Below are 54,009 nucleotides of genomic sequence, written 5' to 3' on the forward strand. Positions count from 1 at the left end.
CGAATAGTCCTTCATCGCCATCGGCGGTCTTCTCGCTTCCTCCGGATCAAGCAGATCCAGTATCAGCGTGTCCACCACTCAGGGGGAGGCCCCGTGGACCTTCACGCGCCCAACCTGCTCTCACGGCACCGCTCCGGAGCGGTGAAGAAAGCGTGCAGACGGAGCTTCCATCCGCCACCCCCTCGCATCGCGCAGCGCACGCCTGAATCCCAGCACGGGCACCCTCACCCCATCCCAGCACCATCCCAGCACGGTACGGATGACCAGAGATGACGACAGGTGACGAGGGGTCAGCTATCCCAGCACCATCCCAGCACGGGAAAAAACAAAGGGCCCGACCCCGAAGAGCCGGACCCTATCTGACCTGCATGTTTGCAAGATCAGCGACGTGGTGATATGTCAGCCGCTACACATTGAAGCGGAACTCCACCACATCCCCGTCCTGCATCACATACTCCTTGCCCTCCATGCGCGCCTTCCCCTTGGCGCGGGCCTCGGCCACCGAACCGGTCTCCAGGAGGTCGGCGAAGGAGATGACCTCGGCCTTGATGAAGCCCTTCTGGAAGTCGGTGTGGATCACGCCGGCCGCCTCGGGGGCCGTGGCGCCCTTCTTGATGGTCCAGGCGCGGGATTCCTTGGGGCCTGCCGTGAGGTAGGTCTGGAGGCCGAGGGTGTTGAAGCCGACGCGGGCGAGGGTGGCGAGGCCGGGCTCCTCGGCGCCGACCGACTCCAGCAGCTCCATCGCGTCCTCCTCGTCCAGCTCGGCGAGGTCCGCCTCCAGCTTGGCGTTGAGGAAGATCGCCTCGGCGGGGGCGACCAGGGCGCGCTGCTCGTCCTTGAAGACGTCGTCGGTCAGCTCGTCCTCGTCGACGTTGAAGACGTAGAGGAAGGGCTTGGTGGTGAGGAGGTGCAGGTCGTGCAGGAGCTCCTCGTTGCCGGAGCCCTGGACGATGCCCGCGGAGAACAGGGTGTCGCCCTTCTCCAGGATCTCCTTCGCCGCCTCGACCGCCGCGACCTTCGGGGCGACGTCCTTCTTGATCCGGGACTCCTTCTGGAGGCGCGGGAGGACCTTCTCGATGGTCTGGAGGTCGGCGAGGATCAGCTCGGTGTTGATCGTCTCGATGTCGTCCTTGGGCGAGACCTTGCCGTCGACGTGGACGACGTTCTCGTCCTTGAAGGCACGGATGACCTGGCAGATCGCGTCGGACTCGCGGATGTTCGCCAGGAACTTGTTGCCCAGGCCCTCGCCCTCGGACGCGCCGCGCACGATGCCGGCGATGTCGACGAAGTCGACGGTCGCCGGGAGGATGCGCTGGGAGCCGAAGATCTCGGCCAGCTGGGTGAGCCGGGCGTCGGGGACGCCGACCACGCCGACGTTCGGCTCGATCGTGGCGAACGGGTAGTTGGCCGCCAGCACGTCGTTCTTGGTCAGGGCGTTGAACAGGGTCGACTTGCCGACATTCGGCAGACCGACGATTCCGATCGTGAGCGACACGTTGCGACTTCCCGTACGTGAGAGTGAGTGGAGAGCTGGGGCGGTCCACCAGTCTACGGCGTGCCCGGCACCGGCCCGCCGATCCGTTCGAACGCTTGGTCAAGGTCCGCCCCTCGGCGTGTCTGATGGGCGATTCGGCACATAAACAGACCTAAGTTGGTCCAGTGGAGCAACACAGGACACGCCCAGCGCGGTACGGGCAGGACGGAACGCGCCGCGGCACCCCGCCGCTGCCCCCGCAGGCCAGGGGCGGTGACCGCGGTGAGCGCGGTGCGCAGGCGCGCGGTGGTGGCGTCCCGCGCCGTCCCCCCGCCGCCGTGCGCCGGCCCCCGCCTCCCGTGGTCCAGGCGGTACGGCGGATGCCGAACCCCCGGCTCACCGGGCTGGGCGTCGGACTGTTCGGCATGGTGCTGATGCTTGCGCTCGGCGGCCTGGACGCCCTGCTGTTCGGAGCCTCGCCGACCGTCTACGGCGTGCTGTTCCTGCCGGTGTGCGCGCTGACCGCGGCCTGGGTGCGCAAGGCGGACCTGGTGACCGCGGTCATCGTCGTACCGATCGCGTTCGCCCTGGGACTGGTACCGATCGCCGACAGCGGCGACGGAGTCGGCGACCGGCTGATGGGACTGTTCACCGCCCTGGCGACCCAGGCCGGGTGGCTCTACGGCGGGACGCTCGTCGCCGGGGTGATCGTGACCGTGCGGAAGGTGCGTCTGATGCGACGCAGGGTGGCTGCCCGGAACCGTCCGCCGGTGTGATCTACTCCTTCACCGCCCGCATCGCCGCCCCGACGATCCCCGCGTTGTTCTGCAGCTGCGCCGGGACGATCTCCGCCTTGATGCCCTCGATGTAGGGCAGGAACTTTTGGGCCTTGCGGCTGACGCCGCCGCCGATGACGAACAGCTCCGGCGAGAACAGCATCTCGACATGGGCGAGGTACTTCTGGACCCGGTTGGCCCAGCGCTCCCAGGTCAGGTCGCCGTCCTCCCGGGCCTTGCTGGAGGCCCGCTTCTCCGCGTCGTGGCCGTTCAGCTCCAGGTGGCCCAGCTCGGTGTTGGGCACCAGGGCGCCGTCGACGAACAGGGCGCTGCCGATGCCGGTGCCGAAGGTCAGCAGGATGACCGTGCCCTTGCGGCCCCGGCCGGCGCCGAACGCCATCTCGGCGACGCCCGCCGCGTCGGCGTCGTTGACCACCGTCACGGGCAAGCCGCCCAGCCGCTCGCCGAACAACGCGCGCGCGTCGGTGTCGATCCAGCCCTTGTCGACATTGGCCGCCGTGCGGATCGTCGCTCCGCCGGTGACCACGCCGGGGAAGGTCAGCCCGACCGGTCCCGTCCAGCCGAAGTGCCCGACGACCCGCCGCACACCGTCCGCCACGGCGTCGGGCGTCGCCGGCTGCGGGGTGAGCACCTTGAGGCGCTCCTGGGCAAGGTCGCCCCGGTCCAGGTCCACAGGGGCGCCCTTGATCCCGGATCCGCCGATGTCCACACCGAAGATCTGCATGGCTCTACGTTACGACGGACGACTGACAGTCACTCCCCGGAGGTGCCCTTGCGCTCCGCGATCAGGGTCGCGGCCTCCTCGCGCAGATCGCGGCGCAGCTCCTTCGGCAGCGAGAAGGTGATGGACTCCTCGGCCGCCTTCACCAGCTCCACATCGCCGTAGCCGCGCTGGGAGAGCCACTCCAGGACCTCCTCGACGAGCACCTCCGGGACGGAGGCGCCGGAGGTGACGCCGACGGTCGTGACGCCCTCCAGCCAGGCCTCGTCGATCTCGCTCGCGAAGTCCACGAGGTAGGCCTCGCGGGAGCCGGCAAGCTTGGCGACCTCGACGAGCCGCTTGGAGTTGGAGGAGTTGCGCGAGCCGACGACGATCACCAGCTCGGCCTCGGCGCCCATCTGCTTCACCGCGAGCTGACGGTTCTGCGTGGCGTAGCAGATGTCGTCGCTCGGCGGGGAGACCAGCTGCGGGAACTTCGCCTTGAGGGCGTCGACGGTCTCCATCGTCTCGTCCACGCTCAGCGTGGTCTGGGACAGCCACACGATCCTGGACGGGTCGCGGACCTCGACCTTGGCGACGTCCTCGGGGCCGTCGACGAGCTGGATGTGCTCGGGGGCCTCGCCGGAGGTGCCGATGACCTCCTCGTGGCCCTCGTGCCCGATGAGGAGGATGTCGTAGTCCTCGTTGGCGAAGCGGACGGCTTCCTTGTGGACCTTGGTGACGAGGGGGCAGGTCGCGTCGATGGTGGCGAGCTGGCCGCGCGCGGCCTCCTCGTGGACGACGGGGGCGACGCCGTGCGCCGAGAACATGACGATGTTGCCGGGCGGGACCTCCTCCGTCTGCTCGACGAAGATGGCGCCCTTCTTCTCCAGGGTCTGCACGACGTACTTGTTGTGCACGATTTCGTGGCGGACATAGATCGGAGCCCCGTACTGCTCCAGGGCTTTCTCGACGGCGATCACGGCGCGGTCCACACCCGCGCAGTAGCCCCGGGGGGCGGCGAGCAGGACACGGCGGCCAGGCGAAGCAGTCATGCACCCCATCGTAAGGCCGCGTTCGGCGGGTCAAAGATCGCGGCGTCGATGACGGTTCTGGACACTGGCGGCATGTCCGACATTGATACGGCGGCCTCTACGACCGACGCGGAACACCACCGTCTGCGGCGCAGCCTCGGCTTCCGTGACCTGGTGGTGTACGGGCTGCTGTTCATCGCGCCCATGGCGCCGGTCGGAGTGTTCGGCACGCTGGACGCCAAGTCCCACGGGGCGGTCGCGCTGGTCTATCTCGTCGCCACCGTCGCGATGGCGTTCACCGCATTCAGCTACGCGCAGATGGTGCGGGTCGTCCCCCAGGCGGGGTCTGTGTTCGCCTACGCGCGCGCGGGGCTGGGCCCGAGGGCCGGCTTCGTCGCGGGCTGGATGGCGATGCTGGACTACGTACTGATCCCCGCGGTGGCGTATCTGTTCTCCGGGATCGCGATGGAGGCGCTCGTCCCCGAGGTCTCGCGCTGGGTGTGGACGGCGCTCGCGGTGGTCGTCACGACGCTGCTGAACCTGTGGGGGGCGCGGACGGCCGCCCGGGTGGGCTTCCTGGTGCTGGCCATGGAGATCGTGGTCCTGCTGGTGTTCGTCGTCTCGGCGGTGGTGGTGCTCGCCGGGGACGGGGCCGAGCGGGGCTGGCTGTCGCCGCTGTCCGGGGACGGCTCGCAGGGGGCGTTCGCGCTGTCGGCGGTGCTGGGCGCGGTGTCGATCGCGGTCCTGTCGTATCTCGGCTTCGACGCGATCGCCTCCTTCGCGGAGGAGGTCACGGGCGGCTCGGAGAAGGTCGCGCGCGCGGTGCTGTTCTGTCTGGCGCTCGCGGGCGTCCTCTTCGTCGCGCAGACGTACCTGGTGGCGCTGCTGGAGCCGACGTCCTCGGCGGAACTGGCCGCCGAGCCGGGCAGACAGGGCTCCGCCTTCTACGACGCCGTGGACGCCTCGGTCGGGACGTGGCTGCACGACCTGGTGGCCGCGAGCAAGGCGATCGGCGCGGCGTTCGCGGCGCTGGCCGGGCAGGCGGCGGCCGGACGTCTGCTGTTCGCGATGGGCCGCAACCGGCGCCTCCCGCGCGCGCTGTCGAAGACGGACGCCGGCGTGCCGAGGGTGGCGCTGCTGTGCGCGGCCACGGTCACGCTGGTCGCGGCGGTGTGGGCGGCCCGCCGGGACGACGGCATGGACCACCTCGTGTCGGTCGTCGACATCGGCGCCCTGACGGCCTTCACACTCCTGCACGCGAGCGTGGTGGGCTGGTTCGCGGTACGCCGCCAGGGCGGCCCGGTGATCTGGTGGCGGCACGTGCTGATCCCGGTGGCCGGGGCGGCCATCACCCTCGCCGTGATCGTGGAGGCATCCGGTACGGCGCAGGTGGTGGGCGCGGTCTGGCTGGCGGTGGGACTGGCGGTGCTGGTGCTCCAACGGGGGCGGGACTCGGCGTAGGAGAACCCACCCGGGGACTCGGCACAGAGCCCCGCCCCCGACCTCACGCCTCGTGCCGACCGCGACGGCGACGGGCCGTCCACAGGAGTACGGCGGCACCCGCGCCGGTGAGAGCCGCGGCAGCCGCCGCGAGGGGGCCTACGGGGAGGTCCTCACCCGTGTCGGCCAGCTCGGGGTCGCTGTGGCTGGGCGCCGGGTGCGGGCCGGTGGAATCGGAGGGGCTCGGGTCGGTGGGCTCGGTCGGGTCCGTCGGCTCGGCCGGCTCCGTCGGGTTCGTGGGCTCGGTCGGCTCCGTCGGGTTCGTGGGCTCCGTCGGGTTCGTGGGCTCGGTCGGCTCCGTCGGGTTCGTGGGCTCCGTCGGATCCGTGGGCTCGGTCGGCTCCGTCGGATCCGTGGGCTCCGTCGGATCCGTCGGGTCCGTCGGATCCGTGGGTTCCGCGGGCTCCGTCGGATCCGTAGGCGTCGTCTCGTCCTCGCACTGGAGGTCCGCCGCGAACGGGAAGTAGTGGATCTCGCCCGCGTTCACGCCCGCGCGCGTGGTGTCGTCCAGCGGGCCCGCCGTGAGGGACTTCACGATCACGTCGCCCTCGATGTTGGAGGGGCTGAGGTCCGTGAGGTGGGCGCTGGGGGCGTAGATCGTGCCTTCGAGACTGTCGCCGGAGGCGATGGTGATGTCCGTGGCGTCGGGGAAGTCCCAGAGGATGTACGGCGCTTCGGTGCCGGAGACGCCCGCCATGTTCGGCGTGTTCCAGGTGAACTCGCCGCCCGTGGCCGTGGTGTCGACGACGATCAGCAGCGGGGTCGACGCCGACGGCTTGTCGAGGAAGGTGATCTCGCTGAGGTTGTTGAGCTGCTCGCCGGTCAGGTGCAGCACGTTCGTCTGCCCGCTGGTGAGCGAGATCTTGACGCCGGTGCCGGCCGGGATGTTCGTCTGGTCGGCGAGCGGGTTGCCGTTGCCGTCCAGCAGGGTCACGTTGGTCGCGCAGCCGGCCATCTCGTCGGCCCGGTCGCGGTACGTCGAGAACAGCGACGTGAAGTCCATCAGGCCCGACTGGGCGACCGAGTCCGCCGACTGCTGCGTGGTCAGTTCGATGCGCGGGGTCGAGTCGTAGCCCGCGCCGGTGGCGGTGACGCGGGTGTTGACGGAGGCGCCGTTGGAGTCCGTGGTCAGCGCCTGGCTGCCGGTCATGTCGCCGATCTTGGCGTAGCCGTTGGCGAGGACCCTCAGCACGCCGGACGGGCTGCTGCCGACGTAGTCGACGCCGCCCCCGACCAGCAGCGCGGTCGGGTTCGAGTCGCCGGGGGCGACAAAGGTCCCGGCGGTGTGCAGGGAGACGTTGTAGCCGTCGCCGTAGGACAGGTTCCCGCCGATCGCCACCGGCCCCTCGGACTCGGTGCTGCCGAGCAGGGCGTCGCCCTCGGTGACCACTCCGAAGCCGTTGTTGCCGGCCACCGGGTTGCCGATGCTGACCGTGTCGCGGGCCGGCGCCACGGCCAGGGCGGCGCTGCCGAGGGCGGCGGAGCAGGCCGTGCCGGTCGTGACCAGCAGGGCGATCGCCAGACGGCGCTGTCCGCCCGCTTTAGTCATATATACGTAATTTGACATGAGATGAAGCTAGGGACGCGGCACCGCCGTCGGGCTTCAGCCACGCCGAACGGTGCACCAACGGCCCTCGCCGGGACGGTTCGTTGTCGGTGCCGACGGCTACGCTCACGGACATGGCTCTCAACACGTCCGCAGAATCCCCCCTGCCGGTCGGCGAGGTGTCGCGGCTCATCGGGGGGTGGATCGACCGGCTCGGCGCGGTGTGGGTCGAGGGGCAGATCACCCAGCTGTCGCGGCGACCGGGCGCCGGCGTGGTGTTCCTGACGCTGCGGGACCCCTCGTACGACATCTCCGTGAGCGTCACCTGCTATCGGCAGGTGTTCGACGCCGTCGCGGACGTCGTGAGCGAGGGAGCTCGGGTGGTCGTCCTGGCGAAGCCCGAGTGGTACGCCCCGCGCGGCCAGCTGTCGCTGCGGGCCGCCGAGATAAGGCCGGTGGGCGTCGGCGAACTGCTGGCGCGCCTGGAGCAGCTGAAGAAGGCCCTGGCGAACGAGGGGCTGTTCGCGCCGGAGCGCAAGAAGCCGCTTCCCTTCCTGCCCCAGCTCATCGGGCTGGTCTGCGGGCGCGCCTCCGCCGCCGAGCGGGACGTCCTGGAGAACGCCCGGCACCGCTGGCCCGCCGTCCGCTTCGAGGTGCGCAACGTCGCGGTGCAGGGTGTGCACGCCGTACCGCAGGTCGTGCAGGCCGTGAAGGAGCTCGACGCGCTGGACGACGTGGACGTGATCGTCGTCGCGCGCGGCGGCGGCAGCGTGGAGGACCTGCTGCCGTTCTCCGACGAGCAACTCGTCCGCGCGGTCGCCGCCTGCCGTACGCCCGTGGTGTCCGCCATCGGCCACGAACCCGACAACCCGCTCCTCGACTACGTCGCCGACCTGCGCGCCTCCACCCCGACCGACGCCGCCAAGAAGGTCGTACCGGACGTGGGCGAGGAGTACGAGCGGGTGCGGATGCTGCGCGATCGCGCCCGGCGCTGTGTCGGGGCCGTCATCGAGCGGGAGGAGCGCGGGCTCGCCCATGCGCTGGCCCGGCCGTCGATACAGGATCCGCACCGGATGATCGACGAGCGCGCCGACCATGTGGCGTCCCTCATGGACCGCGGCCGCCGCACCCTCGGCCATCTCCTCGACCGCGCCGACTCGGAACTGACGCACACCCACGCGCGCGTGGTGGCCCTCTCCCCGGCGGCGACCCTCAAGCGCGGGTACGCCGTGCTCCAGAAGGCCGACGGCCATGTCGTCCGGGACCCCGAGGAGGTCACCGCCGACGAGGTACTGCGGGCGCGGGTTTCCGAGGGCGAGTTCAGTGTCCGAGTCGATGCTTAGGGTGGACGCATGACCAGCAAGGTGGATGAGGCGCTCGGGTACGAGCAGGCGCGGGACGAGCTGATCGAGGTCGTACGGCGGCTGGAGGCCGGCGGTACGACGCTGGAGGAGTCCCTGGCGCTGTGGGAGCGCGGGGAGGAGCTCGCCAAGGTGTGCCGGCGCTGGCTGGACGGGGCTCGGGCGCGGCTGGACGCGGCGCTGGCCGAGGAGGCGGCGGACGAAGAGGCCGGGGACGAGGAGTAGACCGCCCAGGTGATCGTGTGAAGCGGATCACTCAGCCCTGACTTTCATTGAACATTGAACTTCATGAACCTATAGTTGACGTGTCAGCTGGTCCGGCGCACGGATCCGACGCTCACTCCGAGAAGGTTCACGCATGTCTCTCGTTCTTGACCCCGCCGCCCAGGACCTCCTGTTCCGCGAGGCCCGCACCGCGAACACCTTCACCGACGAGCCGGTGACCGATGAGCAGGTGCAGGCGATCTACGAGCTGGTCAAGTTCGGCCCGACCTCCATGAACCAGTCGCCGCTGCGCGTGACGCTGGTCCGCTCCGCCGAGGCCCGCGAGCGCCTCGTGCAGCACATGGCCGAGGGCAACCAGCCCAAGACCGCCGCCGCCCCGCTGGTCGCGATCCTCTCCGCGGACAACGAGTTCCACGAGGAGCTGCCGGCGCTGTTCCCGCACTTCCCGCAGGCCAAGGACCTCTTCTTCGGCGAGCGCTCGGCCCGTGAGGGCTCCGCCGCGCTGAACGCCGCCCTTCAGGCCGCGTACTTCATCATCGGCGTCCGCGCCGCGGGCCTCGCCGCCGGCCCGATGACCGGTCTGGACTTCGAGGGCGTCCGCAAGGAGTTCCTGGACGACGACCACACCCCGCTGATGGTGGTCAACATCGGCAAGCCGGGCGAGGACGCCTGGTTCCCGCGCTCCCCGCGCCTGGCCTACGACGACGTCGTCACCACGGTCTGAGCAGGGACACATACGAGCAGGGCCCCCGGCGATCACGCCGGGGGCCCTGCTCGTATGCCTCTCGTCACTCGGCCTTCAGCGCCTGCGCCATCTGCGTCAGCTGCGCGAACGACCCCGTGCCCGCGACCACGGTCGTCGCCCCGTCCTCCTTCAGCACCAGGGCGTCGTAGCGGCCGCCGGTGTACCGGGTCCACGTCCGGCCGCCGGCCTCCTGCGTGGCCTTCGTCTCATGGGCGCCCTGGGTGGCCTCCTCGATGAAGGGGGCCGTCTTGGGCGTCGACGACTGCTCGACCTGGACGTACTCATCGCCGGGCGCCTGGAAGCCGAGGTGCCAGGCGTCGGCCTGGTCGCCCTGGAAGCGCACGGACGTCGCCTTCCAGTCCTTGGCCAGGCCCTCGGGGGCGACCACCGGGTAGGACGCCGCGCGCCGCGCGGTGAGCAGCTCTACGCGGTAGTCCACTCGCTTGATGTCGGGAGCCGATTCGTCGTGCGGGATGAAGACGTAGATGACTCCCGCCGCGAGGATGGTCACTCCCAGGGAGAGGACCATGTTGCGGACCGACTTCTGCTTGCCGTTCGAACCTGCCACGTCCCCTATCGTCGCAGGTGCCCCGGTCCGCTCATCCGTGGGGGCCCCTGCTCATTTTGTCGGCCTGAGGATAGAGTCATGGCCATACCCTCATCCGGCCGTCGTCGTATCAGAAAGGTGCGCTCCGATGACCGAACATCATCACCTGCCGTCCGAGCTCGATGTCCCCTCCGAAGCCCCCGACCGCAACCTCGCCCTGGAGCTCGTCCGGGTGACCGAAGCAGCCGCGATGGCCGCGGGCCGCTGGGTCGGGCGCGGCGACAAGAACGGCGCGGACGGTGCCGCGGTGCGCGCCATGCGGACCCTCGTCTCCACCGTGTCGATGAACGGCGTGGTCGTCATCGGCGAGGGCGAGAAGGACGAGGCGCCGATGCTCTTCAACGGGGAGCGCGTCGGTGACGGGACCGGCCCCGAGGTGGACATCGCCGTCGACCCGATCGACGGCACCACGCTGACCGCCAAGGGCATGCCGAACGCGATCGCCGTCCTCGCGGCCACCGAGCGCGGGGCGATGTTCGACCCGTCCGCCGTGTTCTACATGGACAAGCTGGTCACCGGCCCCGAGGCGGCCGACTTCGTCGACATCAACGCGCCCGTGTCGGTCAACATCCGCCGGGTCGCCAAGGCCAAGCGGTCCACGCCCGAGGACGTCACCGTCGTCATCCTCGACCGGCCCCGGCACGAGGGCATCATCAAGGAGATCCGGGACGCCGGCGCGCGCATCAAGCTGATCTCCGACGGTGACGTCGCGGGTTCGATCTACGCGCTGCGCGAGGGCACCGGCGTCGACATGCTGCTCGGCATCGGCGGTACGCCGGAGGGCATCATCTCGGCCTGCGCCGTGAAGTGCCTGGGCGGCACCATCCAGGGCAAGCTGTGGCCGAAGGACGACGAGGAGCGGGCGCGTGCGGTCGACGCCGGACACGATCTGGACCGGGTGCTGACCACCGAGGACCTGGTGACCGGGGAGAACGTGTTCTTCGTCGCCACCGGGATCACCGACGGGGAGCTGCTGCGGGGTGTGCGGTACCGGTCGGATTCCGCGATCACCGAGTCGATCGTGATGCGGTCGAAGTCGGGGACGGTGCGGAGGATCAGCTCCGAGCACCGGCTGAGCAAGCTGCGGGCGTACAGCGCGATCGACTTCGACCGGGCGAAGTAGCCGCGCCTTGGAGTTGGGCGCCCCCGGTGCGGTGGGGGCGCCCCTTCCTCTGCTCCTTGCTCAACCCGCTTGCGCTATGCGGCCCGCCGCCCTCGCCGCCTTCTTCAGTTCCAGGTCGCGGCGCCGGCGGCGGGCCAGCACCACTCGGCGTTCCGCTGCCGTGAGGCCGCCCCAGACGCCGTACGGCTCGGGCTGGAGGAGGGCGTGCTCGCGGCACTCGACCATGACCGGGCAGCGTGCGCAGACCCGCTTCGCCGCCTCCTCGCGGGAGAGCCGGGCGGCGGTCGGTTCCTTGGAGGGTGCGAAGAACAGGCCGGCCTCGTCGCGCCGGCACACCGCCTCGGTGTGCCAGGGGGCGTCTTGGTCCCTGTCCCGCACTGGCACCCGCTGGGCCGGAACGGCAGCTACCTGCAGGGACGAATGCGGCGGTTGCAGCACGGTCTACTCCTGACGACGGCTTCGCGAGCGAGAGACGATGCAGCAAGGCCTACCCGCTGTGCGCGTGCCTATGCACTGAGTTCCGAACCGCTGGATTCCGGGGGCTCGCGCGCGGCTGCATGAGCGGACTGGTTGGTTTCGGTTCCGATCGAATTTGCAGTCGTCAACGGTCCAGGTGTTTGCGCAAACCCTTGTCGGCCTTGCGCTGGACGCGATCGAGGATGTCCGCCACGAGTTTGCCGCGCTTCGCTCTGCCCTCGACACTGCCCAGCACGGCCCACCCCTCCACATGGACGGCGGGGGCCTCGGGGTCGCCCGAGTCGAGCGCGATCACCTGGAAGTCGCCGAGGACGCCGCCGCCGGTGCCGTGCAGCGAGACGTTCTCCGGGACGCGGACCTCGACGCTGCCGCAGAACGAGAACGCCTTGATCACGACCTGCTGGTACTCGAAGAGGGCCTCGCTGAGGTCTATCTCGACGCTGCCGAAGATCGCGTACGCGTGGATCCGGCGCCCGGCGCGCCAGCGGCCCTTGCGGACGGCGCTGCTGAAGACCGCGACGACGTTGTCGTCCGGGACGGCGGGGACCGCGGCGGGCAGGCCGGGGGAAGGGGCGGCCCGGCGCCGGTGGGCGGCGGGCAGATCGCGTATGAACCCCTCCAGCTCGCCCACCGTCTTGGCGCTGAGCGCCCCCTCGACCCGCTCGGCGTGCTCATCGGCGGTGAGGCGGCCCTCGGCGAGTGCCTCGCGCAGGATGTCCGCGATCCGGTCGCGGTCGGCGTCGGAGGCGCGGAGCTCGGCTTCGGTGGCGGCAGCGGGCGCGGTCTGCTTCTGAAGGTCCACGGCAGCAGCGTACCGAAACACGATAGATCGCGATAGCCCCTCCTGGGGCCGAACTGAGCCTTACCTCACAAGCTCTCCGTCAGTGCCAGGTTCTACGCTGGTGGACGCTGCCCAATGGAGGTCAGCCGCCGCATCTGTCGAGTGAGGAATGGCACCGATGCCTGAGTTCGCGTACACCGATCTGCTCCCCATGGGAGAGGACACCACCCCCTACCGGCTGGTGACCTCCGAGGGTGTCTCCACCTTCGAGGCCGACGGGCGCACGTTCCTCAAGGTCGAGCCGGAGGCGCTGCGCAAGCTCGCCGAAGAGGCCATCCACGACATCCAGCACTACCTCCGCCCGGCCCACCTCGCCCAGCTGCGCCGGATCATCGACGACCCCGAGGCGTCCAGCAACGACAAGTTCGTGGCGCTGGACCTGCTGAAGAACGCGAACATCGCGGCGGCGGGCGTGCTGCCGATGTGCCAGGACACCGGTACGGCGATCGTGATGGGCAAGCGCGGGCAGAACGTGCTGACCGAGGGCGGGGACGAGGCGGCCCTGTCGCGCGGCATCTACGACGCGTACCTCAACCTCAACCTGCGCTACTCGCAGATGGCTCCGCTCACCATGTGGGAGGAGAAGAACACGGGGTCGAACCTCCCGGCCCAGATCGAGCTGTACGCCGCCGACGGCGGCGCCTACAAGTTCCTCTTCATGGCGAAGGGCGGCGGCTCGGCCAACAAGTCGTTCCTCTACCAGGAGACGAAGGCCGTCCTGAACGAGGCCTCCATGATGAAGTTCCTGGAGGAGAAGATCCGTTCGCTGGGTACGGCCGCCTGTCCGCCGTACCACCTGGCGATCGTGGTGGGTGGTACGAGCGCGGAGTACGCCCTCAAGACCGCGAAGTACGCCTCCGCTCACTACCTGGACGAGATCCCGGCCGAGGGTTCGGAGCTGGGGCACGGCTTCCGGGACAAGGAGCTGGAGGAGAAGGTCTTCGAGCTGACGCAGAAGATCGGCATCGGCGCGCAGTTCGGCGGCAAGTACTTCTGCCACGACGTGCGCGTGGTGCGGCTGCCGCGGCACGGCGCGTCCTGCCCGGTCGCCATCGCCGTGTCCTGCTCGGCCGACCGTCAGGCGGTCGCGAAGATCACCGCCGAGGGTGTCTTCCTGGAGCAGCTGGAGACCGACCCGGCGCGTTTCCTGCCGGAGACGACGGACGAGCACCTCGACGCCTCCGACGACGACGTCGTCAGGATCGACCTGAACCAGCCGATGGACGACATCCTCGCCGAGCTGACGAAGTACCCGGTGAAGACCCGGCTGTCGCTCTCCGGTCCGCTGGTCGTGGCCCGTGACATCGCGCACGCCAAGATCAAGGAGCGGCTGGACGCGGGCGAGGAGATGCCGCAGTACCTCAAGGACCACCCCGTGTACTACGCGGGGCCGGCCAAGACCCCCGAGGGCTACGCGTCCGGCTCCTTCGGCCCGACGACGGCCGGGCGCATGGACTCCTACGTCGAGCAGTTCCAGGCGGCGGGGGGCTCCAAGGTGATGCTGGCGAAGGGCAATCGCAGCAAGCAGGTCACGGATGCCTGTGGCAGCCACGGTGGCTTCTACCTGGGCTCCATCGGCGGCCCTGCCGCCCGTCTCGCCCAGGACTGCATCAAGAAGGTCGAGGTCGTCGAGTACGAGGAGCTCGGCATGGAGGCCGTCTGGAAGATCGAGGTCGAGGACTTCCCGGCGTTCATCGTCGTCGACGACAAGGGCAACGACTTCTTCCAGGACCCGGCGCCGGCGCCCACGTTCACGTCGATTCCGGTACGGGGGCCTGGGCTGGCCTAGTGCCTGCGGTGCGGCGGGGACGTTTTTCGCCCCCGCCGCCCCTACCCGTCCCACCACCAGGGGCTCCGCCCCTTCGACCCCGCCGGGGGCTGCGCCCCCAAACCCCCCTTCGGCCTGAACGGCCTCGTCCTCAAACGCCGGACGGGCTGAGGGCTGCGCCCCAGCGGGCGGGTGGGGGCTTGGGACGGCTACGGCCTCGTCCTCGAAACGCCGGACCGGCTGGAGGACGCGCACCAGCACCAGGAGGCGCCGGCCTGGAGGCTGCGCCCCAGCGGGCGGGTGGGGGCTCGGGACGGCTACCGGCTGGTCCTCGAAACACCGGACCGGCTGGAGGACGCGCACCAGCGCCAGGAGGCGCCGGGCTGAGGGCTGCGCCCCAGCGGGCGGGTGGGGGCTCGGGACGGCTACCGGCTGGTCCTCGAAACACCGGACCGGCTGAATGAAGCGCACCAGCGCCAGGAGGCGCCGGCCTGGGGGCTTGGGACGGCTACGGTCTCAGCCGCTCAAGTCGAAAGCCAGGCGTTGGTAGTCGCCGTCGTCCGTGAAGTGGATCTGGCCGCTGGCGGCGCGGTAGTCGCCGGTTCCGCCGGTGACGGAGGCGTCGAAGGCTGGGAGTTCGGCTGTCTCCTCCAAGGGGACCGTCATGAGGACCTGGGCCGTGATCTGGCCGCCGGAGAGGACGAACGTGCCTACGCACTGGATGTCCATCGGGTTGCCGGCGCGGACGACGGTGCAGGCGACTCCGTCGCGGCCGACCTTCTCGCCGCCCTTGTCTTCGTAGAGGTCGTCCGCGAAGGAGAAGGAGTCGCCGACCTCGGGTAGCTGCTGCTCGCCCTGGTCGTCGTCCTCGCCCGGCACTTCCTTGGCGTAGAGAGTGAACGTCTCGTCGCCTTCGATGGCGGGGGCGGGGGCGGCGACGGCCAGGGTCCCTGCGGCGGCCAGCCCGGCGCCGAGCGCGATGAGCGTCCTGATGCTGCGGAGCATGTCCTGCCTCCTGTGGGGTGACGAGCCCCCCCTGCGCTTCCCCACCATTGTCCGGCGATCACCTCCGGGCCGCGCGATGTGAAGATCCCCTCCGGCGGGGGAACAGCTGTCGGGTCCCGGATGCTGTGACAGGTGGAGGTGATCGGCAGTGGCCGACGAAGAGCAGGGTTATCGCATCGAGCACGACTCCATGGGCGAGGTCCGTGTCCCCGCCCACGCCAAGTGGCGGGCCCAGACCCAGCGCGCGATCGAGAACTTCCCGGTCTCCGGGCAGCGCATCGAGCGGGCCCACATCGAGGCGCTCGCCCGGATCAAGGGCGCGGCCGCGAAGGTGAACGCGGATCTCGGGGTGCTCGACAAGGACATCGCCGCAGCCATTGAGGAGGCTGCCGGTGAGGTCGCCGAGGGGACGTGGGACGAGCACTTCCCCGTGGATGTGTTCCAGACCGGGTCCGGGACCTCGTCCAACATGAACGCCAACGAGGTCATCGCCACCCTCGCGAGCGAGCGGCTCCAGCGAAGCGTGCATCCCAATGACCACGTCAACGCGTCGCAGTCCTCCAACGACGTCTTCCCCTCCTCCATCCACATCGCCGCCACCGCCGCCGTCACCCGCGATCTGATCCCCGCCCTGGACCACCTCGCCGCGTCCCTGGAACGCAAGTCCGAGGAGTTCGCCGACGTCGTGAAGTCGGGGCGGACCCACCTCATGGACGCCACCCCGGTCACGCTCGGGCAGGAGTTCGGCGGGTACGCGGCCCAGGTGCGGTACGGCGTCGAGCGGCTGCGGGCCTCGCTCCCCCGGCTCGCCGAGCTGCCGCTGGGCGGCACCGCCGTCGGCACCGGCATCAACACCCCGCCCGGCTTCTCCGCCGCCGTCATCGAGGAGGTGGCCCGGGCCACCGGGCTGCCGCTCACCGAGGCCCGCGACCACTTCGAGGCGCAGGGGGCCCGGGACGGCATCGTCGAGACCAGCGGCCAGCTGCGGACCATCGCCGTCGGGCTCACGAAGATCGCCAACGATCTGCGGTGGATGTCCTCCGGGCCGCGCACCGGGCTCGCCGAGATCTCCCTCCCCGACCTCCAGCCCGGGTCCTCGATCATGCCCGGCAAGGTCAACCCGGTCGTCCCCGAGGCCGTGCTCATGGTCGCCGCGCAGGTCGTCGGCAACGACGCCACCGTCGCCACCGCGGGCGCCGCGGGGAACTTCGAGCTCAATGTGATGCTCCCGGTCATCGCCAAGAACGTGCTGGAGTCGATCAGGCTGCTCGCCAACGCCTCCCGGCTGCTCGCCGACCGGACCGTCGACGGCATCGTCGCCCACCGCGAACGCGCCCTGGAGTACGCCGAGTCGTCACCGTCCGTGGTCACCCCGCTGAACAAGTACATCGGATACGAGGAGGCCGCCAAGGTCGCCAAGAAGGCGCTCGCGGAACGCAAGACCATCCGTCAAGTCGTGCTGGAGAGCGGTTATCTGGAGCGCGGCGACCTCACCCTCGCTGACCTGGACGAAGCCCTGGATGTCCTGCGTATGACGCGCCCGTAACCAATCCTCGCGTCGGCGCGAACCGTGACGTTCGCCGCAGCGTCGTTACTCCGTGACACCTAATATCTGGTCATGGCAGACGGCGGAGCGGTGACGGCAGTGGAAGCGGGCGGGTCTACGGCGCACTGGGCGCCCGGGAGTCAGATCCTGTGGCGCTACCGGGAGAACGCCGGTGCGCGCTTCCACATCGTGCGTCCCGTGACCGTCGTACGCGACGACGCCGACCTGCTCGCCGTGTGGCTGGCGCCCGGCACCGAGTGTGTCAAGCCCGCGCTGGCCGACGGGACGCCGGTCCACCTGGAGCCGCTCCAGTCGCGCTACACCAAGCCGCGCACGGTGCAGCGCGACCGGTGGTTCGGCACGGGCGTGCTGAAGCTGGCGCGGCCCGGCCAGCCGTGGTCGGTGTGGCTGTTCTGGGAGCCGGGCTGGCGGTTCAAGAACTGGTACGTGAACCTGGAGGAGCCGCTGGCCCGTTGGGCCGGCGGGGTCGATTCCGAGGACCACTTCCTGGACATCTGCGTGTACCCGGACCGGACTTGGGGCTGGCGCGACGAGGACGAGTTCGCGCAGGCCCAGCAGGACGGTCTGATGGGCCCCGAGGTGGCCGAGCGGGTGCGGAAGGCCGGGCAGGCCGCGGTGGAGACCATCCACGCCTGGGGGCAGCCGTTCTCGGACAGCTGGCAACACTGGCGCCCGGACGCGTCCTGGGCTGTACCGTCACTGCCGGAGGACTGGGACCGCACGCCCGCGCACATGTCCTCATGAGACCCTTGATGCGCCCCGGGGCCCTAAACGTAGGATCGTCCTCCGCAAGGGTGCGCCGAGGCAACTGGCGGAGCGTGCACTGGGCTTGACCGATCGTCACCGAGGGGCGGCAGGACGTGAGCGAGGGGTACGTGGGCAACACCGGTGCGGGCTGCGCACAGTCCGCCGGTGGCACAGAAACAGCCTCTGACCACGCGGGGATTCCGTTCCTGGGGCACGTATTGCGGGTATCGGAGTTTCGGCGGGACGAACTGCGCTCACCGCGCAGGGCCTCGGCCCCGGACGGATGGATGCGACACGCGTGACGGAGCAGCCGACCTCCTTCGAGCGCCCCCGGAAGGGCGCCGACCCCGCGGACCCCCGCGGGGCGCTCCTGCGTTCCCCGGTACCGCCCCGATCGTCCGGCGCCGCCGCGTTACCCGCGCAGGCCCGCACCGGCGAACCGCCCTCCACCCCGGGCACGACCGCACCGTCCGGCAACGACAAGGCCCCCGTGAGCAACGGTCCCGAGCATGCGCAGCCCTCCGCCGCGGCGGAGGCCGACACCCATCGTCCGCGGCCCGCGCCCGAGGCCATTCCGGCCCAGCCGGGTACCGAGGCGCCCGGCGGCGGGGAGCGGCGCAGCGGGCAGACGGTGCAGCCCGGCCGGCCCACGCCGATGCGGCGGGACGGGGACCGGCTGCGGTTCGTGGGCGCCGCGACCCGGCGGATCGCCCGCGGCATAGACCTCGACGAGATCGTGATGGGGCTGTGCCGGGCCACCGTGCCGACGTTCTCCGACGCGATCCTCGTCTATCTGCGCGACCCCCTGCCGGTCGGCGACGAGCGGCCCACCGGCCCCGTCGTGCTGCGGCTGCGCCGCACCGACCGGATACCGGAGGAGCGGGACACCGAAGGCGGCTTCCTGCCCGCGCCGGGGCAGCCGGAGCCGACCGAGCTGGCCGAACTGTCCGCCGTGACCGCCGAATTGTGCGAGGTACGGCCCGGCGGGGCGCTCGCCGAGGTGCTGCGCGGGGTACGTCCGGTGTTCGCCGACGCGCCCGCCGCCCGCGCCGCCCTCCCGGAACTGCTGGGCGACGACGGCGAGTTGGTCGTACCCGGCGGGCAGCGCGCGATCCTCGCCCCGCTGCGCGGCCGACGCCGGGTGATCGGCGCCGCGCTCTTCCTGCGCCGCCCCGAACGCATGGCCTTCGAGGCCGACGACCTCCTGGTCGCCGCCCAGCTCGCCACGCACAGCGCACTCGGCATCGACAAGGCGGTGCTGTACGGCCGTGAGGCCTACATCGCCGACGAACTCCAGCGGACCATGCTGCCCGAGACCCTGCCGCGCCCCACGGGCGTACGGCTGGCCTCCCGCTATCTCCCCGCCGCCGAGACCGCGCGCGTCGGCGGCGACTGGTACGACGCGATCCCGCTGCCGGGCAGCCGGGTGGCGCTGGTGGTGGGTGACGTCATGGGGCACTCCATGACCAGCGCGGCCATCATGGGCCAGCTGCGGACCACCGCGCAGACCCTCGCCGGGCTCGACCTGCCGCCGCAGGAGGTGCTGCACCACCTCGACGAGCAGGCCCAGCGGCTCGGCACCGACCGCATGGCGACCTGCCTGTACGCCGTCTACGACCCGGTCTCGCACCGCATCACCATCGCCAACGCCGGCCATCCGCCGCCCGTCCTGCTGCACCTGGGCGGCCGGGCCGAGGTGCTGCGGGTGCCGCCGGGCGCGCCCATCGGTGTCGGCGGCGTCGACTTCGAGGCCGTGGAGCTGGACGCGCCCGCCGGAGCCACGCTGCTCCTCTACACCGACGGTCTGGTGGAGTCGCGGCTGCGGGACGTGTGGACCGGCATAGAGCAACTGCGCGAGAAGCTCGCCGCGACGGCTCAGCTGACCGGGCCCGACCATCCGCCGCCGCTGGAGGCGCTGTGCGACGAGGTGCTCGACATGCTCGGTCCCGGCGACCGGGACGACGACATCGCGCTGCTCGCCGCGCGGTTCGACGGGATCGCGCCCAGCGATGTCGCGTACTGGTTCCTGGAGCCGGAGGACGCGGCCCCGGGCCGTGCCCGGCGGCTGGCCCGGCGCGCGCTGTCGCGCTGGGGCATGGAGGAGCTGACCGACTCCGTCGAGCTGCTGGTCAGCGAGGTCGTGACGAACGCGGTTCGGTACACGTCGCGGCCGGTGACGTTGCGGTTGCTGCGGACGGATGTGCTGCGCTGCGAAGTCGGTGACGACGTGCCGCAGTTGCCGCGGCTGCGGCAGGCTCGCGCCACGGATGAAGGTGGGCGGGGGCTGTATCTCGTCAACAAGTTGGCGCGGCGGTGGGGGGCTACTCGGTTGAGCACCGGGAAGGTTGTGTGGTTCGAGCTCAATCGCGGGTGAGGCTGCCACGGATTGTTGTGTGGCGGCTGCGGGCCGGTTGTGGCTTGTCGCGCAGTTCCCCGCGCCCCTGGGGTACGTAACGGCGCCCGGTGACTACCGGGCGCCGTTCCTTCTCTACTGTGTTGTGTCCTCGTCCGGTCTTCCCGGTTCCTCCGGGATGTCGTCCGTCGGCGTGGTCGTCGGGGCCGTCGGCTCGTCCGTGGTCGGCTCGTCCGTCGTCGGGGTCTCGGACGGCGTCTGCGTCGGGGCCTGAGTCGTCGGGGCCTCGGTCGTCGGGGCCTGGGTCGTCGGCTCGTCCTCCGTCGGGGTCTGGCTCGGCTCCTGCGTCTGCGTCGGCGTGTACGTCGGCTCGACCGCCGCGCCCTGGTCGGTGTCCAGGTCGAACTCGGAGTCGCTGTCCGTCACGCCGAACATGTACGCCGCCCAGATCTGCGCCGGGATGCCACCGCCGTTGACCCGGCCGGTGCCCGGCAGCTCGCCCGTCGCGCCCTTCATGTTGACCTGGTCGCCGGTCTTCTTGTCCTCGCCGAACAGGCCGACGGAGGTCACCAGGTCCGGCGTGTAGCCGGTGAACCAGGCCGACCTGCCGTAGTCGGAGGTACCCGTCTTGCCCGCGACCTCCTGGCCGTCGCGGGACGGGTTGTCGCGCACGGACACCCGGGCCGTACCGTCGTCGACCACGCCGGTGAGCACGGAGGTCACGGTGTCGGCGGTCTCCGGGCTGATGACCTGGTCGCCGATCGCGTCGGGCATCTTGATCGTGCGGGTGTTCTGCTCGGCCGACTTGATGATGGTCGGGGTGACCTGCTTGCCGTGGTTGTCGAGGGTGGCGTAGACGCCGGCCATCTGGAGCGGGCTCGCGCCCATGGAACCGAGGGTCTGGGCCGGTACGGCTTCCAGGTCCTCGACGTCCATGCCGAGCTGGCCGGCCGTCTCCATCACCTCGTCCATACCGACGTCGATGCCCATCTGCGCGAACACCGAGTTGATGGACTTGTTCATCGCGGTCTGGACGGTGACGTCGCCGTAGTCGACGTTGTCCTCGTTCGGCGGGGCGAAGCCGACCTTGTTGCCGTTGGCGTCCACCACGGGCCGCTTGCTCGTGCCGTCGTAGACCGTGCTCGCGCCGATCGGGTCGCCGTCCTGCGTCTGCGCCTCGTTCTCCAGGGCCGCGGCGAGAATGACGGGCTTGAACGTGGAGGCGGGCTGGTAGTCCGTTCTGGTCGCGTTGGAGCGGTAGTGCTTGAAGTAGTCCTCGCCGCCGTACAGGGCGACGATCTTCCCCGTCTCGGGGTCGACGGAGACGGCGCCGGCCTGGATGTCCGCGTCGACGTCGCGTTCCTTCGGGTCCAGCTTGCTGATCAGCTGCTCCTCGGCGGCCTTCTCCAGCTGGGCCTGCTTCTTCCGGTCGATGTTCAGGGTGATGGTCCAGCCCTGGCTCTTGACCTGGGTCTCCGCCTCGGAGCGGGAGAGGCCCTCCTGCTCCATCAGCTGGTCCTCCAGCTGCTTGTTGGCGAGCTCGACGAGGTAGCCCTTCTGGCCCTCCAGGCCCGCGGCGCCCTTGGGCTCCTTGGGCACGGGGAACTTCATCGACTGCCGCTCGGAGGCGTCCAGCCACCCCTCCTCGACCATGTTGTCCAGGACGTAGTTCCAGCGCTGCTTGACCAGCTTCTTGCCGGTCTCGGACGCGACCGCCCAGTCGTACTGGCTCGGCGCCTGGAGCAGGGCGGCGAGGTACGCGCCCTGGGCGACGGAGAGCTTCTCGACGTCGACCCGGTAGTACGCCTGCGCGGCGGCCTGGATGCCGTGGGCGTTGCGGCCGAAGTAGCTGGTGTTGAGGTAGCCCGCGAGGATGTCGTCCTTGGACATCTGGCGGTCCACCTTCAGCGAGATGACCAGCTCTCGCAGCTTGCGGGTGACCGTCTGTTCCTGCGTGAGGTAGTAGTTCTTGACGTACTGCTGGGTGATCGTCGAACCGCCCTGCGCGCCCTTGCCGCTGAGCGTGTTGATCAGGCCTCGGGTCGTGCCCTTCAGGTCGACGCCGGAGTCCTTGTAGAAGCTCTTGTTCTCGGCGGCGACGAAGGTGTACCGGACGTCCTCGGGCACCTTGGAGATGGGCACGATCTCGCGGTTGACCTCACCGTCGCGGGCCAGGACCGTGCCGTCGCTGTACTTGTAGACGTTGCTCTGGAGCCTCGCCTCGGCGTTGCCGGTGGGCACCTGCACCATCATGTACAGCACGATGAACCCGCCGATGCCGAGCAGGCAGAAGCCGAGGAACGTGCCGAGGATCTTCTTCCAGGTGAAGAACCGGCGTATGCCGGTCTTCCCGGCCGCACCGGACGAGCGGCGACGCCTGGGCGCCGCGCGGCGGCCGCCGCGCTGCCGTGCTCGTCTCTCTTCCGCTCGTCCCATGAGTCCGATCCGCTCCGCTTCGCTCTGGTGTGCACTGCTGCCACACAGGTTCGCCGCTCAGGTCAGCTCAGAAAGCTAACACCGGGAGATGTGACAAAGGGCTGCCGATCCGGTCTTTTGCGGACGTGACAATCAGCACCTGCCCCGATGGAACCGACCACTCAGGGGGCGGAAAGGTTGCTCCGGACCTTCCCGGGAATCTATACACACGAGGTATACACCCCGTGTACAGTGCTCGGCATGTCCATCGGTCACACCCTCCTAGGGCTCCTGGAGACAGGCCCCCGCCACGGCTACGACCTCAAGCGGGCCTTCGACGAGAAGTTCGGTCACGACCGGCCACTGCACTACGGCCAGGTCTATTCGACGATGTCGCGCCTGCTGAAGAACGGCCTCGTCGAGGTCGAAGGCATCGAGCCCGGCGACGGGCCCGAGCGCAAGCGGTACGCGATCACCGACGCCGGCGTCACCGACGTACAGCGGTGGCTGGCGACGCCCGAGAAGCCCGAGCCGTACCTCCAGTCGACGCTGTACACGAAGGTCGTGCTCGCGCTGCTCACCCGGCGCGACGCGGCCGAGATCCTCGACACCCAGCGTGCCGAGCATCTGCGCATGATGCGGATCCTCACCGACCGCAAGCGCAAGGGCGATCTCGCGGACCAGCTGATCTGCGACCACGCCCTGTTCCATCTGGAGGCCGATCTGCGCTGGCTGGAACTCACCGCCGCGCGGCTCGACCGGCTGGCCGAGGCGGTGGCCCGATGACCGCCCCTGCCGGTGCCCTGCTCGCGGCCTCTGAGCTGCGCAAGGCCTACGGTCCGACCCTCGCGCTGGACGGCGCCGAGTTCTCCGTGCACCCGGGCGAGGTCGTCGCCGTGATGGGTCCGTCCGGGTCGGGCAAGTCGACGCTGCTGCACTGTCTGGCCGGGATCGTGCCGCCGGACTCCGGGTCGATCACCTACGACGGGCGGGAGCTCGCGACGATGAGCGACGCGGAGCGCAGTGCGCTCAGGCGCTCGGAGTTCGGGTTCGTCTTCCAGTTCGGGCAGCTCGTGCCGGAACTGACCTGCGTGGAGAACGTCGCCCTGCCGCTGCGGCTGAACGGCACCTCCCGCAAGCGGGCCGAGCGGGCCGCGCTGACCTGGATGGAACGGCTGGAGGTCGACGACCTGGGCGGCAAGCGGCCCGGCGAGATCTCCGGCGGTCAGGGGCAGCGGGTCGCCGTGGCCCGGGCGCTGGTCACCGGTCCGCGGGTGCTGTTCGCCGACGAGCCGACCGGCGCGCTGGACTCCCTCAACGGCGAACGCGTGATGGAACTGCTCACCGACGCCGCCCGCTCCAGCAACGCCGCCGTCGTGCTGGTCACGCACGAGGCGCGGGTGGCCGCCTACTCCGACCGCGAGATCGTCGTACGGGACGGCCGGTCCCGGGACATGGAGCGCGTCGTATGAACCAGTGGGGGAGGGACCTCGCCCTCGGTTTCAGGTTCGCCTTCGCCGGCGGCCGCGAGGGCTGGACCCGGGCTCTGCTGACGGCCGTCGGGGTCGGGCTCGGGGTGGCGCTGCTGCTGCTGACGACCGCGATCCCGAACGCGCTCGCGGCGCGGGACGACCGGGCGAACGCGCGCTACGACCTGCTGTTCGGCTCCACCGACACCGGTGTGGCCAGATCCGACCGCTCGCTCCTGCTCGTGGACGTCGACACGACCTTCCGCGGCAAGGAGGTCCGGGGGCGGGAGCTGGAGCCGGAGGGTTCGCGGGCGCCGCTGCCGCCCGGTCTGGAGAAGTTCCCGGCCAAGGGCGAGATGGTCGTCTCGCCCGCGCTGAAGGAGCTGCTGGAGTCGGCGGACGGCGAGCTGCTGCGGGAGCGGCTGCCCGACCGGGTGACCGGGACGATCGGCGAGAGCGGGCTGGTCGGCTCGCAGGAGCTCGCCTTCTACCGGGGCGGCGGCGGGCTGGCACCGCAGCTCGGGGACGGCCGGGTGGCCCGTATCGACCGGTTCGGGGACCCCGAGCCGGTCACCGAGAAGACCGATCCCGTCCTGATCCTGCTGATCCTCGTCGTCTTCGTGGCGCTGCTGATGCCGGTCGCCGTGTTCATCGCCGCGGCCGTGCGCTTCGGCGGCGAGCGGCGCGACCGGCGGCTGGCGGCGCTCAGGCTGGTGGGCTCCGACAGCCGGATGACCCGCCGGATCGCGGCCGGCGAGGCGCTCGCGGGCGCGCTGCTCGGGCTGGTCCTCGGCACGGTCTTCTTCCTGATCGGACGTCAGGTCGCGGGCTCCGTCGAGGTGTTCCGGATCAGTGTGTTCCCGAGCTATCTGAACCCCTCCCCCACGCTCGCGCTGCTGGTCGCGGTGGCCGTGCCGGCCGCGGCGGTGCTGGTGACGCTGTTCGCGCTGCGCGGGGTGGTCATCGAGCCGCTGGGCGTGGTGCGTACGGCCCGGCCCGCGCGGCGCCGGCTGTGGTGGCGGCTGCTGCTGCCGCTGGGCGGGCTCGCGCTGCTGTACCCGATGGTGGGGCAGGGCCGCGACGGGGGCGAGTTCAACCAGTACCTGGTCATCGGCGGCGTCATGCTGCTGCTGGTCGGGGTGACCGCACTGCTGCCGTGGTTCGTCGAGTCGGTCGTCGCCCGGCTCGGCGGCGGCCCGGTGGCCTGGCAACTGGCCGTACGCAGGCTCCAGTTGAGCAGCGGCACGGCGGCCCGGCTGGTCAACGGCGTGGCGGTGGCGGTGGCCGGGGCGATCGCGCTGCAGATGCTGTTCTCCGGAGTGGACAGCGACTACACCAAGGACACCGGCCTCGACGTCAGCCGGGTGCAGATGCATGTGACCGTGCCGGGCGACGCGGAACTCGCCGGTGCCGCGGAGCAGTTCCGGCGCACCGAGGGGGTCGACGAGGTCTACGCCCGCTACGAGGGATACATCGGCGAGCGCCGCAAGGACGCGGAGCTCGGCGCCCCGGTGACCGTCGGCGACTGCACGGCGCTGCGCGAGCTGGCCCACCTGCCCTCCTGCCGGGACGGCGACGTCTTCGCCGTACACACCGACTACGACCAGGAACTCACTCAACTGGCCGTTCCCGGCCGGACGTTGTACGTGGACCCGTCCTACGAGGGCACCCCGCGGGGCGCGGAGGCGCCGTGGACGGTGCCGGAGGGCGTGCGCCGGGCCGAGGCTCGCACCGGCATGACCGGGTTGGAGCGGCCCGGACTGCTGATCACCCCGAAGGCACTGTCGGACAAGGCCGCGCAGGCCATGGCCGGTCATGTGTACATCGGCCTCGACCCGTCCGTGCCCGACGCGCGCGAATACGTACGGAACACCGCGGCGGCCGTCAGCCCGCTGACGTACTCCACGGACTGGTCGGCGACGACGGAGTCGGGCCGCTACGCCTCCATCCGCACCGGCCTGTTCGTCGGCGCCTTGTGTGTGCTGGTGCTGATCGGGGCGAGTCTTCTGGTGTCGCAGCTGGAGCAGTTGCGGGAGCGCAAGAAGCTGCTGTCGGCGCTGGTCGCCTTCGGCACCCGGCGGCGGACGCTGAGCCTGTCGGTGCTGTGGCAGACGGCGATCCCGATCGCGCTGGGGCTGCTGCTGGCCTCGGTGGTGGGGCTGACCCTGGGCGCGGTGCTGCTGCGGCTGGCGGACACGCCGGTACGGGTGGACTGGGGGAGCCTGCTGTCGATGACCGGCGCCGGGGCCGCGGTGGTCCTGGCCGTGACCCTGCTCAGTCTGCCGCCGCTGCTGCGGCTGATGCGGCCCGACGGGCTGCGCACGGAGTGACCAAAGGCCCCTCCCCGACCGCTCGGGGAGGGGCCCGGCCGTTTCACAGGTTGTACTCCCGCACCACCCGTCTGGTCTGGGCGAACAGCATGCCGACGTTCACCGACTTGCGGCAGACGACCACGGCGACGACGTCCTGCTGCTCGTTCAGCCGGACGAACAGGTGGGTGAGGTTCTCGCTGTTGACGAGGATCTCCTGGAAGAAGTGCTGGTCGGTGTCGATCCCGCGGCGCTCCTTGAAGATGTCCTCGATCATGACGACCGTACGGCCCTGGAACAGGTCGAGGGTCGCGCCCGCCAGCAGGTCCAGGACCTCCGGCGGGTGGTTGTCGACGGTCTCGTACGACAGCAGCATGCCGGTGGACATGTCGACCACGCCCGAGGCGACGCAGTCGGGGGCTTCCGTCCGCAGGGACTTGACCAGGCCCATCACCTGGTCGGAGAAGCCGGGGGTCATGCGTTTGGTCGCCATGGGTCAGACACCTTCCGTTGCTTTCCCGGTCCTGGTCAGGATCGAGTCGATGCGGCGCAGGGCCGGCTGGGTCGCCTGGTGCAGCCGGTCCAGGTCCATGCCCTCGTCGCCGAGGACGACCATCAGCGCGGTGTCGCCGACGGCGTAGAGGGCCGCGCAGCCGTGGCTGCCGTAGGTCACCGTCCGGCGCAGGGTGCCCCGCTCGGCAGCGAGCGCGGTGCGCCGGGCGAGACCGAGGCCGGCGGCGGCGAGGGCGGCGAGGCCCTCCGGGTCGATGGAGTCGGCGGTGTCGGCGGCGATGAGCAGGCCGTCGGCGGCGGCGACCGCGGTGTCGGTGATTCCGGTCACCTGATCGCGCAGACCACGCATTTCCCGTGCCAGCGCTTCATGGTCCATGTCTTCAACTCCCCTATTGCTGTTCACATCTGTTCGTCCGGATCATTTGGCGGTTCCGTTCCTCAGGCGGAAGAACCATTTCCAGCTCGTTCCGGACCGTTCCGGCGCGAGCACTTCGGCGATGCCGCTGGCGCCCGGTTCACGGCGGGGCAGGGCTTGCGGTGCGGGGGGTGGTTCGGGGGGCTCGGGCGCCCGGGGGCGGACGCCGGCGCCGTCGGTGGGTATGCGGATGTGGACCGGCTCGGGCGCCGCGGCGCACTCCAGGAGCCCCTCGCCGAGCATCCGCGCCATCTCGACGGTGACGGCGTAGACGCTGCGTCCGGTGCGGAAGGCGAGGTCGCGGGCGGTGCTGCGGCCGTCGGTGCGGGTGAGCAGCTCCTGCTGGAGCGGGGTGAGCGGGCCGTCCGGCCGCTGTGCGGGCAGGGGGCGTTCGCGGTCGGGGTGCACGGGGTGGGGCAGCGCTTCGAGGGCGGCGAGCTTGCGGGCGGTGTCCTGGAGCAGCCGGCCCGCGGGTTCACCGGCCTCGACCGGCGCGAACGGGTCGGCGCCGGTCGTGCGCCGGCAGTCGTCCACCCGGCCCGCGGCGATGGCGAACATGGCGTCGTGCAGCGCCATCACGCAGACCACTCGCAGCTGGGCGTCGCCCGCGTATCCGTGGGCGACGAGCTCGGCCGCGGGCCAGTGTGCGCCACCGGACTCCCGTACCAGCGCCGCCCATTGCTCGCCGCTGACCCGGCCGGAGCGCAGCAGCAGCGCCTCGGGGCCGGGCGCACCGGGCGACTCGGCGGCTACGACGAGACCGTTGCGGAAGTGGACGGTGCCGCCCGGGGTTCCGGCGACCCGCAGTGCTCCCGTGAAGCCGTCGCGCCCACACGCGGCCAGGGCCGGTGCCAGGTGGTCGTAGCCCGACATCACTCCCCTTGGCCTCTCGCACATACGCCTGACGCGTCGCGCTGAGGAGGGAATGTTTATCAGCCGTTGGGCATATTCCGGCCGCGGATTTCCGACCTGCCTCTAGTTGACGGAAGTTGATATCGGGGGCCGTTCAAAACGCTGTGTTCGGCGCTCATTTGACCGAATGGAATGCGCCTCTTCGTCAGTCGTCGCCGTCCACCACGCGCACCGGCAGGGGCCGCAGCGCCTCGCGCAGGGCCGCCGCCAGCTCCCGGTACTCGGCGCCGCGGGCGGCGCCCGTACGCATGGCGAGGGCGATACGGCGGGTGGGGGCGGGGTCGGCGAAGCAGCCGGTGAGGAGCTGGTTGCTGCGGGTCGTCTCGACCTTGACGGCGGTACGCGGCAGCAGGGTGACGCCGAGCCCGCCGGCGACCAGCTGAACGAGAGTGGACAGCCCCGCGGCCGTGGTCGTGACCGGCGCGTCCTCACGACCCGCCTCCCGGCAGATGTCCAGGGCTTGGTCGCGCAGGCAGTGCCCCTCGTCCAGGAGCAGCAGGTTCAGTTCCTTCAGCGCCTCGCGCGGGATGCCCTCCCGGCCGCCGAGCCAGTGGTCGAGGGGGGTGACGAGCACGAAGTCCTCGTCGAACAGGGGCAGTTCGACGACGCCGGGCACGCCGAGCGGGACGGCGAGCAGCAGCAGGTCGAGGCGGCCGGTGTGCAGACCGTCGACGAGGCTGGCCGTCTGCTCCTCGTGGACCTGGAGATCGAGGTCCGGGTAGCGGTCGTGGACCAGCCGCAGCACGGTCGGCAGCAGGTAGGGCGCGACGGTCGGGATGACCCCGAGCCGGAGCGCGCCGGTGAAGGGGGCGCGTACCGCCTCCGCCTCCTCCAGCAGTGCGCCGACCTCGTCCAGCACGGCCCTGGCGCGTACGGCGAGCCGCTCGCCGGCCGGTGAGAGCAGCACCTTGCGGGTCGTACGCTCCAGGAGGGTGACGCCGAGGGTCTCCTCCAGCGCGGAGACGGCACCGGACAGCGCCGGCTGGCTCATGCCGATGGCGGCGGCCGCGTCCCGGAAGTGCAGATGCTCCGCCACGGCGGCGAAGGCCCGCAGCTGCGCCAGACTGGGCAGCCGCCTCTTGGCTCCCGCATTACCCACAGTCACTGATAAACGCCTCCGATCAACATGCCCGAGTGTAGCGATTTCTCTAATCAATGCATCCTGTGCCAGCATCGGGCTCGTCCAACCCATGAGAAGCGTCCGCGATCCGGACGCTTCTTCGCTGCAAGGAGAGCCTGTGCTCACTGTCGGTGACAAGTTCCCCGAGTTCGAACTGACCGCCTGTGTCTCGCTGGAGAAGGGCAAGGAGTTCGAGCAGATCCACCACAAGTCCTACGAGGGCAAGTGGAAGATCGTGTTTGCGTGGCCCGCCGACTTCACCTTCGTGTGCCCGACGGAGATCGCGGCCTTCGGCAAGCTGAACGAGGAGTTCGCCGACCGCGACGCCCAGATCCTCGGCTTCTCCGGTGACTCCGAGTATGTGCACCACGCCTGGCGCAAGGACCACGACGACCTGCGCGACCTGCCGTTCCCGATGCTGGCCGACACCAGGCGCGAGCTGATGCGCGACCTCGGCATCGAGGGCGAGGACGGCTTCGCCAAGCGCGCCGTCTTCATCGTCGACCCGAACAACGAGATCCAGTTCAGCATGGTGACCGCCGGCTCCGTCGGCCGTAACCCCAAGGAGGTCCTGCGGGTCCTGGACGCCCTGCAGACCGACGAGCTGTGCCCCTGCAACTGGAACAAGGGCGAGGAGACCCTCGACGCGGTCAAGCTGCTGGCCGGTGAGTGACTGACATGTCCCTCGACTCCCTGAAGTCCTCGATACCGGACTACGCCAAGGACCTGAAGCTCAACCTGGGCTCGGTCATCGGCAACTCCGACCTGCCGGCCCAGCAGTTGTGGGGCACGGTGCTGGCCACCGCCATCGCCTCGCGCTCCCCGATCGTGCTGCGCGAGCTGGAGCCGGAGGCCAAGGCGAACCTCACGCCGGAGGCGTACACGGCGGCGAAGTCCGCCGCGGCGATCATGGCGATGAACAACGTCTTCTACCGGACGCGTCACCTGCTCTCGGACCACGAGTACGGGACCATGCGCGCCGGTCTGCGGATGAACGTCATCGGCAACCCCGGTGTCGACAAGGTCGACTTCGAGCTGTGGTCCTTCGCCGTCTCCGCCATCAACGGCTGCGGCATGTGCCTGGACTCGCACGAGCAGGTGCTGCGCAAGGCGGGTGTCGACCGTGAGGTCGTCCAGGAGGCCTTCAAGATCGCCTCGGTGATCCAGGCGGTCGGCGTGACGCTGGAGAGCGAAGCGGTTCTCTCCGCGTAAGCCGCTCTACTCCGGGCCCCGTTCACCTTGGTGGACGGGGCCTTCGGCGTTGGCGTCCTCGGGAGCCGCCACCACCGCGGCCGCCGGCTGGTTGTACGCCCGCAGATACCCCACGACCGTGTTCGACACCGCCACCAGCGGCACCGCCACCACCGCGCCCCCGATCCCGGCGATCATGCCGCCCGCGGCGACCGACAGCACGACCGCCAGCGGGTGCACACGGACCGCGCGGCCCAGGATGAACGGCTGGAGGATGTGGCCCTCGATCTGCTGCACCGCAAGGACGACCACCAGCGTCATCACCGCCGTGAACACGCCCTGCGTCACCAGGGCGACCACGACCGCCAGGGCTCCGGAGGCCACCGCGCCCACCAGCGGGATGAAGGAGAACAGGAAGATGAAGACGGCCAGCGGGACGGCCATCGGCACGTCCAGGAAGTAGATGCCGATGCCGATGAAGATCGCGTCGATCAGGGCCACGATCACCGTGCCGCGCACATACGCCGTGAGCGTCCGCCACGCCGCCGGGCCGGCGCCCGCCACGCCCGGCCGGGCCGCCGCCGGGACCAGCTTCAGCGACCACTGCCAGATCCGCTTGCCGTCGTAGAGCAGGAAGAGCGTCGAGAAGGCCGCCAGCAGGATGCCGGTGAGCGCCTCGACGATGACCGTCACGCCCTCAAGGCCCGCGGAGGTGATCTCGTCGGTGTTGGCGCCGATCGTGTCGCGCAGGTTCTCGGCGATCTCGTTGATCTGCTTGTCGGTGACGTGGAAGGGGCTGTCCAGCAGCCAGTTGCGCAGCTCGTCGATGCCGTCCTGGACCTGGTCGGAGAGGTTGTCGATGTTCTCCATGACCTGCCAGGTCACGAACCAGCCCATCAGGCCCATCACCACGAAGCCCAGGACCGCGGTGAGCGCGGTCGCGAGGCCGCGCGGGACGCCGTAGCGGCGCAGGCGCGTCACCGTCGGTTCCAGCAGCGCGGTGATCAGCAGGGCGGCGACGAAGGCGAGTACGACCAGCTGGACGGCGCTGATGACCCGCATCAGCACCCAGACCGTGCCGGCCAGCACCAGCAGCCGCCAGCCGGCCTCGGCGGCGACCCGGACTCCCCACGGCACGGCGAGCGCGGGATCGGGGCGGGCGGCCTGCACGGCGGGTACACGGTCGGGGGGCGGCGGCACGTTGTCGACGGTCGCTGTCGGCTTGTCGAGGGTCGCTGTCGGCGCGGGCAACTCCTCGGTGCTCTCCCGCTCCACCTCCGCGCGACGCTCGTCCAACCGCTCTCCCATCTGGGTCAGTCCGGCGCCGAGCCGACCGAGCCACCCTGGCACTCGCGACATGATCCGTCCTCTTCCCCCGTCTGTCCCCACCACTCCCCCCTGGAGTCGTTCCGTCCGACCGTACATGGCAACAGCCCCTCACCGTAGGACGGTGAAGGGCTGTGCGAGGTTGAGCGACGAACGACGGCGGCGGGGCCTAGTACCAGTTGTTGGCCTGCCAGAACGACCAGGCGCCGCAAGGGCTGTCGTACCGCTCGTTCATGTAGTTGAGGCCCCACTTGATCTGGGTCGCCGGGTTGGTCTGCCAGTCGGAGCCGACGGACGACATCTTGGAGCCCGGCAGGGCCTGGAAAAGACCGTAGGCGCCCGAAGAGGGGTTCACGGCCTTGTAGTTCCAGCTGGACTCGTGGTCCACGATGTTGCTGAAGCACGTCCACTGGTCCGCGGGGACCATCTGGCGCGCCATCGCCTGGATCTGCTCGATGGTGTAGGAGCTCTGCACCGGGAAGCTGGAGGAGGACCGGGAGGCCTTCGCCTCGGCCTCTTCGCGCTCCTTGGCTTCCTCAGCCGCCTTGGCCGCCTTCTCGGCGGCCTCCTTCTTGTCGATCGCGGTCTGGGCCGCGGCCTTGCGGGCGGCTTCCTCCGCGTCCTTCTTGGCGCTGACGTCCGCGGCGATGGCCTGGACGTTGGCCTGCTGCGTCAGGGACGCGGTCTGAACCTGGGCCTGCTGGCCCGCGGGTATGTCCGCGAGGAGCGTCGCGTCGGCTGCCGTCGCTTCGGCGTCGTTGTTCTGCGCGGTGCTGCCCGAGGCAACGCCGACGACGCTTCCGACAGCGGTGACCGCGGTGGCCGAGGCCACTGCGAATCCCCGGACCGAAATCCGGCTCACACGGTTTCCTTCCAGCATCGCCCGCTTCGGTGACCCTGGCGGACGCAATCGTGCCCTTGACACTGGCCTCCCAACTGCGGGGTCACGGGAGGCACGGGCCCGGTGGGCAACTCCCGCGAGGGGAGCGCCGCGTGGTGCGCGGGCGGCATACGACTTCGCTATGGAGTTAGCGGTGTTACTCAAGTTGTGCCGTACCGCTGGGGGTACAGGTGTGTCGTATGCGGGGCCTGACAGGAGTGAGACTCTGCCGTAACCGGACGCCGCAAGGCAATTCTGTGTTGCGTGTGAAAGCTCACACCTCGTTTGTCCCAGGTGATTCACGGAAAGCCGCACGCACCAAGACGCCGCCCGGCTAGGCTCTACGCCTTTCCGGACGGCGCCAACTGGTGGAGAAGACCTCAGATTTGGCCGTCTTCGAGCATTTCGGTCACAAGGGCCGCGATCTGGGACCTCTCGGACCTCGTCAGCGTGACGTGGGCAAAGAGGGGATGCCCCTTCAGCTTCTCCACGACGGCGACGACACCGTCGTAGCGACCGACGCGCAGATTGTCCCGCTGGGCCACGTCATGGGTGAGAACCACCCGCGAATTGGCACCAATTCGGGACAGAACGGTCAGCAGGACATTCCGTTCCAGCGACTGCGCCTCGTCCACGATCACAAACGCGTCGTGCAGCGAGCGACCCCGGATATGGGTGAGCGGCAGGACCTCCAGCATGCCGCGCGCGGTGACCTCTTCGATGACCTCGCGGCTGGTGACCGCGGACAGCGTGTCGAAGACCGCCTGCGCCCAGGGGCTCATCTTCTCGGCCTCGGAGCCCGGGAGATAACCGAGCTCCTGCCCGCCCACCGCGTACAGCGGCCGGAAGACCATGACCTTCTGGTGCTGGCGGCGCTCCAGCACCGCCTCCAGACCCGCGCACAGCGCGAGCGCCGACTTGCCCGTGCCGGCCCGGCCGCCCATCGACACGATTCCCACGTCCGGGTCGAGGAGCAGATCGAGCGCGATCCGCTGCTCGGCGCTGCGGCCCTTGATGCCGAAGGCCTCCCGATCGCCGCGCACGAGGCGGACGTTGCCCTCGGGAGTGATGCGCCCGAGCGCCTTGCCCCGCTCCGACTGGATCGTCAGCCCGGTGTGGACGGGCAGTTCGGAGGCCTCGGGGACGTAGAGGTGGCCTTCCTCGAAGAGGATGTCCACCTGCTCCCCGGGCAGGGTCAGTTCGGACATTCCGGTCCAGCCGGAGGAGTCCGTGATGGCGAGCTCGGCGCGGTACTCCTCGGCGAGAAGACCGACGGAGGAGGCCTTGATCCTGAGCGGCAGGTCCTTCGACACGACGGTGACGTCGAACCCCTCGGCCTGCAGATTGCGGGCGACCGCGAGGATGCGGGAGTCGTTGTCCCCCAGGCGGTAGCCGGTCGGCAGAACGCTGGGGTCCGAGTGGTTGAGCTCGACACGGACGGTCCCGCCGAGGTCCCCGATCGGGATGGGGGCGTCGAGACGGCCGAACCGGACCCGGAACTCGTCGAGCAGGCGCAGCGCCTGCCGGGCGAAGTAGCCGAGTTCGGGATGGTGCCGCTTGGCCTCCAACTCCGTCACCACGACGATGGGGAGCACGACCTCGTGCTCGTCGAAGCGGCTCAGGGCGTTCGGGTCGGCCAGCAGGACGCTGGTGTCGAGAACGTAGGTGCGCCGGTCGGGCTTGCGGCGCTTTGTGCTGGTCACCACGGAAGGACGTACCCCCTCGGAAGAGGTCGGGGAGCGACGGAGAGGAGCTGGACCGGTCGACGGCCCTCGTGCACGGGCCGACAACCGGCCCTCCGCTGCTTCGTCCGTGCGGTGCGCGCACGTTCGGGCTGGTGCAAAGGGCCTCCCGGGCGGACGGCCCCGTGCCGCCCGCTGAGATCCGACACCCGTGGTTCGGGTGTCGACCTGCTTGGCTTATGCCCTCGAACAGACGCTGCCATGCCACGGCATATGACGGCGCGCTGGTGAACTCCTTGTTACTTCCGCCCCAAACGGGGTACTCCGGGTGACCGGTGGCTCGGCCGCCGTAGCGCGGTGGCTCAGCCGCCGTAACTCCGGGGCTCAGCCGCCGTCTCTGTGGCTCAGCCGCCGCGACCCGGCGCCTCAGCCGCCGTAACGGCGGTGGCGGGCCGCGTAGTCGCGCATCGCGCGCAGGAAGTCGACCTTGCGGAAGGCCGGCCAGAACACATCACAGAAGTAGTACTCGGAGTGCGCCGTCTGCCACAGCATGAAACCGGACAACCGCTGTTCGCCGCTGGTGCGGATCACAAGGTCGGGGTCTGGCTGGTCGCCCGTGTAGAGGTGGCGGCCGATCATGTCGATGTCGACGGCCTCGGCGAGCTCGTCCATCGACGTGCCCTTGTCCTGCGCGTCGAGCAGCATCGAGCGCACCGCGTCGGCGATCTCCTGCCGACCGCCGTAGCCGATGGCGACGTTGACGACTATCCCCTCTACGTGCGCGGTGGCCGCCTCGGCCTCCTTGAGGGTGGTCTGCATCTGCGCCGGCAGCAGGTCGAGGGTGCCGACGTGGTGCACGCGCCAGCGGCCGTCGGCGGCGAGGGTGCGGACGACGTCCTCGATGATGCCGAGGAGAGGGACGAGTTCTTCCTTCGCGCGGTCGAAGTTGTCGGTCGACAGCAGCCAGAGGGTGACGACTTCGACGTCCGTCTCACTGCACCAGCCGAGGAACTCCTCGATCTTCTCGGCCCCGGCCCGGTGGCCGTGCACGGTGCTGGATCCGGCAGCCTTCGCCCAGCGACGGTTGCCGTCCATGATGACGCCGATGTGCTTGGGCACCTGAGCGTGGTCCAGGTGACCTTCCACCCGGCGTGCGTACAGCCTGACCAGCAGGCCGCGCAGCTTGTCGCGCAGGTTCACGTGATTGTCAGCCCCTCCGTGCGGATCGGACGGACGCGGCCTCGACTCGGCGGCCGAGGGCGGTCTCTGCCCGGGTGGCGGTCCCCCGCGGGGTCCGAAGGCGGTCCCCAGGGCCCGAAGCCTACCCCCGTCCCGGCGGGGCACCGCCAAGGGGTGTCAGTGGGTGCCCGCGGGATGGAGGGCATGTGCGCGCGAGGTGGACGGGTCGTGTGCGGGCGGGGTGGACGGGCCAGGTACGGGCGGGGTACCGGCCGTGGCACAAAAAACGGGCCGGTCCGTGGGGGGGAGACGGACCGGCCCGAGGGGGGGTTTCCACCATAACCCTTCGTAAGTGATGCTGCGTGCATTGGCGCCGGACAACTACTCTCCGAAATCGCCCGACGACGCCCGGGTGGCCACAAAGCGCCCCTTTGATGGCGGACTCATGGCCGGAACACAGTGGATTCTCAGGGGAGATCGGGCCGGATGGGGCGGGAAGCGACGGTTTTGGCGGAGCTTGGCACCCGCTCGGCGAGTTGTCCTCGCATCCCCCACCCGGGTGACCCCGACCGCGAACGCCCGCTTGACGCCGGCGCGACCTCCCCGCCACCCCGCGTTCCCCAGGTGGGTACAGCACCGCGCAGCCCCCTCCACTGCGCGGTGCCACCCGCGTAGCTTTGCTGACGCGAATTACCTTGGTCTGAACTTACGCGAGTAACGCGAATGACGCGAGTGGCTGGCGATAACAATGTGAAAACGCGGGCCACCCTTGGATACGCAGGGTCAGCATGCCGACGAGTACACTTTGCCCGGATTTGCGCTCGCGGTAGCCCGCCCCGCCGCCGCAAGAGGACGCGATCTGTCCCCTTTCCGCCCTGGCGTCGACGTATGACGCCGACGATCTCCAGGCACGGGGCTCCTGCGGCCGGGCGCACGACGGGTCGAACGGCAGTTCCCGGCCACTCCGGATCCGGCGGGCCGCCCGCCCGCTTATCTGCCGGGCTTGCGCGCCTCGAAGAGGTGGCGGGTGCTGTGCGCGACGAAGGCCCCTTCGCTCTCCATCTGCTCATGCAGGGCGCGCAGTTGGGGTTCGTACGCCTCGACGGTGAAGCCGGGGACCATCCAGATCACCTTGCGCAGGAAGTGGACGACGGCGGCGATGTCGTGGAACTCGATGCGCAGTTCCTCCGCCCGCAGGTCGACGATCTCCAGCCCGGCGGCCTCGGCGTCTGCACGCTCCCGGTCGGGATGACGGCCGTTGCGCACCTCCTCCGGCTGGCGGCCGAGGAAGCGCTCGACGAGCTCGAAGACACTGTGCGGCCCGACGTGCTGGGCGAAGTAGGTGCCGCCGGGCTGGAGCACACGGGCGATCTCCGTCCAGGGCGCCTGCACCGGATGCCGGCTCGACACGAGGTCGAAGGTCTCGTCCGCGAAGGGCAGCGGGGCGCCCTCGGGCGAGGCGACGACCACGACGCCGCGGGGGCGCAGGAGGGCGGTGGCCTTGGCGACGTTTGGGGGCCAGCCCTCGGTGGCGGCGAGGAGGGTGGGGGGCTTGGGGGCGGGGGCCGTGGGGGCGGAGGCCTGCGGGACGGGGGCCTTCGGGACGCGGCCGAGGGCGAAGTCGAGGACCTCGCCTCCCCCGGTCTGGAGATCGAGCGCGGCGCTCGCGCGGGCGAGCCTGTCCGCCAGGGAGACGGCGTACCCCCAGCTCGGCCGCGCCTCGGTGGCCCGCCCCTCGAACCAGGAGAAGTCCCAGCCGTCGGTGGGAACGGAGGCGCCTTCGGCGACCAGGTCCTCGAACGTACGGCGGCGGCTGCCCGGTTCCTGCCCGTGCCCCTGTCCCTGTCCCTCTCGCTGTCCCATGGCGTTGATGATCGCAGGGAGATGTCGGTGGCCGCTGCTAGTTTTTCGCGGCATGACGAACTCAGACCTCAAGTCCTCGTACACGGCCGACGAGAAGGAGACTCTGCAGGCGAGCCTCGACCGGCACCGGGACGCGGTGCTGTGGAAGCTGGAGGGTCTGGACGACGAGCAGGTGCGCCGCCCGATGACACCGTCCGGCACGAACCTGCTGGGCCTGGTCAAGCATCTGGGTTCGGTGGAGTACGGCTGGTTCGTGTCGACCTTCGGCGGCGAGGTCGAGCAGCTGTGGTTCGACCCGTACACCGACCAGGACATGCGCGCGGACCAGGGCGAGACGACGGAGCAGATCGTCGAGTTCTACGGCCGTGCACGCGCCGCGGCGGACCTCACGATCGCGCGGCTGTCGCTGGAGGACCTGGGCCGGCCGGACTGGCGGGACAAGGACGTGTCCCTGCGATGGGTGCTCGTCCACATGATCGAGGAGACGGCACGGCATGCGGGGCACATGGACATCTTGCGGGAGCTGATCGACGGGGCTACTGGCGATCGGCCGACGCCGTAAGCCTCAGCACGATGTGCTCGTCCTCGCCGTGCCGGACGGTACCGGTGCGCTGGAAGCCGTACTTCTCCAGGAGCCGGACGGAGGCGGTGTTCCCGGAGTAGGGGTCGGCGTACAGGGGCCGCATCTTCTCTTTGTGCAGAAAGAGGGCGAGGGCGCGTCCCCCGACACCGCGGCCCCAGTACGACCGGCCGAGCCAGTAGCCGATGAACCGACGGTCGCCGTCCCACCAGGCGACGAGATGCCCGGCGGCCACACCGTCCACGGCGACGGTCTGCACGAGGCAGGTGTCGTCACCGAGGATGCGCTCCTTCCAGTGCCGGATGAAACGGTCCCGGGGCCGGGGCGTGAACCTCGACCGCAGAACGGCCTCGGGATCGTGCTCGTAGGCAAGGAAGGCCTCAAGGTCGGCTTCAACGACGTCGCGCAGCTGTACGGGGTCGTGGTCCGGGTCCGGGTCCGTGTCCATGCCGGGGAGTCTGGCACCCGGCACTGACAATCGAGGCGGCCGGCGTCACGGCACGAGCGGCCGTACCTCCTCGGCGACGAACCGCACGAACCCCTCCGGGTCGGGCTCGTCCCCCGTCGGCTGCAGAACGACGGCATCGGCACCCGCCTCCGCATACCGCTGCACGGCCTTGGCAACGGCACCGGCGTCTCCGGCCACCCCCAGGTCGGGAACGGAGTCGAGCCCCTCCTCCCTCAGCTCCGCGCGCAGACGGGCGGCGGCATCGGGCCCGGTGGCGGCAAGAAGATAGACAACAAGGTGGTGCGGCTCGGTCCGCCCGGCTGCCTCCCTCCCCTGCTCGATGAGCTGACGCGCCCGCCGTACGCCGTCGGGCGAGTTGGAGGCGGTCAGCAGGGTCCCGTCAGCGGCCTCACCGGCGAGGCGCAGGGAGCGGGGCCCGGTGACACCGGCGATAACGGGTGCGGGCTGCTCCGGGGGCCAGTCGAGAGCAACGTCATCGAGAGACACGTACCGCCCCTGCGTACTGAGCCGCTCCCCGCCCAACAACCCGCGCAGCGCCAGCAGATGCTCCCTCAACAAGGTCACAGGCGACTCAACCCGCGCCCCCACCTGCCCCATCCACTCCTGCACCCCATGCCCCACGGCAAGGATCGGCCGCCCGGGAAACATCCGATGCAGGCTCGCCGCCTCCATGGCCGTGACCGCAACATTCCGAAGCGGCACAGGCAACAGCCCAATCCCAACCCGAACCCGCTCGGTCCACGCGAGCGCGGCAGCGGCGGTCGAGATCCCTCCCTCCCGGAAACAGTCCTCCCAGAGCCAGAGCTGATCGAGCCCTGAGTCATCAGCGATGCGGGCGACGGATCGAAGGCGTTCGGGGGCGAGTTGGGGACGGAACACTGCGCCGAGTTCTGTCATGAGGTCTTCCTACCCGGTGGGGGCGGTGCTTGCAGGGGGTTTTCGAAGGTGATCGTCTCGGCGATCTGATGAAGAAGCGTGCGGTACTGCTCTCGACAAGCGAGTGCCACCGTACTCAGCGTGAGCACAGCCAAACGCTTGCAGTCCGGATGGGGCAGGTAGCCATGGATCTGCAGCAATGGCTGCTCCGGCAGCCCAGTCCCGACGGACGCCGTCACTGTTGCTTCGCTGAATCCTGCTGGACCACAGGGAAGTTCTCGGTATTCGACATGGCCATGACCGGTGGCCATCGCTGCACGGGCCGCCGTTGCGGCGCGAGAAGCGACAGCTGTGTCCCGCCAGGAGATGGTGAGCCAAGAGACCAGCGGCTGACCGCCACACGCGTCTGCGTCGCCTACATCATTGCGGTGCAGGCCGATCGAGCAGTGGACGGTGCCGACCTCACGGATTGCGGCCAGCAGTTGTTGGGCTTTGGCGAATTGGGCGATGAACTCCTGGCGGACCCTTTCGTCGGGGGCAGCGTCGAGAAGGGGAGAGAAGGCGATACGAAGGTCTCCAGCTGCCGCAGTGCCAGGAACAGGCAATAGGGCATCGAGAGGAAGGGCGGTGAATCCCGATGGCTCGGCAAACCACATTTCCGCGGCCGGGTCCGTGGCTGATGCGTGGAGGGCAATGGCGGGGGCAGTCATGAGCCTCGGGCTTTCAAGGTGAGACGACGGTGGAAGGGGGCGAGCCTGCAAGGCGACCACGCTCGATGTCCTCGGCAGTTGCACCCCAGGCGGCGACTTCCAAACCGCGCTCGGTCCTCATCTGTTGACGCAGAATGTGCAAGCGGCGTGGCGCCAAACCATCGCTCGTGGGTGCGGCAATGAGCCCGATGAACCGGGGGTCTCCGGCGAACCAGATCACCTCGATCTGTTCCTGCAATTCACGCTTGGCTCTCGGTGCCATCCGACGGTTCCACCACTCGGTACGCATGTGATGTGGAAAGACCAATGCCAATTCCTGGTCGGGACGGGCCGGGTTGGGAAACTCGAACCATCCGTGTTGCTTGCCATGGACCTTGGGATGTTTGGCCAAGCCGAATGTTGGGCTGCGAACGACCTGCCATGGGTACACCCGCAGGATCCTCCGCATGCGCAGTGCGGCCGGAAAGTAGAGCAACTGAAGGACTGCTCGGTACATGGTGTAGGCCAGCAGCGGCAGGAACAGAATAATGAAGCTCTGGGACAGAAGCCCGACCAGCACTACCAGCAGACCGATCCAGGCGACAGCCCAGCCGATCAGACCGACGACGTTCATGCCCATGTGCCCCATCCAGGCACGACGGGTCGGGGGGTGTTCCCAGGCGGCGGGGTGGTCGGCAGGATTCACTGGCACGCTTTCGATGCGGGGGTCAGAAGACATGGCTGACGAGGTTGAAGACACCACCGTTGTCCAGGACGAGCCTCGTTCCATCGATGCCGGCGACACTGCCGTCCTTGATTCCGTCGTCGTCCGCATCCGCCAAGGAGTTGTAGAGGCCGAAGCCACCCGTGCCCACTCCCACCAAGCTGGAGGTGGCGGCTACGGTTTTGCCGGCGGCCTCGCGCCTGGCGGCGCTGACACCTCGTACGGTCAGGCCGACCAAGGGGTTGTTCACTCGTGAGATCCCCTGCATGCCTTCCACGGTCTCCGTTCCGAGGGCCCCCAGTTTCTGCCCGAGTGTGAGGCTTCCACCCCCTGTCCGAATCGCGTTCACCAAGCCCTTCGTACCGAGAGCGACGGCGCCGACCCCGGGAAGCATTCCCATGGCATCGGCTCCGACACTGACAAGGTTGCTGAAGAAATCGGCGTCGAACTCACCATGGAAGAAGCCGTCCATCAAGGACTCCCATGTTTCGTCGTCACTCATACGCCATGCCAGCGCTGAGCCACTCAACGCTGCCGCCACGAGCATCAGAGCTGCCACCATCACAGCACCCAGAGGACCGGCGAAGATGATCGCCACAGCCGCGGCAATGCCAGCTGCGAAGCTGAGAACATCGCCGAGGTTCTCGCCCAGCCAGTCGAGTGCCTCGTCGAACAGGCCCGGCTCGTGAGGGGCGAGTTTGTTGGTTGCTTCGCGGATTTTTGTTGCTCGGTGGTTGGCCTGGGATTCGTGTTCCTGGGCGAGTTTTCTGGCTCTGTTGAGGATCTTGTCCAGGTCGGATTGAGCGTCTTCTACGTCCGTGTTGTGGTCGGACTTGTTCGCCCGCTCTTTGGCCCGGTCCAGGGCGGATCTGGCGTCCTTCGCATCGTCCTCCAGGCGCTTGGCCCGCCGCTGGAAGTCGTCCAGTTCCGTTTCCCAGCGGCTGAGTTGGGTGACCGCCTTGCGGAGCGAACGGGCGGCGTTCTTCAGGTTCCGCGGCAGTGGACCACCGTCGAGTTGCTCGCGGAAGGCGACCGCGGCGTCGCCCTTCCAGTAACTGCCGTCCAGGAGCTTGGTGACCAAGCCATGCGCGTCCTCAAGGACCTTCGCGCAGGAGGCGAGTTTGCGGTGCAGCTCGCGGATGGTCTCCGTGCTGCCCGGGACGGGGTTGAACCCCAAGTGGGTGTAGTCAGGGTTCGGGATGGCGGGCGCGGACTTCAGGCCCTGCGGCTTGTCGCGGTCCGCGCGGGATCGGGGGTCCAGCGCGGCACCGGACTGCTCGATTCCGGGAGTGAGGGTCACTTCCCGGCCCTGGCCTTCTTCAGGGCTTCCTCAAGGGCCTTGTCGACCTCCAGGTAGCTGTCCCTGCTCTTGCCGATGATCTCGGCGAGGTCCTCGGTCTGCTTGCCGATCTCCTCGGCGCCGTACTTCCACTCGTCCTGAAAGGCCTCGCAGGCGCAGTCGAGGTCGTCCGTACCGAGGCCGGTAACAGACGATTCCAGCAGCGCCTTGCGCACGCCGCTCAGTGAACTCGTCGACTTTCTGAGCGACTTCATGAAACTCGTGAGCTCGTCGCCGTCGACGGCCAGCCGGTCCGCCATGCCTCTCCGTCCCCTCTCCCGTGGATCGCACACCGCACGGAGGAACGACGGGGTCCGCCTTTCGTGGCGGAAACGTAAGTGCTCCCCTCTTTAGGGGGAGCACTTACCGGACAACGGAGGAAGAGGGAACGATCGTCAGCGGTTGACGGCCTGGATCTCCTGTACGACGACGTCCTGCTCTGCGCCGAACGTGCCGTCGGGGAGGTCGCCGCCCGCGCCGCCGGTGCCGGTCCAGGTGATCTGCCAGGTGATGGTGGCCTGGAGCGGGAATGTGCCGTCGCCCGAGGAGCGGAGGTACTTCACTCCGCAGGGCGGAGTCTGGTCCGCCTTGCCCTTGGCGTAGGGCTCGCCGATGCGCCCGTTGTTGATCTCGCAGACGCCGGAAGCCGGGTAGGTGACGGCGTCACCGGTGCCGGGCTCGATCTTGAGGGCGATCGGCTCCGCCGTTGCGGTTGCCTCCAGGCCCAGCACGGGTACGGAAGCCGTGACGGAGACCGGCTTGAACTCCGCCGCGTCCAGCCATGCCCAGGTCGGGAGGTTGACCTTGGTGGCGTTTTCGGGGGCCAGGGTCACCTCGGTGCCGGGGACGCGGATCTCGGCGTAGGCGAGTTCGGCGAGGATCTCCGGGGTGACGGCGTTCTCGATGTCGGCGGGCGGGGGGTCACCGGCGTCCACCCAGAAGTAGTCCTTGTCGCAGGAATCCCAGCCCGGGGGGTAGCTCTCGTCGACGTAGGAGCCCCACCAGTAGCCCTTGCCGGTCTTGTCCTTGTTGAAGCCCTTCTCAGGGTCCTTGGCGTTGTACTTCTCGCGCTGCTCGGCGTCCCACTCGTAGCCCGTCGACTCCGCCTGCCAGATCGGCTCCAGGTACTTCTGGAGCTGCTCGGGGGTGTACTTCGGGGCGTACCAGCAGGGCGGCGGCGACCATGACGTGCTCGACGCAAGCGCGCCGGTGGAGTCACCGCTGCCGTTCTTCGAACGGTCGAAGACGACGCCGCCGGCGGTTACGGAGACGGTGTCGCCGTTGACGTTGGCGCCGGTGTCAGGAGTAGGAGCCTGAGCGCCGCCGCCGATCGTGTTGTCGGCGAAGGCAGGGGCACCGCCCACCAAGAGCGAACCGATCGCAAGGGGCACGATCAGCGCGCGCGAAGGGGCTCTCAGGGCTGGCACTTGTCGCTCCCCCTCTGGGACTGGATCTTCTCGATGACCCAAACGCCCTTGTCGTTCTTGCGCAGCTGGGTCGTGTAGAGCACGTAGCTGTTCTTCGTGGCCGGCGTCTTGTTGACCTTCTCGGTCTCCAGGTACATGTCGTAGGCCTTGCTCTGGTCCTCGCAGTACACCAGCGAGGCGCTGTCCTTCCCGCTGACGTTGGCGGCGGCGTCGTAGTACGTGTACGCGCCGGTCACGCGAGCCTTGGCCTTGACGTATGCCTTGATGAACTCCTCGGTGCTCGCCGCGGCTTCGCCCTCGTAGTAGTAGAGGTACGCCTTGTCGAGTGCGTCCTGATTGACGATCGCCAGGTCCACGGCCTTGATGGACTGCTCGCTGTCGGAGAGAACCGCGTCCTTGTCCTCGTCGCCCGTCTTGGGCCAGTCGAAGGTGTACGACAGGTCCGACGGCAGCTCGATCTTCGGGCGGTCCTCGGTGGCCGGCTCGCTTGAGGTCGGAGACGGAGAGTTCTCGCCCCCCGTGTCGGCTCCTGCGATCTTGTCGTTGTTCTCGGGGCTGTCGTCGTCGCTCCCGCACGCGGACAGCGTCAGGGTCGCAGCGGCGGTCAGGGTGAGCGCTGCGAGGAGGGTGGGGCGGCGGTTCACGGTCGGCTCCCGGTGGGGCGAGGCTTCTCTTGAGCGAACCAAAGCTATCCAGTGGGGTGGAGTGACACCAGGGCCGGGCTTGTCAAGGGGTGTGGTGTTTGGGGGCAAAACGGCCGCCCGCGGGCGGGATTTGGCGGTAACGGTTGAGTAACGTGAGCGAACAGGGCGTTCCGCTTATGAACGTGCAAAGGAGGTGACCGTCAGGGGGTTCGGTCTACGGCCGTGCAGTCGACTTCCGGGGACGCGCCGTACGGGTCGATGGTGGTGTGGGTGCCGGTGGTACTGCCGGAGAGGCACAGCTGGCCGTCCATGATGCGCAGGTCGAGGGTGAAGTTCACCTTCTCGCCGTCGAGTTGGGGGCCGTCGATGCGTTCGTCGATGTAGCCGAGGGTGTGGAGGGTGTCGGTGACCTGCTGCGGGGTCGGGTTCGGTGTTTCCGCGAGGGCCTTCGTTATGCGGCGGGTGTGGATGTCGGCCTCGCACTCCTCCAAGGAGCTGAGTTCCGTTTCCGCCCTGTCCGTCTCCGGGGTTGTGGGCTCGGCCGAGGGCGGCGGCTCCGCCGGGAGGCCTTCGTCGGGCACGGCCAGGTCGGACGGCAGCGGTGTGGGGGGTTCCTCAGCCGGGCCACTCAGCTGCTCCTCGTGCTCCTCGGGCGGGAGAGTGGGGATGGCCAAGCCCTCCTCCTTCGCGCACGGTTCGACGAGCGTGACGAGAAGTTCCATGAAGGGGAGGAAGTCCGCGCCCTCCGTTTCGGATTCCTGGGATTCCTCGGACTCCGTGGAGCGGGGTGTGGACGCCGCCGCCACTGCCTTGTGCTCGGCTGCGGCCTTCGGGGCCGCGTCGCCCTGCCGCTCCGTGCCGCAGGCGGTCAGTGCGAGTGCGCAGAGGGCGGCGAGGGCTGCGCCGCCGTTTCGGATGCGGGAGGCGTGTGGAGTGCGGGCGGTCCGCGGGTCTTCCCCGGTGCGTCGTCTCATGCCTGAAGTTTCGGTGTGCACTGTGGGCCCGGGCATGAGTAGCGCTACTCAGATCGGGGAGGTAGTCGGGCATGGGTCGGCAATGGGCGGACGGGCGAGGGAAGTTGGTCATCGGTGGTCAGGGGCCGGGTGGTCTTGTGTCCCTTCCGCTGGAGATCGCCTCGTCCTATCGGGCCCGTACGCGGGGGCTGCTCGGGCGTGACTCCGTGGACGGCGTCCTCCTGCTCACCCCCGCCAACAGCGTCCACACCATCGGCATGCGGATCCCCATCGACGTCGCCTATCTCGACCGGCGGCTCACCGTCATCGCCGTACGCACCATGCGGCCCGGACAGCTCGGCCGACCCCGCCTACGTGCCCGGCATGTGCTGGAGGCCGAGGCCGGGGCGATGGCCGGGTGGGGGTTGCGGGTCGGGGTGCGGGTGGAGGTGGAGGCGGCGGCGTCCTGAGGCTTGCCCGGGCGAGTGAACCGCGCGACGGTGGAGGGAACTTCGGGCGCCTGGGGTGGGCGGGAGGTGACGCATGAACCTCGTTGTTGTCCTGGCGGCTCTCATACTGATCGGCACGGTGGCCGCCGCCATGGACGGCGACGATGAAGCTGCCGGATGCCTCGGATGCCTCCTGCTGGTCGTGCTCATCTTTGTCGTCGGCAGCGCCAATCAGAGTTCCTGAGCTCAGGACCCACCGCTCCCAGCCGCGTAGGCGCCGGCCCCCGCCCTCGGCAGCACCGCCCACAGGCGCGTTCCGCCGGCCGGCTCGCGGGCGTCGTCGAAGCCCCAGTCGCCGGCGCAGGCCTTCACGACGCAGGACAGGACGCGCAAGGTTGCCCGGCGGCGGGCGGCGCAGGCCGCGGCGAGGTGGGGGTTGGTGTGGCGGGGGTGGCCGTCGTAGAGGATCACACGGAGTGCGGCGTCGCGGTAGCGGAGGGATACGTAGACCTCGGCGGCGTCGGTGAAACGGCAGGCGCAGGCTGCCAGTTCGCTCACAACCATCAGTGCCGCGTCCGTCAGGTCCTCCAGGCCGTGGGCTCGAAGGACTGTGCGGGTGGTGATGCGCGCGATCGCCGGACTCTGCGGTGCGGCGGGCAGCGTGAGGCTGTAGGCGAGGGCCTCGGGAGGGGGTGGGGTGGGCGGCAGGTCCATCGACGGCGGGGGCGGGCAGGACGTCACGGTTCCGGGCATGACGGCAACTCCATTGCTGTGGGGGTGACTTGGGGCTCCGCCCGGTGGCTTGTCTCCCTGACGCGGGCCCACCCCTCCCAGGGGAGGAGGTTGCGGGCAGGCTCGCGTGATGCGCTTCCGGGGGGGGCTGGAACGCAGGGGTTCTGTAATCGACCTGTCACTGACTGTAGAGGTGAGCAGGCAACAGTGTCCAACGATTCGGGGATAATTACCCCCGCCATTTGTGGACTGTGCGGCTGCCCGGCGGCAGACTGAGGCCCGTTACTCGCGAGAGGGGCGCCATGGCGACGAGAAGCACACCGACGGAGCGGCAGAAGCGGCTCGGCGCCGAGTTGCGGAAGATGCGGCTCGCGGCGGGGGCCACCACGGAGTACGCCGCAGGGCTCCTGGGCATCGACCGGACCCGGTTGTCCAACATGGAGTCGGGAATCCGCCCCTTCTCGGCCGAGCGCATCCGGACGCTTGCCTGCAACTACGCCTGTACTGACCAGGGTTACGTCGCCGCGCTGGTCACTATGGCCGAGGGCAAGGAACGCGGGTGGTGGGAGCAGTACCGGGGCACGTTGCCCTCGGGGCTGCTGGACATCGCCGAGTTGGAGTGGCATGCGGCGCGCGTACGGACCGCGCAGGTGATGCATGTCCCCGGCCTCCTGCAGACCGAGGAGTACGCCCGCGCCGTATTCACTGCCGTGCTGCCGAGTCTGAGCCGCCTTGAGGTTGAGCTGCGGGTGGCCCACCGCATGGCACGCCAGCAGCTGTTCGAGCGACCTGCGGAGCCATTGCCGTACCTCGCGTACGTCCATGAGGCCGCGCTGCGTATGCCGTACGGCGGCGTCGAGGCGACCCGGCAGCAGCTGGAGCACCTCGCGGCGCAGTCCGAACGGGACAACATCGACGTACGAGTCATTCCGACGAGCGTGGGCGACTTCCCCGGGGCCGGACACGCGCTGCTCTACGCGGAGGGGGACGTACCCCAACTCGACACAGTGCAACTGGACTCCGCGCACGGGCCGGAATTCTCCGGCGCGGAGGCGCAGCTCACCAAGTACCGTGCGCACTTGGGGTGGATGGACGACGCGGCTTTGCCGCCGACGGCGTCGCGTGACCTCATCCGCAAAGTCGCCCGTGACCTCTGAGGGAGCCGCCATGATGACCGGCATCACCTGGGAAGAGCCCTTCTGCGGGGAAGGCAACAACTGCTTCCGCATAGGCACCGACCCCGACGGCAACGCCTATATCGCCGTCGCCGGTCAGGAGCAGCACTACCTGACCGACAGTCGGGAAGCCCTCCAGACGCTCATCCTGGACATCAAGGCGGGCAAGGCCGACCACCTCCTGTAGGCACCGTTTCTCGGGGTGGGCCGCCCGCTTCTTGGCCAGTGTCGCGCTTCCACGACCCGAGTAAAGGGCGCTCCGCTGCGCTACGCGTCGGCTACGCCGATGGGCCTGCGGCCCACCCTTGACTCGGCTCGCTCCAGCACGGTGAAGAAGCGAGCGAGCGGCCCGGGAAAGCGGGTGGCCGGCCGGGGTGCGCCCTCGGGTCGGCCATGGAGCCGCCCGGAGTCAAGGGACGCGCTCGCGCCTCGCCAGCACGCCGGGTGGGCTTAGCGGCTTGCGGCCGGTGGGGGGGAGTGGAGGGGAGTTCGGGGCGCGTCAGCGGAGTGGGGGGCGGGGGCACACCGGGCGAGCTGGGCGGCTTGTTGCGGCAAGGTGTGGCGGCAGACGAGCGACAGGGTGCCTCATGAGTCATAGGGGCCACACGGCTTGCGTCGCAGTGGGTGATTGGAGCGTTTCGGTCACTTGCTGGGCTGTGGGCGGGGAATTCATGGCTCGGCGGTGACCGGAAGACTCCAATCGCTGGTCCGAGGCGATGCGTGGCCGCGGCGGGGTGTCACACGCCCATCGAGCGGACGGTGATGCAGCGATGGCGTACTCGTCTCCGTGCGGACTCGCGTTCCGGATCGGCCCGGTGACATGGTCGCGCTGTAGGTGCCGTTCGACGGCGGCGCTGAGCAGCAAGGGCATGCGCGATTGACTGGGGCCCCGAGCCGCTGAGCTCGCCCGGTCGATCAGGGGACCAAGATCCTGGTGGGCGCCGCCCCGCGGGTCAGGACGAGGGCGTTGCTGCCTGCGCGATCCGGGCGAGGGTTGTGCGCATGCCGTGGCGGTTCACGGCGACACGGCGCTCCGGGGTGGTGCCGGCGAAGACGATGCCGAGGAGGTCGGCAAGACGCGCGCCGGGACCGGTGCGCAGGTCCTGCCAGGTCTCGGTGACGCGGGTGCCTGTTCCTTCGGCGGCGAAGCGGTAGCCCCAGCGGGCGATCGGCAGTCCGAAGACGCCGACGTCGAATGTGAACTCCTCGCCCACCCGCGCCGCTGAGACCCGGCCCGTGGTGAACCAGACGAAGGGCCCGCGTCGGTTGAAGCCGACGAAGCGCGTGCCGGTTCGCACGGGCGGGCGCGGCACCCAGACCCGGCGGCACTCGGGACTCCAGCGGCCCATGTCGGGCAGGTGCGCCACCAGCTGGTAGACGGCCTCCGGTGCCGCGTCCACAACGACGGACTCCTCAAGATTCCGGTGACGCGCCATCGGTGATCTCCCTGTCGCTCCGCCCGAGCACCTTACTGGCGGGTAGGGTAGTCGATCTCGATCCACGGGCACATGACCTGTCATTCGGCACCATCCGGCTCAGCGCCCGCAGGTGTCGAGCCGGCGATCTGCCGCGGGTTTGTGCCCGGTTCCACCGCAAGGCCCATGGCGGAGCCACTTCGCCTCACCTCGGTGGGGCCACTGGTGGTGCCCGCCCCGCCCCCCACTCCGCTTACGCGCCCCGAACTCCCCTCCACTCCCCCCACCGGCCGCAAGCCGCTAAGCCCACCCGGCGTGCTGGCGAGGCGCGAGCGCGTCCGTCGACTCCGGGCGGCTCCATGGCCGACCCGAGGGCGCACCCCGGCCGGCCACCCGCTTTCCCGGGCCGCTCGCTCGCTTCTTCACCGTGCTGGAGCGAGCCGAGTCAAGGGTGGGCCGCAGGCCCATCGGCGTAGCCGACGCGTAGCGCAGCGGAGCGCCCTTTACTCGGGTCGTGGAAGCGCGACACTGGCCAAGAAGCGGGCGGCCCACCCCGAGAAACGGCAACCGGATAGTTCCCAGAGTCACGCCGGGATGAAGCTCGGCCACCAAGGTGGGACGTTGCCCGGGCAGGTCGGGGCGGGGTAGGAGTCCGGCATGCCGAGCCACGTGACAAGAAACCAGATGAACCACAGGGTGAAGATGAGCCCCGCCGTCAGGGCCGTCCTGCGGTGACGTCTTCCGAGGGTGCCGTGCAGGATCACCCACGGAACCGCCGTGGAGATCCATATGAGAGGCGCGAGAAACAGCAACGTCATGCCGTTGGCGGCTGCGCTCCCGCCGATGCCGCACGCAGCCCAAGCCCGCCCAATCGCAGCGATGGACACCACCGCGGCCAGCCCACCGACGAGGACACCAAAGCCGGTGCCTCCAAACCTGCGGCTCGGAGGGCTCGACGGCTCCGCTCCCATGGTCATCTCCCCCGCCTCGACGTAAAGGCGGAGAGTATCAACGTGCTGAAGCAGCCCCCGGGGCGCACGAGCGTCGCGCTCGCTGTCAGCTCTCCGTGCGCGGGAAGGAGACCTCGACCCTTCGGTTCTTCTTGCGGCTGACCTCCGTGTCGTTGGATGCGATGGGGTACTGCTCGCCGTAGCCGCGTACCTCGTAGGTGATGTTCGGGTCGTTCAGTTCGGCCTTCAAGACGTCTTCTACGGCGTTGGCGCGCTGCTTGGACAGGACGTCGCCGTGGGCCGAGGAGCCCAGGTTGTCCGTGAAGCCGAAGACGCGGATCTTCGTTGCGTTCTGGGTCTTGATCTCCGCCGCGATCGCCGCGATGCGGGCCTTTGCCTCGTCGTTCAGCTTGGCGCTGTCCTTGGGGAACAGGACCTCGGCCTGGAGCGCGAACTTCACGTCGGCGTTGGTGTCCTCGCGGCGCTCGTCTCCGCTCTGGTCTTCGACGACTTGTTTGATGTCCAGAACCTTCGCTTCGGCGAGAGTGGCGCCCTCGGGGAGCTTCAGGTCCGGGTCGTTCGCGTCTACTTCTACGGGGGCCGTGGCTGTGGCTTCGGTGCCTGGGGGGACGCTGGGGTTTTCGTCGGCTTGGGCGGCCGCTGCGCCGTAGAGCGTGGTGGCCAGCAGGACGGTGGCGGCGGCCATGGCTGTGGTGAGGTGTTTGGTGGTCATGGCGCTGCCTCAGCCAGAGATCTGGATGGTGGCGGCGGCGAATGTGGGGAGCTGGAAGGTGACTTCGGTTGTGTCGGTTGGGGGTGCGGGGAATTGAAGGAAGACGGCGAGGGATTCGCCTGCCTTGAGCGACGAAAACCCAGTCGTCGTGAGTGGCCTGCCGTCCGTATCCCGCAGGACGTAGTAACGCTTCTTCGCCTTGCTGTCCACGAGGGTGGCACCTCCCAGCGACATCCCGTGCCGCAGGATCTCCGTCTCGTCCCCCCGCACGGCGGCGGGCACTGTGATCCGCTCGGCACCGTCGTTCTTGAGAGTGCCGCTCACTGTAACGAAGCCTCCGGCATCACGTGCCGCTGAAGTGACTTGGAGCAGGAGGCCGTTAGAGCCCTTCAGCTCTGCCAACGGCTCGTCTGCCTGACCTTCCTGAGCACTCGGGTTCGACCCGCCCTTGTCGGGGGCAGAAGCCGTCGCCTCCGGCTTATTGTCGTCGTCTCCTCCGCCGCAGCCGGCCACGCCGAGGGCCAGACCGGCCGCAACGGTCAACGCGACCATCCCCCTGCGGGCCTTCGTAGTGAACCGAATGCTCATGCGTCTGTTTCCCTCGTCAACTCGTCGATCACTCGTCAGTCGGCCAGATGGACGTCGAAGAGGTCCTCCGGGCCCGGAAGGTCAGTGAGGTCCTCCGGGTCCAGGACCCAGTCCCTGTCTTCGCAGGTGAGCTGAGGCAGTTCGTCGTCCCCGGCGTCCTCACCGAGAGGCTTGAAACCACAACGGAACTCGATCACGGCTTTTGCGGACGCCTTCGCATACTTGCCTTCCGTACCCGGGACGATGGAGTCCCCGACAGACTTGTCTGTCTGAACTTCGACCGTGTACTCCAAGGGCCCCGTCTGATCGCAAGCCTCTATATGGGCGTCGTTCTGTGCTGCCAGCTCCCCCGCCCGCCAGCACGATGATTGAAGGCCTGGTGCGAAACCGTCGAAGATGTCCTGCCACTGTGTCGGGTCGAGTACGTCCTCCACCCACCTGCCCGCGAGTTGCTCCCGGGTGTCCTGCGCCGCCGCAAGCGCCGCCGCATCTGCTGCTGTTTGGGCGCCGTTGCGGTTCGCCGCGGCCTGGCCGACCGCAAGGTAGGCGAACGCGAGAAAGAGCAGGCCCCCCACCACAGTGATGTAGATGGGGAAAGCCTGCCCTGCGTCGCCGCACCCGCGGGGCCGCCGCATCAGCCGCCGATAACCTCGTTCACCTTGTCCACGATCGCGGTGTAGATCGTGTTGCCGATATCCGTCCCGGTAATAGCCAACACAATCGCCACAACCACCGCAATGATCCCCAAGTACTCCACCGCCGTCTGCCCCTTGTCCCCCAGGGCGGCGCGGGACCTGATCCAGCTCTTCATGGTGATTCCCTCCGGTAGCGGCTGCGGTGCGGGCACCGTAGGGCGGGGGGTGGTGGGGGGCCGAGGGTCCCAGGGCCCAATTGCGGGCCCAAAGTCGGGGCATGTCAGGTCACCCCCAGCCACTTGGCGGTGGCTTGGGCGCGGGTGGTGCTGTGGAGTTTGGCGAAGATTCGGTTGATGTGGTTCTTGACCGTCTTTTCGCTGATGAAGCAGGTGGCGGCGATCTGCTGGTTGGTCATGCCGGATGCGATGAGGTCCATGATCTCCGCCTCCCTTGCGCTGAGTTGGAACTGGGTCCTGTTGGAGGACTGTCCCATATTTGGTTGCACTTGCGAAAGTGGTTCTGCGGTATTGAGGGGTGGAGGGCGTCGCTCCGTATGCTGTTGCGAATCTTTGCCCTGGCGGAGTCGGGAGAGGAGGGCGCCCGCCGCGGTGGGGGTGAAGTGGGGGCGGCCGTGCTTGATGCCTCGGATCGCCTCGATCAGTTCGGGGACTGTGAACTCGCCGTGGACCAGGTAGCCGTTGGCCCCTCTCCGTAGGGCCTCCTCGATGATCTCCGTCTCGCCGGTGTACGTGAGCATCATGACCGGGGCGATGTCCACGAGGTGCGGGAGTGCCGAGATGCCGTCCACGCCGGGCATGCGGACGTCCAGGAGGACGACGTCGGGGTGGTGGCGGCGGGCCGCCTCGTAGGCCTCGCGGCCGTCTGCCGCCTCGGCTACGACGGTGATGTCCTCGCGGCCGGAGAGGAGGGCCGTCAGGCCCGCGCGGACGACCGGGTTGTCGTCCGCGACCACGACCCGGAGCGGGGCGGCGGGGGCTGGTGGCGCGAGTTCCTCGAACGGGGTGCTCGGGGGCGGCTGCATCGGCGGCTGCCTCCTCTCGGTCCGGTGTGGGGGTGCATGCGTCACGTCGTCGGTGTTGTCAGCGCTGCCAGGGGGAGTTCTACGAGGACTTCGGTTCCGCGTGGGTGGTCGCCCCGGCCCATACGGATGCGGGCGCCGACCGACGCGGCGCGTTCGACCATGCCCAGCAGGCCGAAGTGGCCTGCTCTGCGGAGGTGTTCGAGGGTCGTGTCGGTGGGGAGGCCGCGGCCGTCGTCGTACACGCTGATGCGGAGCAGGTCGCCGTGGACGCCGGCGCTCACCTCCACGTGGGTGGGGGCTGCATGGCGGTGGGCGTTCTCCATCGCTTCCGTGGCGATGGAGAGGAGGTGGCGGGCCACTGTGGGTGGGACGAGGGTGGGTACGGGCGTGCCTGTGGGGTGGTAGGTCGCCGGGAGGCCTGTGCGGGTGGTGAAGTCGTGGGTTCGGGCGGCTAGTTCCGTGAGGACGTCCGTCGTGTGGTGCGGGTCCGATTCTCGGCGCAGGTCCGCCAGGACCTCTCTCGACTCCGCTGCGGCTCGGCGGGTGGAGCGGGCCACCAGTTCCGCCTGCTGCTTGATCAGGGTGGGGTTCGGGGAGGGTGTGGCTGCCGTGGCCACCAGGCCCTCTGCGGCCATCGTCACGCCGTAGAGCGTCTTGGCCACCGTGTCGTGCATCTCCCTTGCCAGGCGGGCGCGTTCGGCGGCCACCGCTTCCGCTACGGCCAGGCGGGCCTTCATCGTCGTCAGGGCGTGGGTTGCCTCGCCGAAGCGGAGCATCAGGCCGCGCAGGGCTGAGCCGACTGCGCCGGTGATGACGCAGAAGCCGGGGAGGAGGAGTTTCTCCGCGAGGGTGGTGTTCGCGTCTGCGGTGGTGGCGTAGACGAGGAGGAGGATCAGGGACTGGAGGCTGGCGAAGGCTGCGGCGCCTCGGTAGCCGTAGACGATGCCGGCGAGGAGGGGGGTGCAGACGCTGACGTAGGCGAGGGGGGTGTCCGGGCCTGCGGAGATCAGGAGCAGGGAGCCGAAGAGGGTGTCCAGGGCCAGGAGGGTGGGGTGGCGGAGGAGGAGTGGGCCGAAGCGTTCCCAGTCCCTGAACAGGGCGTAGGAGGCCATGAAGGTGACTACTACTGCTGCGCCTACCAGGCGGGCGCCCAGGCCGGGGGCGGCGTTGAGGAGGGCGGCGGGGGCCGAGAGGGCGATCATGCCTAGGCGGAAGCCGAAGACTTGGCGGGACATGGCTTGTAGGGCGTTGATCTGGATGGTGAGTGCGGGTTCGTGGGGCGGCACCCGGCCTTCGGCCGGGTTTTCGTTTCCACCCGCACCACCCGTACTACTTTCGTTGTCAAGCGCAGGTGGCCCCTGTGGGGCTCCCCCGCCATCGGCGGCTGCGGGCCTCTGCGGGGGTACGGCTGTCGTCGAACTCTCCACCCACATCGCAGTCATCCC

The 54,009-nt window shown here is 69.4% G+C and carries 57 protein-coding genes; 21 read left to right on the forward strand and 36 right to left on the reverse strand.

The window, feature by feature from the left end; translation table 11 throughout:
- Positions 1-406 precede the first annotated feature (406 nt).
- The gene (gene ychF / locus AB0Q90_RS32555; protein ID WP_363163618.1) at positions 407-1,495 is read right to left on the reverse strand and encodes a redox-regulated ATPase YchF; all 1,089 of its coding nucleotides are present in this window, start codon (positions 1,493-1,495) and stop codon (positions 407-409) included.
- A gap of 164 nt (positions 1,496-1,659) precedes the next feature.
- Between ychF and AB0Q90_RS32560 the strand changes: the two genes are divergently transcribed.
- The gene (locus tag AB0Q90_RS32560) at positions 1,660-2,250 is read left to right on the forward strand and encodes a DUF6542 domain-containing protein (protein WP_363163617.1); all 591 of its coding nucleotides are present in this window, start codon (positions 1,660-1,662) and stop codon (positions 2,248-2,250) included.
- Position 2,251: 1 nt separating this feature from the next.
- Here the strand turns inward: AB0Q90_RS32560 and ppgK are convergent, their stop codons facing one another.
- A complete protein-coding gene (ppgK, locus tag AB0Q90_RS32565; RefSeq protein WP_363163616.1) occupies positions 2,252-2,995 on the reverse strand; it encodes a polyphosphate--glucose phosphotransferase in 744 nt (247 codons plus the stop codon).
- 29 nt (positions 2,996-3,024) lie between these two features.
- Positions 3,025-4,035: a 4-hydroxy-3-methylbut-2-enyl diphosphate reductase gene (locus AB0Q90_RS32570; RefSeq protein ID WP_363163615.1), complete on the reverse strand. Its 1,011-nt coding sequence runs from the start codon at positions 4,033-4,035 to the stop codon at positions 3,025-3,027.
- A 63-nt stretch (positions 4,036-4,098) separates the two neighbouring features.
- Here AB0Q90_RS32570 and AB0Q90_RS32575 point away from each other — a divergent pair, with 63 nt between their 5' ends.
- A complete protein-coding gene (locus AB0Q90_RS32575) occupies positions 4,099-5,466 on the forward strand; it encodes an APC family permease (protein WP_363163614.1) in 1,368 nt (455 codons plus the stop codon).
- 43 nt (positions 5,467-5,509) lie between these two features.
- On the opposite strand, the gene AB0Q90_RS32580 is transcribed toward AB0Q90_RS32575, so the two are convergent.
- Complete coding sequence (locus tag AB0Q90_RS32580) at positions 5,510-7,054, reverse strand: collagen-binding domain-containing protein (protein WP_363163613.1); 1,545 nt, start codon at positions 7,052-7,054, stop codon at positions 5,510-5,512.
- A gap of 131 nt (positions 7,055-7,185) precedes the next feature.
- Here AB0Q90_RS32580 and xseA point away from each other — a divergent pair, with 131 nt between their 5' ends.
- The 3 genes from xseA to AB0Q90_RS32595 all read left to right on the forward strand — a co-directional run bounded on the left by xseA (position 7,186) and on the right by AB0Q90_RS32595 (position 9,361).
- Positions 7,186-8,394, forward strand: coding sequence for an exodeoxyribonuclease VII large subunit (gene xseA, locus AB0Q90_RS32585; RefSeq protein ID WP_363163612.1), 1,209 nt, complete (start codon positions 7,186-7,188; stop codon positions 8,392-8,394).
- A 9-nt stretch (positions 8,395-8,403) separates the two neighbouring features.
- Complete coding sequence (locus tag AB0Q90_RS32590) at positions 8,404-8,637, forward strand: exodeoxyribonuclease VII small subunit (RefSeq protein ID WP_363163611.1); 234 nt, start codon at positions 8,404-8,406, stop codon at positions 8,635-8,637.
- A gap of 133 nt (positions 8,638-8,770) precedes the next feature.
- On the forward strand, positions 8,771-9,361 hold the full coding sequence (locus tag AB0Q90_RS32595; RefSeq protein ID WP_363163610.1) for a malonic semialdehyde reductase: 591 nt from the start codon (positions 8,771-8,773) through the stop codon (positions 9,359-9,361).
- 64 nt (positions 9,362-9,425) lie between these two features.
- Here AB0Q90_RS32595 and AB0Q90_RS32600 read toward each other — a convergent pair whose 3' ends face one another.
- A complete protein-coding gene (locus tag AB0Q90_RS32600) occupies positions 9,426-9,950 on the reverse strand; it encodes a DUF4245 domain-containing protein (RefSeq protein ID WP_363163609.1) in 525 nt (174 codons plus the stop codon).
- 127 nt (positions 9,951-10,077) lie between these two features.
- Between AB0Q90_RS32600 and glpX the strand changes: the two genes are divergently transcribed.
- Positions 10,078-11,112 (forward strand): class II fructose-bisphosphatase, encoded by a 1,035-nt coding sequence (gene glpX, locus AB0Q90_RS32605; RefSeq protein ID WP_363163608.1) that lies wholly within the window; start codon positions 10,078-10,080, stop codon positions 11,110-11,112.
- A 60-nt stretch (positions 11,113-11,172) separates the two neighbouring features.
- Here glpX and AB0Q90_RS32610 read toward each other — a convergent pair whose 3' ends face one another.
- Together AB0Q90_RS32610 and AB0Q90_RS32615 are read right to left on the reverse strand one after the other, a co-directional pair.
- Entirely contained in the window at positions 11,173-11,550 is a 378-nt protein-coding gene (locus tag AB0Q90_RS32610; RefSeq protein ID WP_186280654.1) for a WhiB family transcriptional regulator, read from the reverse strand.
- A 163-nt stretch (positions 11,551-11,713) separates the two neighbouring features.
- Positions 11,714-12,391, reverse strand: coding sequence for a DUF1707 domain-containing protein (locus tag AB0Q90_RS32615; RefSeq protein WP_363163607.1), 678 nt, complete (start codon positions 12,389-12,391; stop codon positions 11,714-11,716).
- Between the two features lie 157 nt (positions 12,392-12,548).
- Between AB0Q90_RS32615 and AB0Q90_RS32620 the strand changes: the two genes are divergently transcribed.
- Positions 12,549-14,219: a fumarate hydratase gene (locus tag AB0Q90_RS32620; RefSeq protein WP_363163606.1), complete on the forward strand. Its 1,671-nt coding sequence runs from the start codon at positions 12,549-12,551 to the stop codon at positions 14,217-14,219.
- Between the two features lie 171 nt (positions 14,220-14,390).
- Positions 14,391-14,585 carry a hypothetical protein gene (locus AB0Q90_RS32625; RefSeq protein ID WP_363163605.1) on the forward strand — a complete coding sequence of 65 codons (195 nt, stop codon included), beginning with the start codon at positions 14,391-14,393 and terminating at the stop codon, positions 14,583-14,585.
- 129 nt (positions 14,586-14,714) lie between these two features.
- Here AB0Q90_RS32625 and AB0Q90_RS32630 read toward each other — a convergent pair whose 3' ends face one another.
- A complete protein-coding gene (locus AB0Q90_RS32630) occupies positions 14,715-15,203 on the reverse strand; it encodes a hypothetical protein (RefSeq protein WP_363163604.1) in 489 nt (162 codons plus the stop codon).
- Between the two features lie 148 nt (positions 15,204-15,351).
- Here AB0Q90_RS32630 and AB0Q90_RS32635 point away from each other — a divergent pair, with 148 nt between their 5' ends.
- The 3 genes from AB0Q90_RS32635 (at position 15,352) to AB0Q90_RS32645 (ending at position 19,891) form a co-directional block, all read left to right on the forward strand.
- Complete coding sequence (locus AB0Q90_RS32635) at positions 15,352-16,749, forward strand: class II fumarate hydratase (protein WP_363163603.1); 1,398 nt, start codon at positions 15,352-15,354, stop codon at positions 16,747-16,749.
- A 72-nt stretch (positions 16,750-16,821) separates the two neighbouring features.
- A complete protein-coding gene (locus tag AB0Q90_RS32640) occupies positions 16,822-17,514 on the forward strand; it encodes a DUF402 domain-containing protein (protein ID WP_363163602.1) in 693 nt (230 codons plus the stop codon).
- A 286-nt stretch (positions 17,515-17,800) separates the two neighbouring features.
- Positions 17,801-19,891: a SpoIIE family protein phosphatase gene (locus tag AB0Q90_RS32645; protein ID WP_363163601.1), complete on the forward strand. Its 2,091-nt coding sequence runs from the start codon at positions 17,801-17,803 to the stop codon at positions 19,889-19,891.
- Positions 19,892-20,005: 114 nt separating this feature from the next.
- Here AB0Q90_RS32645 and AB0Q90_RS32650 read toward each other — a convergent pair whose 3' ends face one another.
- Positions 20,006-22,306: a transglycosylase domain-containing protein gene (locus AB0Q90_RS32650; protein ID WP_363163600.1), complete on the reverse strand. Its 2,301-nt coding sequence runs from the start codon at positions 22,304-22,306 to the stop codon at positions 20,006-20,008.
- A gap of 240 nt (positions 22,307-22,546) precedes the next feature.
- Here AB0Q90_RS32650 and AB0Q90_RS32655 point away from each other — a divergent pair, with 240 nt between their 5' ends.
- Genes AB0Q90_RS32655 through AB0Q90_RS32665 form a run of 3 tightly spaced genes read left to right on the forward strand, consistent with a single transcriptional unit; the run spans position 22,547 to position 26,084 of the window.
- On the forward strand, positions 22,547-23,071 hold the full coding sequence (locus tag AB0Q90_RS32655; protein ID WP_363163599.1) for a PadR family transcriptional regulator: 525 nt from the start codon (positions 22,547-22,549) through the stop codon (positions 23,069-23,071).
- Positions 23,068-23,757 carry an ABC transporter ATP-binding protein gene (locus AB0Q90_RS32660; RefSeq protein WP_363163598.1) on the forward strand — a complete coding sequence of 230 codons (690 nt, stop codon included), beginning with the start codon at positions 23,068-23,070 and terminating at the stop codon, positions 23,755-23,757. Before AB0Q90_RS32655 ends, AB0Q90_RS32660 begins: the two co-directional genes overlap by 4 nt.
- Positions 23,754-26,084, forward strand: coding sequence for an FtsX-like permease family protein (locus tag AB0Q90_RS32665; protein WP_363163597.1), 2,331 nt, complete (start codon positions 23,754-23,756; stop codon positions 26,082-26,084). Before AB0Q90_RS32660 ends, AB0Q90_RS32665 begins: the two co-directional genes overlap by 4 nt.
- 43 nt (positions 26,085-26,127) lie before the next feature.
- Here the strand turns inward: AB0Q90_RS32665 and AB0Q90_RS32670 are convergent, their stop codons facing one another.
- The 4 genes from AB0Q90_RS32670 to AB0Q90_RS32685 all read right to left on the reverse strand — a co-directional run bounded on the left by AB0Q90_RS32670 (position 26,128) and on the right by AB0Q90_RS32685 (position 29,008).
- Entirely contained in the window at positions 26,128-26,556 is a 429-nt protein-coding gene (locus tag AB0Q90_RS32670; protein WP_363163596.1) for a hypothetical protein, read from the reverse strand.
- Positions 26,557-26,559: 3 nt separating this feature from the next.
- Entirely contained in the window at positions 26,560-26,952 is a 393-nt protein-coding gene (locus tag AB0Q90_RS32675) for a roadblock/LC7 domain-containing protein (protein ID WP_363163595.1), read from the reverse strand.
- 42 nt (positions 26,953-26,994) lie between these two features.
- Positions 26,995-27,864: a MarR family transcriptional regulator gene (locus AB0Q90_RS32680; RefSeq protein WP_363163594.1), complete on the reverse strand. Its 870-nt coding sequence runs from the start codon at positions 27,862-27,864 to the stop codon at positions 26,995-26,997.
- Between the two features lie 184 nt (positions 27,865-28,048).
- Positions 28,049-29,008 (reverse strand): LysR substrate-binding domain-containing protein, encoded by a 960-nt coding sequence (locus AB0Q90_RS32685; protein ID WP_363163593.1) that lies wholly within the window; start codon positions 29,006-29,008, stop codon positions 28,049-28,051.
- A 133-nt stretch (positions 29,009-29,141) separates the two neighbouring features.
- Between AB0Q90_RS32685 and AB0Q90_RS32690 the strand changes: the two genes are divergently transcribed.
- Positions 29,142-29,696: a peroxiredoxin gene (locus tag AB0Q90_RS32690; protein WP_363163592.1), complete on the forward strand. Its 555-nt coding sequence runs from the start codon at positions 29,142-29,144 to the stop codon at positions 29,694-29,696.
- A 5-nt stretch (positions 29,697-29,701) separates the two neighbouring features.
- Positions 29,702-30,235, forward strand: a complete 534-nt coding sequence (locus AB0Q90_RS32695; protein WP_363163591.1) for an alkyl hydroperoxide reductase — start codon at positions 29,702-29,704, stop codon at positions 30,233-30,235.
- 6 nt (positions 30,236-30,241) lie between these two features.
- Here the strand turns inward: AB0Q90_RS32695 and AB0Q90_RS32700 are convergent, their stop codons facing one another.
- From AB0Q90_RS32700 to AB0Q90_RS32720, 5 genes are all read right to left on the reverse strand, one after another.
- Positions 30,242-31,573: an AI-2E family transporter gene (locus tag AB0Q90_RS32700; protein ID WP_363163589.1), complete on the reverse strand. Its 1,332-nt coding sequence runs from the start codon at positions 31,571-31,573 to the stop codon at positions 30,242-30,244.
- 136 nt (positions 31,574-31,709) lie between these two features.
- Positions 31,710-32,402, reverse strand: coding sequence for a transglycosylase SLT domain-containing protein (locus AB0Q90_RS32705; protein ID WP_363163588.1), 693 nt, complete (start codon positions 32,400-32,402; stop codon positions 31,710-31,712).
- A 398-nt stretch (positions 32,403-32,800) separates the two neighbouring features.
- On the reverse strand, positions 32,801-34,126 hold the full coding sequence (locus AB0Q90_RS32710; protein ID WP_363163587.1) for a PhoH family protein: 1,326 nt from the start codon (positions 34,124-34,126) through the stop codon (positions 32,801-32,803).
- Between the two features lie 402 nt (positions 34,127-34,528).
- On the reverse strand, positions 34,529-35,302 hold the full coding sequence (locus AB0Q90_RS32715) for an isoprenyl transferase (RefSeq protein WP_363163586.1): 774 nt from the start codon (positions 35,300-35,302) through the stop codon (positions 34,529-34,531).
- A gap of 969 nt (positions 35,303-36,271) precedes the next feature.
- The gene (locus tag AB0Q90_RS32720; protein WP_363163585.1) at positions 36,272-37,144 is read right to left on the reverse strand and encodes a methyltransferase domain-containing protein; all 873 of its coding nucleotides are present in this window, start codon (positions 37,142-37,144) and stop codon (positions 36,272-36,274) included.
- A gap of 52 nt (positions 37,145-37,196) precedes the next feature.
- Between AB0Q90_RS32720 and AB0Q90_RS32725 the strand changes: the two genes are divergently transcribed.
- Entirely contained in the window at positions 37,197-37,706 is a 510-nt protein-coding gene (locus AB0Q90_RS32725) for a DinB family protein (protein WP_363163584.1), read from the forward strand.
- On the opposite strand, the gene AB0Q90_RS32730 is transcribed toward AB0Q90_RS32725, so the two are convergent.
- The 9 genes from AB0Q90_RS32730 to AB0Q90_RS32770 form a co-directional block, all read right to left on the reverse strand.
- Entirely contained in the window at positions 37,681-38,172 is a 492-nt protein-coding gene (locus AB0Q90_RS32730) for a GNAT family protein (protein ID WP_363163583.1), read from the reverse strand. The two genes, AB0Q90_RS32725 and AB0Q90_RS32730, sit on opposite strands and share 26 nt — an antisense overlap.
- A gap of 45 nt (positions 38,173-38,217) precedes the next feature.
- Positions 38,218-39,090, reverse strand: coding sequence for an LLM class flavin-dependent oxidoreductase (locus AB0Q90_RS32735; protein WP_363163582.1), 873 nt, complete (start codon positions 39,088-39,090; stop codon positions 38,218-38,220).
- Positions 39,087-39,779, reverse strand: coding sequence for a hypothetical protein (locus tag AB0Q90_RS32740; RefSeq protein WP_363163581.1), 693 nt, complete (start codon positions 39,777-39,779; stop codon positions 39,087-39,089). Before AB0Q90_RS32740 ends, AB0Q90_RS32735 begins: the two co-directional genes overlap by 4 nt.
- 13 nt (positions 39,780-39,792) lie before the next feature.
- Positions 39,793-40,497: a hypothetical protein gene (locus AB0Q90_RS32745; RefSeq protein ID WP_363163580.1), complete on the reverse strand. Its 705-nt coding sequence runs from the start codon at positions 40,495-40,497 to the stop codon at positions 39,793-39,795.
- Positions 40,487-41,782 (reverse strand): putative T7SS-secreted protein, encoded by a 1,296-nt coding sequence (locus tag AB0Q90_RS32750; protein WP_363163579.1) that lies wholly within the window; start codon positions 41,780-41,782, stop codon positions 40,487-40,489. The genes AB0Q90_RS32745 and AB0Q90_RS32750 overlap by 11 nt, the downstream gene beginning before the upstream one ends.
- A complete protein-coding gene (locus AB0Q90_RS32755) occupies positions 41,779-42,081 on the reverse strand; it encodes a hypothetical protein (protein ID WP_363163578.1) in 303 nt (100 codons plus the stop codon). The genes AB0Q90_RS32750 and AB0Q90_RS32755 overlap by 4 nt, the downstream gene beginning before the upstream one ends.
- Positions 42,082-42,216: 135 nt before the next feature.
- A complete protein-coding gene (locus tag AB0Q90_RS32760) occupies positions 42,217-43,248 on the reverse strand; it encodes a hypothetical protein (protein WP_363163577.1) in 1,032 nt (343 codons plus the stop codon).
- A complete protein-coding gene (locus AB0Q90_RS32765) occupies positions 43,236-43,892 on the reverse strand; it encodes a hypothetical protein (RefSeq protein WP_363163576.1) in 657 nt (218 codons plus the stop codon). Before AB0Q90_RS32765 ends, AB0Q90_RS32760 begins: the two co-directional genes overlap by 13 nt.
- A gap of 200 nt (positions 43,893-44,092) precedes the next feature.
- Positions 44,093-44,866, reverse strand: coding sequence for a hypothetical protein (locus AB0Q90_RS32770; RefSeq protein ID WP_363163575.1), 774 nt, complete (start codon positions 44,864-44,866; stop codon positions 44,093-44,095).
- Positions 44,867-44,937: 71 nt separating this feature from the next.
- Between AB0Q90_RS32770 and AB0Q90_RS32775 the strand changes: the two genes are divergently transcribed.
- Together AB0Q90_RS32775 and AB0Q90_RS32780 are read left to right on the forward strand one after the other, a co-directional pair.
- Positions 44,938-45,315, forward strand: a complete 378-nt coding sequence (locus AB0Q90_RS32775) for a DUF192 domain-containing protein (RefSeq protein WP_363163574.1) — start codon at positions 44,938-44,940, stop codon at positions 45,313-45,315.
- 73 nt (positions 45,316-45,388) lie between these two features.
- Positions 45,389-45,538, forward strand: coding sequence for a hypothetical protein (locus AB0Q90_RS32780; protein ID WP_363163573.1), 150 nt, complete (start codon positions 45,389-45,391; stop codon positions 45,536-45,538).
- A gap of 2 nt (positions 45,539-45,540) precedes the next feature.
- Here AB0Q90_RS32780 and AB0Q90_RS32785 read toward each other — a convergent pair whose 3' ends face one another.
- Positions 45,541-46,047 (reverse strand): ATP-binding protein, encoded by a 507-nt coding sequence (locus AB0Q90_RS32785; RefSeq protein WP_363163572.1) that lies wholly within the window; start codon positions 46,045-46,047, stop codon positions 45,541-45,543.
- Positions 46,048-46,328: 281 nt separating this feature from the next.
- Between AB0Q90_RS32785 and AB0Q90_RS32790 the strand changes: the two genes are divergently transcribed.
- Both AB0Q90_RS32790 and AB0Q90_RS32795 read left to right on the forward strand, forming a co-directional pair.
- Complete coding sequence (locus AB0Q90_RS32790; protein WP_363163571.1) at positions 46,329-47,183, forward strand: helix-turn-helix transcriptional regulator; 855 nt, start codon at positions 46,329-46,331, stop codon at positions 47,181-47,183.
- Positions 47,184-47,196: 13 nt separating this feature from the next.
- Entirely contained in the window at positions 47,197-47,388 is a 192-nt protein-coding gene (locus AB0Q90_RS32795; protein ID WP_363163625.1) for a hypothetical protein, read from the forward strand.
- A 766-nt stretch (positions 47,389-48,154) separates the two neighbouring features.
- On the opposite strand, the gene AB0Q90_RS32800 is transcribed toward AB0Q90_RS32795, so the two are convergent.
- The 8 genes from AB0Q90_RS32800 to AB0Q90_RS32835 form a co-directional block, all read right to left on the reverse strand.
- Positions 48,155-48,637: an SRPBCC family protein gene (locus AB0Q90_RS32800; protein WP_363163570.1), complete on the reverse strand. Its 483-nt coding sequence runs from the start codon at positions 48,635-48,637 to the stop codon at positions 48,155-48,157.
- Between the two features lie 563 nt (positions 48,638-49,200).
- A complete protein-coding gene (locus AB0Q90_RS32805) occupies positions 49,201-49,434 on the reverse strand; it encodes a hypothetical protein (protein ID WP_363163569.1) in 234 nt (77 codons plus the stop codon).
- 238 nt (positions 49,435-49,672) lie between these two features.
- The gene (locus AB0Q90_RS32810) at positions 49,673-50,299 is read right to left on the reverse strand and encodes an OmpA family protein (RefSeq protein ID WP_363163568.1); all 627 of its coding nucleotides are present in this window, start codon (positions 50,297-50,299) and stop codon (positions 49,673-49,675) included.
- 9 nt (positions 50,300-50,308) lie between these two features.
- Complete coding sequence (locus tag AB0Q90_RS32815; RefSeq protein WP_363163567.1) at positions 50,309-50,887, reverse strand: hypothetical protein; 579 nt, start codon at positions 50,885-50,887, stop codon at positions 50,309-50,311.
- 35 nt (positions 50,888-50,922) lie between these two features.
- Positions 50,923-51,522 (reverse strand): pilus assembly protein TadG-related protein, encoded by a 600-nt coding sequence (locus tag AB0Q90_RS32820; protein ID WP_363163566.1) that lies wholly within the window; start codon positions 51,520-51,522, stop codon positions 50,923-50,925.
- Positions 51,522-51,698 (reverse strand): hypothetical protein, encoded by a 177-nt coding sequence (locus tag AB0Q90_RS32825; protein WP_363163565.1) that lies wholly within the window; start codon positions 51,696-51,698, stop codon positions 51,522-51,524. Before AB0Q90_RS32825 ends, AB0Q90_RS32820 begins: the two co-directional genes overlap by 1 nt.
- A gap of 104 nt (positions 51,699-51,802) precedes the next feature.
- Positions 51,803-52,564, reverse strand: coding sequence for a response regulator transcription factor (locus AB0Q90_RS32830; protein WP_363163564.1), 762 nt, complete (start codon positions 52,562-52,564; stop codon positions 51,803-51,805).
- Between the two features lie 41 nt (positions 52,565-52,605).
- Entirely contained in the window at positions 52,606-54,006 is a 1,401-nt protein-coding gene (locus AB0Q90_RS32835; protein ID WP_363163563.1) for a histidine kinase, read from the reverse strand.
- Between the last annotated feature and the right edge of the window lie 3 nt (positions 54,007-54,009).

Source organism: Streptomyces sp. NPDC079141 (assembly GCF_040686775.1).
In the GTDB taxonomy this organism is placed as follows: Bacteria; Actinomycetota; Actinomycetes; order Streptomycetales; family Streptomycetaceae; genus Streptomyces.

Excerpts from the sequence above, each read along its gene's own strand:
- AB0Q90_RS32790 (WP_363163571.1), top strand. The coding sequence starts at position 46,329 with ATGGCGACGAGAAGCACACCGACGGAGCGGCAGAAGCGGCTCGGCGCC.
- AB0Q90_RS32800 (WP_363163570.1), bottom strand. The coding sequence starts at position 48,637 with ATGGCGCGTCACCGGAATCTTGAGGAGTCCGTCGTTGTGGACGCGGCA.
- AB0Q90_RS32770 (WP_363163575.1), bottom strand. The coding sequence starts at position 44,866 with ATGAGACGACGCACCGGGGAAGACCCGCGGACCGCCCGCACTCCACAC.
- AB0Q90_RS32660 (WP_363163598.1), top strand. The coding sequence starts at position 23,068 with ATGACCGCCCCTGCCGGTGCCCTGCTCGCGGCCTCTGAGCTGCGCAAG.
- AB0Q90_RS32575 (WP_363163614.1), top strand. The coding sequence starts at position 4,099 with ATGTCCGACATTGATACGGCGGCCTCTACGACCGACGCGGAACACCAC.
- AB0Q90_RS32645 (WP_363163601.1), top strand. The coding sequence starts at position 17,801 with ATGGATGCGACACGCGTGACGGAGCAGCCGACCTCCTTCGAGCGCCCC.
- AB0Q90_RS32735 (WP_363163582.1), bottom strand. The coding sequence starts at position 39,090 with ATGACAGAACTCGGCGCAGTGTTCCGTCCCCAACTCGCCCCCGAACGC.
- AB0Q90_RS32825 (WP_363163565.1), bottom strand. The coding sequence starts at position 51,698 with ATGAAGAGCTGGATCAGGTCCCGCGCCGCCCTGGGGGACAAGGGGCAG.
- AB0Q90_RS32655 (WP_363163599.1), top strand. The coding sequence starts at position 22,547 with ATGTCCATCGGTCACACCCTCCTAGGGCTCCTGGAGACAGGCCCCCGC.
- AB0Q90_RS32580 (WP_363163613.1), bottom strand. The coding sequence starts at position 7,054 with ATGACTAAAGCGGGCGGACAGCGCCGTCTGGCGATCGCCCTGCTGGTC.
- AB0Q90_RS32675 (WP_363163595.1), bottom strand. The coding sequence starts at position 26,952 with ATGGACCATGAAGCGCTGGCACGGGAAATGCGTGGTCTGCGCGATCAG.
- AB0Q90_RS32730 (WP_363163583.1), bottom strand. The coding sequence starts at position 38,172 with ATGGACACGGACCCGGACCCGGACCACGACCCCGTACAGCTGCGCGAC.
- AB0Q90_RS32810 (WP_363163568.1), bottom strand. The coding sequence starts at position 50,299 with ATGACCACCAAACACCTCACCACAGCCATGGCCGCCGCCACCGTCCTG.
- AB0Q90_RS32590 (WP_363163611.1), top strand. The coding sequence starts at position 8,404 with ATGACCAGCAAGGTGGATGAGGCGCTCGGGTACGAGCAGGCGCGGGAC.
- glpX (WP_363163608.1), top strand. The coding sequence starts at position 10,078 with ATGACCGAACATCATCACCTGCCGTCCGAGCTCGATGTCCCCTCCGAA.
- AB0Q90_RS32695 (WP_363163591.1), top strand. The coding sequence starts at position 29,702 with ATGTCCCTCGACTCCCTGAAGTCCTCGATACCGGACTACGCCAAGGAC.
- AB0Q90_RS32815 (WP_363163567.1), bottom strand. The coding sequence starts at position 50,887 with ATGAGCATTCGGTTCACTACGAAGGCCCGCAGGGGGATGGTCGCGTTG.
- AB0Q90_RS32795 (WP_363163625.1), top strand. The coding sequence starts at position 47,197 with ATGACCGGCATCACCTGGGAAGAGCCCTTCTGCGGGGAAGGCAACAAC.
- AB0Q90_RS32755 (WP_363163578.1), bottom strand. The coding sequence starts at position 42,081 with ATGGCGGACCGGCTGGCCGTCGACGGCGACGAGCTCACGAGTTTCATG.
- AB0Q90_RS32700 (WP_363163589.1), bottom strand. The coding sequence starts at position 31,573 with ATGTCGCGAGTGCCAGGGTGGCTCGGTCGGCTCGGCGCCGGACTGACC.
- AB0Q90_RS32620 (WP_363163606.1), top strand. The coding sequence starts at position 12,549 with ATGCCTGAGTTCGCGTACACCGATCTGCTCCCCATGGGAGAGGACACC.
- AB0Q90_RS32570 (WP_363163615.1), bottom strand. The coding sequence starts at position 4,035 with ATGGGGTGCATGACTGCTTCGCCTGGCCGCCGTGTCCTGCTCGCCGCC.
- AB0Q90_RS32805 (WP_363163569.1), bottom strand. The coding sequence starts at position 49,434 with ATGACGTTGCTGTTTCTCGCGCCTCTCATATGGATCTCCACGGCGGTT.
- AB0Q90_RS32820 (WP_363163566.1), bottom strand. The coding sequence starts at position 51,522 with ATGCGGCGGCCCCGCGGGTGCGGCGACGCAGGGCAGGCTTTCCCCATC.
- AB0Q90_RS32630 (WP_363163604.1), bottom strand. The coding sequence starts at position 15,203 with ATGCTCCGCAGCATCAGGACGCTCATCGCGCTCGGCGCCGGGCTGGCC.
- AB0Q90_RS32640 (WP_363163602.1), top strand. The coding sequence starts at position 16,822 with ATGGCAGACGGCGGAGCGGTGACGGCAGTGGAAGCGGGCGGGTCTACG.
- xseA (WP_363163612.1), top strand. The coding sequence starts at position 7,186 with ATGGCTCTCAACACGTCCGCAGAATCCCCCCTGCCGGTCGGCGAGGTG.
- AB0Q90_RS32830 (WP_363163564.1), bottom strand. The coding sequence starts at position 52,564 with ATGCAGCCGCCCCCGAGCACCCCGTTCGAGGAACTCGCGCCACCAGCC.
- AB0Q90_RS32785 (WP_363163572.1), bottom strand. The coding sequence starts at position 46,047 with ATGCCCGGAACCGTGACGTCCTGCCCGCCCCCGCCGTCGATGGACCTG.
- AB0Q90_RS32650 (WP_363163600.1), bottom strand. The coding sequence starts at position 22,306 with ATGGGACGAGCGGAAGAGAGACGAGCACGGCAGCGCGGCGGCCGCCGC.
- AB0Q90_RS32740 (WP_363163581.1), bottom strand. The coding sequence starts at position 39,779 with ATGACTGCCCCCGCCATTGCCCTCCACGCATCAGCCACGGACCCGGCC.
- ppgK (WP_363163616.1), bottom strand. The coding sequence starts at position 2,995 with ATGCAGATCTTCGGTGTGGACATCGGCGGATCCGGGATCAAGGGCGCC.
- AB0Q90_RS32775 (WP_363163574.1), top strand. The coding sequence starts at position 44,938 with ATGGGTCGGCAATGGGCGGACGGGCGAGGGAAGTTGGTCATCGGTGGT.
- AB0Q90_RS32670 (WP_363163596.1), bottom strand. The coding sequence starts at position 26,556 with ATGGCGACCAAACGCATGACCCCCGGCTTCTCCGACCAGGTGATGGGC.
- AB0Q90_RS32745 (WP_363163580.1), bottom strand. The coding sequence starts at position 40,497 with ATGTCTTCTGACCCCCGCATCGAAAGCGTGCCAGTGAATCCTGCCGAC.
- AB0Q90_RS32720 (WP_363163585.1), bottom strand. The coding sequence starts at position 37,144 with ATGGGACAGCGAGAGGGACAGGGACAGGGGCACGGGCAGGAACCGGGC.
- AB0Q90_RS32780 (WP_363163573.1), top strand. The coding sequence starts at position 45,389 with ATGAACCTCGTTGTTGTCCTGGCGGCTCTCATACTGATCGGCACGGTG.
- AB0Q90_RS32595 (WP_363163610.1), top strand. The coding sequence starts at position 8,771 with ATGTCTCTCGTTCTTGACCCCGCCGCCCAGGACCTCCTGTTCCGCGAG.
- AB0Q90_RS32680 (WP_363163594.1), bottom strand. The coding sequence starts at position 27,864 with ATGTCGGGCTACGACCACCTGGCACCGGCCCTGGCCGCGTGTGGGCGC.
- AB0Q90_RS32725 (WP_363163584.1), top strand. The coding sequence starts at position 37,197 with ATGACGAACTCAGACCTCAAGTCCTCGTACACGGCCGACGAGAAGGAG.
- AB0Q90_RS32835 (WP_363163563.1), bottom strand. The coding sequence starts at position 54,006 with ATGACTGCGATGTGGGTGGAGAGTTCGACGACAGCCGTACCCCCGCAG.
- AB0Q90_RS32665 (WP_363163597.1), top strand. The coding sequence starts at position 23,754 with ATGAACCAGTGGGGGAGGGACCTCGCCCTCGGTTTCAGGTTCGCCTTC.